Below are 55,453 nucleotides of genomic sequence, written 5' to 3'. Positions count from 1 at the left end.
TTTTTCCAGCATCGCTTTGTTGTAGTAGAGATATTTGGTGTCGAGGATCCACGGCATGCCCAGTGTTTTTCCTTTGAACACCACGGTGTTCATTGCGCCGGGGAAGATTTTCTCTTTTTCATCTGCGCTGATGCGGCTACTGACATCCTGCAGCAGGTCGAACTTGCTGAATTCCGCCGGCCAGATGGCATCAAACAGCACCACATCGTAACCGTTGCCGCCCGCGCCGCGTGCCGCGACGATCTTATCGTGCAGCGCTTCGTAAGGAACAAACTCGAGATTGACCTGCACGTCCGGGTGCGCTGTCTGAAACGCCTGCGTCATGGCGCGGATATCATTTTCACTATAGGCCGCCTGCGTCATAAACAGGGCGTTGAGCGTAGTGGTAGCCGCTGCCGCGCTGCCAGCGCAGGCGAACAGTACGGCGGCAAAACAACCTTTCATCTGATTTTTCATTGCGTTCTCGCCTTCATGCAGTAGAGGGTGTTTAATTAAATCAATTTGATTGATTTAATAACGCGCACAGATTGCCAGCGCGCAGTGGCTGACAGCAGTGAGCTAAAGCAAGGGACGTGCCAGGGCAGAAAACAACGCTGCCATCCGACACTACTTTGCACAGATTTTTGCCGCTGTCAGGTAAACAGGTTGTAAAATGTGTTGCCGATCATAGATATTGAGGCGGCAGTCCGCAGCGGTGGTTAAAAGAGGGAAGCGAGCAGGATGAAAACGTCGGGAACCAATCTGGAACATGCGCGCGCGCACAATCGCCGGGTGATTATCGAAGCGATACGCCTGCACGGTGAGTTGACCCGTGCCGAGCTGGCGCGACTGACCGCGCTAACGCCGCAAACCGTCTCGAATATTGTCGCTGAACTGGAGCAGGCGGAGCTGCTCACCAGCCGTCAGCCGCGCAAGCAGGGCCGCGGTCAGCCGGCGATTCCGGTCACCCTGAATCCGGCCAGTGCGTTTTCCATCGGCATCCATCTCGACCATCAGACGCTACTGATTGTGCTGGTGGACCTGACCGGTGAAATCCATTTTCGCCGCCTTATTATGGTGCAAAAACCGCAGCCGGATGCCACATTAGAGCGCATTGCCGGGGTGCTGGCGGAGATCAAACAGCAGACCGGGCCGCGCTGGCAAAAAGTGCTGGGTATTGGCGTGGTGATGCCGGGGCCGTTTGGTGTGGAGGGTATCTCGTCAATGGGGCCGACCACGCTGCACGGCTGGGAGGATGTTGATATCGCCGCCCGTCTTGCTGAGATGAGTGGACTGCCGGTCACGCTGGAGAATGATGCCACCGTCGCGGCGATTGGCGAACGTTTTCACGGCGTGGCGCGTCATCTTAATTCCTTTATTTATCTGTACATTGGCACGGGCCTGGGCGCGGGCATCATCATGGATGGCCATGTGTACAGCGGCCATGCGCACAACGCCGGTGAAGTGGGGCATGTGGTGGTTGAACCCGGTGGACGTGAGTGTTACTGCGGCAATCATGGCTGCCTGGAGCGTTATGTTTCGCTGCAGGCCGCTTACGAATTCTGCGGACTCGACCCGATGAGCGCGCTGCCGGAAGATTTACTGCAGGTTGATCCGGCGCTGTTTGATCGCTGGATTGATACCGTGCTTACGCCGCTGCGCCAGGGTATTAATATGCTGGAGTGTATCTTTGATGCCGAGAGCGTGATTATCGGCGGCATGATGCCAGCGGTGTTGCTGGATAAAATTATCCAGCGCCTGCCGCCGCTCTACCAATCGGTGCGCGGCCGCTATCTGACCGGCACGCGACTCAAGACCGGCATGACCGGCAGCGACACCGCCGCCCTCGGCGCAGCGGCTCTGCCAATTTTTGATGAGTTTAATCCGCAGTTCCAGGTGCTGATGAAGTGAAAAACGCGGCCAGCATTTTACCGCATCACCCAGTGTCCGGCGCTCACTTCCTGATAATGCCGTGTTTCCGGCACAAACCCATTGGCGCGCACCGGGCTCTTCAGCTCGCTGACGTCCACGTGCCGTTTTAAATGGCGGCGCGTCGGATCGGGCACCGGCACCGACGCGAGCAGTTTTTGTGTGTATGGGTGCTGCGGATTCTCAAAAATAGCCGCGCGCGGTCCAATCTCAACAATCTCTCCCAGCAGCATCACCGCCACACGATGGCTGATGCGCTCCACTACTGCCATATCATGCGAGATAAACAGATACGACAGATTCAGGCTGTGTTGCAGATCGAGCAGCAGATTGATGATCTGCGCTTTCACGGTGACATCAAGGGCGGAAACCGACTCGTCGGCAATGATCATCTTCGGATCGAGCATCAGCGCACGGGCAATGCAGATGCGCTGACGCTGGCCGCCGGAAAATTCGTGCGGATAGCGTTTCAGCATGGTTGCGGGCAGGCCAACGCGCGTCATCAGTTCAGCCGCTTTGCTCTGTGCGGCGGCCTTACTGCCCAGCCGATGCTGTAAAAAAGGTTCGGTGAGGGCTTCAAGGACCGACATGCGCGGGTTAAGGCTGGCAAACGGATCCTGAAAAATCATCTGCATGGCGCAGCGCAGCTTGCGCAGTTCTTGCCGGGAGAGGGTGAGCACGTCGCTGCCATCAAAATCAATCTGCCCGGAGGCCGGCTGCACCAGCCGCGTCAGCGAGCGGCCGGTGGTGGATTTACCACAGCCGGATTCGCCGACCAGCGACAAGGTTTCACCCGGCAGCAGATCAAACGAGATATTCTCCACGGCGTGCACCGCCCCAGTTGTACGGCTGAACAGCCCTTCGTGAATGCTGAAGCGCGTGCTGAGGTTCTTCACCGACAGCAGCGGCGTTTGCCCTTGTGGTGTCTGCCGCGCCTGCGCCAACGGCGCTTCGCCGTTGAGCGCAAACTTACGCGGTCCATCGATGCCGCGCATGGCACCCAGCTGCGGCACGGTCGCAATCAGCGTGCGGGTATACTCTGCCGCCGGGGCTGAAAAGATCGCGGCGGTGCTGCCGGTTTCCACCATGTCGCCCTGATACATCACCAGCGTGCGATCGGCGACTTCTGCCACCACGCCCATATCGTGGGTGATGAACAGCACGGCGGTGCCTTCCTCCTCCTGCAGCGTCTTAATCAGGTCGAGAATTTGACCCTGAATCGTGACGTCGAGCGCGGTGGTCGGCTCGTCAGCAATTAGCAGTTTTGGACGCAGCGCCAGCGCCATGGCGATCATCACGCGCTGACGCATGCCGCCGGAAAAGTGGTGCGGGTAATCACTGAAGCGTTTGGCCGCGTTGGGAATACGCACTTTTTCCAGCAGCCGGATAGTCTCCTCGCGGGCGGCGCGTGGGCTGATTTTGCGGTGTGCGATCAGCGCCTCAGCAATCTGGTGACCGATAGTGAACGACGGGTTAAGGCTGGTCATCGGCTCCTGGAATATCATCGCGATGGCATTGCCGCGGATATCGCGCATCGTCCGCTCGCTCAGCGTGAGCAAGTCCACGCCGTTCAGCAGCACTTTGCCGCTGATACGTGCGTGACCACTATTCAGCAGGCGCATGATCGCCATCGAGGTAACGCTTTTTCCTGAGCCCGACTCACCCACGATCGCCAGCGTTTCACCGGCCCCGAGGGTAAAAGAGACGTTTTTCACCACTTCGCGCCAGCGGTCATCACTGCGAAACGCGACGGTGAGATTTTCGATGCTCAGCACCGGCGGGTCAGCGCGATTCATTGTGCCGCCACAAAACGCGCCGAGCGGGTGCTGACCGGCACAAAGGTAAAATCGGTATCGAACGGATAAGCCGGCTGCAGCTTGCGCTTGCGCACCAGCCGTTCAACATACTGATCGACCACACCTTCCGACAGCGCCATCAGGTTGGGATTGGCAATCGGCGCCAGTTCGGGCGACAGGTAACCGGATTTCACCACCACAATTTTTGCCTGGCGCGGATCGAGTCCGAGCAGGGCGAAATCTGCCAGGTTGTGATAAGGACGACGCCGATCGGCAACCACCACGGTGATGCCTGCGATCTTCAGCAGCGCCTGACGGGCAACCGAACGGGCATCATCACTCAGCAGTAGCACGTCAAACTCGCCACTGACTTTGCCGCCGGCAGGATCCAGCGTGGCACCGATAGTCAGGGACAGTTGGGCCCCGACGCCCGCGGCGAAGGCCGCCTCCGTGGCCGGTCTATCGGTAATGCCCGCGACGATGACATCCTGCGCATTTTGCCGCAGCAGTTCGGCCAGTACATCGGCCCGATCGCCCACGCCGCCGCCGGTCGGGTTATCACCGGAGTCGGCGAGAATCACCGGTCCGCCAGGGCTGGAAATCGCCATGCGTACGCACTCTTCAGTACTGCCGGTCACGCAGCCAAACACAAATTGCTCACGCGCCTGCCAGTAAGCCAGCGCCAGTTTGGCCGCCTGCTCAGACAGCACATCGGCATCGGTACCGGTCATGATGGCTGCCGCCGTGGCGCGTGGCTCATCCGCCCAGACATAGCCAACCATCAGCGAAGCATCCCAGATATGTTCAAGTGCGTTAATCCCGGGCAGGCTGGCGTAAAGGCTTTTGGCCGGTTCATCTTCCGTGCTGGTGCGCTCGCCTGGCAGCACCACGGGGATCGGTGCCCACACCACACCCGGTCGGATGCCGCTTTGCAGGCTATTGACCAGCATTGAGACGGAGCGGCGCATGGTCTCTTCCACATCGATATGGGGTGCCGTGCGGTAGGTTGAAAACATATCGATCGCGTCGATGATGCGCTGCGAGACATTGCCGTGCAGATCGTAGCTGACGCTAATCGGACAATCGGGCCCGACCAGCTCGCGCGTCGCGCTAATCCAGTCGCCTTCCGCGTCTTCCATCCCTTCGACATAAACCGCGCCGTGCATCGCCAGGTAAACGCCATCCACGGGCAAATACGCCTCGAGCCGATGGAGAAACTCCTGTTTGAAGGCATCATAGGTCACACGTGCTACTGGCCCACCGGCAATGGCGCGGGCGTGAAAGGTCGGTAGAAATTCAGCCGCGTAATCCTGCAGAAAGGCGAAATAGGGATTGGTCGTCATCGCTTCACCCCGCACGATGCGGAAGTCGTCGGCGTAATTGAGCACCGGGTTCCAGGTACTGCATTCAGTATGAATTCCACCATAGGCAATGCGCATAACAGACTCCGCTAGTCGGGTAAGTGAACGATAAAACGGTAAGCCGCCACACTGGCTGCGGCGCGGGCCCAGCTCAACTGATCAATCGCCATGCTGGCGATGGGCGTCTTGCCCATGATTGAAGGCAACACGTGACTATCTACCGCCTGCATCACCACGGTTCTGAGCAGGCCGTCGAACGCATCCGGCTGATGGGCGATGACAATCATCTCCGGATCGTTCATCTGAATGATATTGGCGATGGCGAGGCCAAGTGCGTCACCTGCCTGGTGCAAAATGGCGATCGCGGCGCTATTGCCTTTTACCGCCAGCGCTTCCAGTTCGGCAACGCTGGTGCAGGGCAGCTGTTTGTCACGCATGCTTTCACGCATCGCAGTGAGCGATGCCAGCGTATCAAGGCAGCCGCGTTTGCCGCAGCGGCACGGACGCCCGCCGGGCTCTACGGTACAGTGAGCAATTTCACCGGCCCCACCGTGCGCGCCGCGGTGCAGCTGCCCCTGAAAGAAGTGCGCGGAGCCAATGCCGTCGCCGTGGGAAATCAGGGTGAAATTCCGTGCCTTTTTCGCCACGCCGAAAATCTTTTCGCTGACCGCCAGAGCTTTGGCATCGTTTTCCAGTGACACCTCCAGACCGGTTTGCGCGTTAAGCAGTGCCGCCAGCGGGACGTTTTTCCAGCCCAGCAGGGCAGACTGAACGCACACCGCCTGGTTTTCATCCACAAAGCCGGAAAGCGTGACGCCCAGCCCGATAAGCTGATCGGCGGAGATGCCCTTTTGTGCAAGCAGGCCGGGAATGGCGGCGGCCAGCGCACCAGTCAGCAGCGCAGGATCGGGATTCAGCGGCATGTGGGTACTGGCCAGGATGCGGCCGTGCATATCCGTCAGCACCAGATACACATCGTCACCGAGCAACGACGCACCGAGAAAATAGGCGCTGTCGGCACGCATTTTTAATAACACCGAAGGCCGACCCTGACCGTTACTTTCCGGAATGCTCTCTTCAAGCAGTCCTGCGCTAAGCATCTCTTTGATTAATGTGCTGATTGCGGCTTTACTCAGCTTCATTTTTTCCGCAATTGCCGTGCGGCTCATGCCATGCGAAGCAATTAATAAACGCAGAATTTGTTGCTGATGAGCATTAAGCATCCGGGTTCTCACGGCATAGGCTGTATTTGGCCGACAATAATCAGCCGTGAAAACAAATTCAAGCGTATTTAGTTTATTTTCTGAATACAGATCGAATTATAAGTAAAATATATGAACTGACATCTTGGCTTTTGTTTGCAGAGTGTGCCTTATATAGCGTCGAGCCCGTTCTTCTGCTGCCGTTAACACAACCAAAGCGTATGGCAGGCGATGGCGTGCATTGACGGTCAGCTGCCTGCCGGGCAATGACTCTTCACTCTTTGTCACTGATTCACTGAGGCCTTCATGCAAAGCACAATCAAGCATTTCAGGGTACTGACACTTGCCGCGGGTATTCTGGCGTCGTTTTCCAGCGCATCGGTTTTGGCTGCTCAGCTGGTCATTATGCAAAACGAACCGCCGCGCAGCATGGACCCGGGCAATCAGACCGCGACCTTTACCGGCACGGTGCTGGACCCGATGTATGAAGGCCTGACGCGGCTCGGTGACGATGGCAAAATCATGCCGGCCCTTGCGCTCTCCTGGCATGCCGACGACAGTGGACTGCACTGGGAATTTACGCTGCGTCCCAACGTTAAATTCCACGATGGCACGCCATTTAATGCCGATGCGGTCGTTGAAAACTTTCAGCGTCATCTGGATACGAAGCGCGGTCTCGCCGGAAGTGGGAAAATTCGCACCTTTATTCAGGACGTGCAGAAAAAAGATGACTTAACCGTCACCTTTACACTGAAGAAAATTAATCCGGCGTTTTTAACTGTGCTAGCCTCCGGCCCGGGATTAATGGTGAGTCCTCAAGCTGACAAAGCCGGCACGATCAATAATAAAGCCGACGGTACCGGGCCCTATAAACTGGCGCAGTATAAATCCGGTGAATTTGTCCTGGAGCAGAAGAACCCGGACTATTGGGGCAAGTCTGCCGGTCCGGACGAAATAAAATGGACCTGGAGCAGTGAGCCGTCAGTCATGAATATGGCGCTGCAATCCGGTCAGGTCGATATTATTAACCCGGTGCCGCCGCAATTTGCCGGCATGTTAAAAAATAATCCCGGCGTGCAGTTAAAACAGTCGCCGGGCGCGGCGGTATTCTGGATCGATCTCAATACGCAGAGTAAAGCCCTCAGCGATGTCAGAGTACGCCAGGCGCTGAACTTCGCGACCGACCAGCAGGCGCTGGTAAAAGCGGTGATGTTTGGTTATGCGCAGCCAGCCAATTCCCCGCTGGCGCCGGTCGATGCCAACTACGACAAAGCGCTGCATGACTATCCGTACGATGTGCAGAAAGCCAAAGACCTGCTTAAGGCAGCGGGCTATGCCGACGGCTTCGCCATGTCGATTGCCGTGCAGGCACCCGACGCACGTACCGCGCAGGTTCTGCAGGGTATGTGGAGCAAAATAGGCGTCAAGCTCAGCGTGCGCCAGATGGAGAGCGGCGTGTGGGCCAAAGCGGCGTTTGCCGATGCCAAAGAGAAAGCCGCGCAGGGTACGGACGCGGTGCTGGCGTCCTGGTCCTCGGGGCTGTACGGCTCGGATCTGCAGTTGCGTCCGCTGTATCACAGCAGCAGCTTTGCGCCCAGCGGGGCTAACCTCGGCTTCTTCAGCGACAAACGTACCGATGAGCTAATCGACAGCGCCGCCTCCACGCTCGACGATGCCCAGCGCAAAGCGCTCTATTTCCAGGCACAGCAGCGGATCAGCGGACTCGCCCCGCAAGTGCTGCTCTACTATCAGGACGATCTGTATGCGACGCGCAAAAATATCAGTGGCGTGACAATACAACCGGGCGGCCAGATTGTGGTCCGTGATGCCGTGAAAAAATAGTGTTGATGGCTGATTGATATGAAAGCGTATGTCGCAAAAAAGGTGCTCTCGCTGCCGTTAATTATCTTCGGTGTGTCGATCATCGTGTTTATCGCCATCCGCGCGCTGCCGGGCGATCCGGCACGCCTGATGGCCGGCCCGGAAGCGCCGCAGGAAGCAGTGGACAGTATGCGCGTGCGGCTCGGTCTGGATCAGCCTTTGCCGCTGCAATACGTCAGGTTTGCCGGTGAAGCGCTGCATGGCAATCTCGGGCTGTCGCTGCAGTCGCAGCGTCCGGTGATGACCGAAATCAGCGAACGCCTGCCGTACACGCTGTCGCTGGCGGCGCTGGCGTACCTGCTGGCAATTGCCATCGGCGTGCCGGCGGGCATGACCGGGGCCATTTACCGACAGCGCATTCCCGATCAGATCGTCATGGTACTGACCATTGCCGGTGCGTCGATTGCGAACTTCTGGCTGGCGTTGCTGGCGATGAACTACTTTGCGGTTCAGCTCGGCTGGCTGCCGCTACTCGGCGCTGATTCGTGGCGCAACTATGTGATGCCGACCGTGACGCTGGCGATTCTCCCGATGGCGATGATCGCGCGGATGACGCGCTCCAGCATGCTGGATGTGCTCAGTCAGGATTACATCCGTACCGCCAGAGCCAAAGGGTTATCGTCGGCCAGCGTTAACTGGAAACACGCGCTGCGCAATGCGCTGATACCGATTGTTACCATCGTCGCGCTGAATTTTGGCAGCCTGATCGGAGGTGCAGTGGTCACTGAGTCGGTGTTTAACTGGCCGGGTATTGGCCGCCTGCTGGTGGATTCGGTGAAATACCGCGATTATCCGGTGATTCAGGGCGTAACGTTAGTGGCGGTAACCGGCGTGGTATTGATGAATCTGGTGGGTGAGATAGTGATTGGCCTGCTTAACCCGAAAATAAGGTTCGACTGATGAACAGTTTCGACACCTCTCTCCAGCCGCCGCCCGCGCGCCGCCGCCAGATCGTGAGGTTTTTGCTTGGCAACCCTTCCATCACGACCGGAGGCGGGCTGGTGCTGCTGGTGGTGCTGGCTGCCCTTTTCGCACCGCTGATCACTCACTGGGACCCCATCGAGCAGGATCTGTTGAACACGTTGCAGGCGCCTTCCGCTGCCCACTGGTTCGGCACCGATGATTACGGCCGCGATATATTTGCCCGCGTCATTTATGGCGCACGCATCACGCTGTTTGAAGTGAGTCTCAGCGTGGCCATCTCGATGGCGATCGGCATTCCTCTGGGCATCATCTCGGGGCTGGCCGGACGCAAAATTGATGCGCTGATCATGTGGCTGATGGATATTATTTTCGCCTTCCCCGGCATCGTACTGGCGATTCTGATTGTCAGCGTGCTTGGCGAGGGGCTGACAAACATGCTGATCGCCATTTCGTTGTTCTCGATCCCGGTGTATGCACGTCTGAGTCGCAACCTGACGCTGGGACTGAAAAACATGGAGTATATCGAAGCGGCGCATATGCTTGGCGTGCGATACCCGCGCATTATCACGCATTATATTCTGCGCAACGCCATTGGCCCGCTGATTGTGCAGTCGACGCTAACGGCTGGTGCGGTGGTGCTTTCTGCCGCCAGTCTGTCATTTCTCGGGCTCGGCGTGCAACCGCCTATGCCGGAGTGGGGCACCATGATGAGCGACGGCCGCAACTTTCTCGGGCTAAATATTTACGTCTCCCTATTTCCCGGACTGGCGATTTTGATTACCGTGCTCGGTTTTAATGTGCTGGGCGACGGCCTGCGCGATGTAATGGATAAACGTTTATGACTCACCCGCACTCAACCGTGATCTGCCTCGATTTGGGCGGCTCCTTTATCAAGCTTGGCGTGATGGATGCGCAGGATCGGCTAACTCTGCTCGATCAGCAAAAAATCCCGGCGACGGACTGGCAGGCATTTTGCGCCAGAGTCAGCGAGATGATCGCCGGGCAGCATAACCATTTCAGCAGCCAGGCGGCTGTCGCCATCTCCACGGCGGGGATTGTGGCACCGCAAACCGGCGAAATGTTTGCCAGCAACATCCCGGCTTTTCACCGGCGTAATCTGGCGCGGGAACTGGGGGAGGTGCTGCAGCGGCCGGTGATCGCGCACAACGACGCCGACTGCTTTGCCCTGGCCGAGGCGCTGGCCGGCAGCGGCAAAGGGCACAAAGTGGTGTTTGGCGCGATTCTCGGTTCCGGCGTGGGCGGTGGTCTGGTGGCGGACGGCCGCATTATTACCGGACAAAACGGCCTGACCGGCGAATGGGGCCACGGGCCGATTACCCTCACGGAAGTGACGCTGGCGCATCGTCGCGTGCGCGTGCCGCGCCAGGCGTGCCCGTGCGGCCAGACAGGGTGTCTGGACACCTACGGCGGCGCGCGCGGACTGGAAACGCTGCATCAGGTATTGCACGCTGAAAGCGCCAGCAGCGTGGAAATCATTGCTCGCTGGCAGCAGGCAGAAGCGCGGGCGCAGCAGACGATAGAAGCCTGGCTGCAACTGGTAAGCGAGCCGCTCGCCTACACCATTAACATTACCGGCGCGTCGCGGGTGGCGGTAGGCGGCGGCCTGGCTTCGGTCACCCCGCTGATTGCTGCGCTTAATGATGCGGTGCAGCGCTGTGTGTTGCGCAGCACAGCGCATGCGCTGGTGGTGCCGGGCGAGTTTGCCCACCAGGGCGGCATGGTGGGCGCTGCGCTGCTGGCGCGGCAGGCGCTCAGCGCGTCCTGAGCTTTTGCCCTTTCGCCCGTTGCAGGCGCTTTTCGGTTACCGTGTTGCGCTCAAGACTTCGTTGAACCCGATTCAACCTTAAATGCGCTAAGCTTGGCGCGCTAAAACCCGCAGCAAAGAGGCTGGTGAACAGACACTGTCGCCAGCCTCTTTGCTGTTTTTTTCACCTGCGGTACGGAAAAAAACATGTCATCAGTACAACCTCAATTTTCTCAGCTTCCGGACGAGGCCTCGCTGCCGCGTCACAGCGTGCCAAAAGCGCTGTTCGCGCTGGGCACCGGTGGATTTGCCATCGGCACCGGTGAATTTGTCATCATGGGCCTGCTGCCAGATGCGGCGAAAGGCCTGAACGTCACCATTCCTGAGGCCGGCCATCTCATCAGCATTTATGCCCTCGGCGTAGTGATTGGCGCGCCGCTGCTGGCTATTCTCGGCGCGCGGGCTTCACGGCGTAATTTCCTGATGACGCTGATGGGCCTGTTTGCGCTGGGTAATCTGCTGAGCGCTGTCGTGCCGGGCTACCCTGCGATGCTGGTAGCCCGCTTTCTGGCGGGCTTTCCGCACGGCACCTTCTTTGGCGTTGCGGCGCTGGTGGCGGCAGGACTGGTGGAGCGCGCGCGGCGCGCGCAGGCGGTGTCGATGGTGCTGCTGGGATTAACCATCGCCAATCTGATTGGCGTACCTGCCGTTACCGCCATCGGCCAGTGGTTTGGCTGGCGTGATGCGTTTGCCATCGTCGGCGGACTGGCGCTGCTGACGCTGTTACTGGTGTGGCTTTGGGTTCCCAATGTGGCCGGTGACAAGCAGGCCAGTCCACTGCGCGAGCTCTCGGCGCTGACGCGCAAGCAGGTTCTGCTGACGCTGGCGATTGGCGCGATTGGCAGCGGCGGCATGTTCTCGGTATTCAGTTACGTTAAACCCACCATGATGGAACTGGCCCACCTGCCGGAGAATCTGGTACCGGCGATACTGGCGCTGTTTGGTCTTGGCATGATTATCGGCAACCTTGTCGGGGGACGTCTGGCCGATCGCGGGCTGGAGAAAACCATCCGCATTGTGCTGGTGTGGTCGCTGCTGGTATTGAGCGCGTTTGTCTTTGCCGCGCATTATGCGCTGGCGGGCGCGCTTAACGTGATGCTGGTCGGCACCATGGTGGCGCTGGGAAGCGTACTACAGATCCGCCTGATGGACGTGGCCGGTGATGCACAAACCCTGGCGGCCGCACTTAATCATTCAGCGTTTAACATTGCCAATGCGCTGGGGGCGTGGCTCGGCGGCATCACCATTTCCGCCGGGCTGGGCTGGCAGTCCACCGGCTGGGTTGGGGCCATTCTGTCCGTGCTGGGGCTGCTGATTCATGCCGTTGCGGTGCGCGATGCGCGCCGGACGCCGGCGCTCGCCATAAAATAATTTTTACCGCGCGGGAATAAACGCCGCGCTGGTTCGTCTTATGCCCACTTTTCCTTACTGAGTTGGCTAAGATGAACTTTAAACCTACGGTCAGACATCTGCCGTTGTTACTGCTGGTGGTCATTATTCCCGGATTACTGCTGGTGCTGTTTCTTGCTGCAGGCGGCTGGCTGACGCCGCAGCGCCTCAGTGCGCAAAGTCTGGTGCAGTCGCTGCAGCAAAACAGCGGTGTGCATCCGGGATACCGGCGCAATCATGCCAAGGGCGTGTGCGTTACCGGTGATTTTACCTCCAGCGGCAACGCGGCGTTTCTGTCACGCGCCAGCGTTTTCCAGCCGGGTACGGTGCCGGTGATTGGCCGCTTTGCCATTGCCGGCGGTAATCCGCACGCGCCGGACTATGGCGTGCCGGTGCGCAGCCTGGCGCTGGAATTTCAGCTGGCGCATGGCGAGCAGTGGCGTACCGGCATGAACGCGCTGCCGTTTTTCCCGGTCAGTACGCCGCAGGCTTTTTACGATCAGCAGCAGGCCAGTCGACCGCTGCCGCAGACCGGCAAACCTGATGCGCAAAAGCTGATGGCGTTTACCGTTGCCCATCCCGAAGTTAAACCGTTCTTTGCCTGGGTAAAAACCCACGTACTGGCCGCCAGCTGGGCACAGGAGCAGTACAACAGCCTGAATGCCTTCCGCTTTACCAATGCGCAGGGGGAAACGCGCTTTGTGCGCTGGAGTCTGGTGCCGCGTACGCCATGGCAGCCGATCAGTGCCGCTCAGCAGCAGCAGCCGGATTATCTGCAGAGCGACCTGCACGACCGGCTGGCGACCGCACCGCTGAAGTGGGATCTGGTGATCAGCGTGGCTCAGCCCGGCGATGCGGTGAACGATGCCAGCAAGGTGTGGCCAGCCGATCGGCAGCAGGTTGTCGCCGGTACGCTGACGCTGCGCGACAGCAGCCCGCAACAGGGCGGCAGTTGCAATGACATCAATTACGATCCGCTGATACTGCCGCAGGGCATCAGCGGTTCGGACGATCCGCTGCTCAACGCGCGCTCCGCCGCTTACGCGAAATCTTTCAATCTGCGCACGGCTGAACAGGCGCGCCAGCAGGAGAAAAAATCATGAGTCACCAGACAACCCTGTTTCATCCGCTGCTGCGCATCGTACACTGGTTGATGGCGCTGGCCGTGCTGACCATGCTATTTATCGGCGTGGCGATGGTGGCGGATATCTCGGCTGCCCATTCACTGCTGCTGGCGATACACAAACCACTCGGCGTGGCGATCGCGTTGCTGGTGGTCGTGCGTATCGGGCTGCGGCGTTACTATGGTGTGCCCGCCATGCCCGCGTCGGTGCCGGGCTGGCAGCAAACGGTGGCACATTTGACCCATCTGGCGCTCTATTTTCTGATGCTGGCGCAACCGCTGGTAGGCTGGGCAATGCTGTCGGCAGGCGGGTTTCCGGTGACAATTGGCGAGGGGCTGGTGCTGCCGCCGCTGCTGCCGGTTAGCGTGGAAAGTTATGCCGTGCTGCGCCCGTTACACTCGCTGCTGGCGTTTAGTCTGTTCGCGCTGATCCTGGCCCATCTGGCTGCCGCGCTGCTGCATGGTCTGATTTTACGTGATGGCGTGCTGAGTAGCATGACCGGCCTGCACCGGGTGCGAGAGCAAAAATAATGTCTGCATTGAGCGATGACGAAATCCGCGCATTACTGCCGCATTTGCAGCGTTTTGCGCTGGGGCTGACGCGTGAGCGCATGGCCGCTGAGGATCTGGTACAAAACACGCTGGTCAAAGCACTGGACGCGGCGCGCGATGACACGCGCAGTCTGCGTGCCTGGCTGTTTTCCATTCTCTGGCATCAGTTCATTGATGGCGAACGCCGCCGCAAGCGCTGGCAGGCGATTATGACGCTGTTCAGCCGCGCCGAGCCCTTTGCCGAGTCGGCTGAGCATCACGCCATCGCCGATGAGATGCTGGCGCTGTTCGCCCGTCTGCCGGCTGACAGTCGCGCATTGCTACTCCTGGTTAACGTTGAAGGCATGCGTTATCAGGAAGCGGCTGACACGCTGGACATTCCGCTGGGCACCGTGATGTCACGGTTGTCGCGGGCGCGAAAACAGTTGCAGCACATGACCGAAGGCCTGCCGGCCCCGGTGACGTTGAGGAGATTAAAATGAATATCCCGCCCGATGAGAACCAGCTGCACGCCTGGCTGGATGGTGAACTGGATAGTGCCAGCCATCAGGCCGTCAGCGACTGGTTGGTGCAGCATCCTGACATCGCCGCCCAGGTTGAGGGCTGGCGTCAGGACAAGCTGCGCTTGCAACAAAGCCTGCAGCGCAATATGGCGCGAACCACCTTTACGCCATTGCAGCCGGCACAGCTGCGCCAGCGGCGTGCGCGGCAGCGTTATCAGCGGCTGGCGCTGGCCTGCTCGCTGGTGCTGGCGTTGGGGATCGGCAGCCTGTCCGGCTGGCAGATGACTGAACGCTTACAGAATCACCCGTTACCGATGGAGGATGCGGTACAGGCATACCGGTTATTCGGCGATGGCGCGCAGCAGGCGACGATGGACATTAGCACCCATCAGACGACACAGCTGGCCAGCTGGCTGGGCCGCTATTTTATCAACGGTACGCTGCCGCCCAATCTGGAGCGCTTTGGCTATCAGCTCATCGGCGCGCGCCTGATGGCGAATGAGCATGGCGCCTCGGCGCTGGTGCTGTATCAGACCGCCAGCGGTACGCGCGTTGGCTGGTACATCCGCCCGCAAACCGTGCGGCTGGAAAAGGGGTCGCGCCAGGCGGACAATCTGGTGGCGCAATACTGGAGCGATCGCCACTATAACTATGCGCTGGTGAGCCCGATGAGCGGCGAAGCCGCACCGGCACTGCGTGCTGCGATAGGCAGCGAAGTGGGCTGATTCATTTGCCTGCCAGCTTTGCCTGCAGGAACGTCATGAATACCCGATTGATCTCGCTGCGCTGGCGATGCTGCGGATACAGCGCATACAGGTGCAGCGAGGCCGGATGCCAGTCATCCAGTACCGTCACCAGCTCACCTCGCGCCAGCGCCGGAGCCACGATAAACTCCGGCAGCAGGATCAGCCCCAGCCCGGCGACGGCCGTATCACGCAGCATTTCTCCGTTGTTGCTGACCATCGGTCCCTGGACCGCCAGTACTTTGCGCGTGTCGCCCTGAAACAGCTCCCAGCCGGTCTGGCTTTCACGTCCATAGCGCAGGCAGAGATGCTGCAGCAGATCCTCCGGCTCACGCGGTGCGCCAGCACCCTGCAGGTAGGTCGGGCTGGCACAGATTACGCGGCGGAATTCCCCCAGCCGTTTAGCGATCAGGCTCGAGTCCGGCAGCGTGCCAATGCGGATCGCCATATCAAAACCTTCACCCACCATATCCACATGCCGATCGGCCAGTTCCACCTGGAACTGGATACCGGGATGCTGGCTCAGGAATTCGGCGATATAAGGGGAAAGATGGCTGATGCCGAACGACATCGGCACGCTGAGACGAAAACTGCCGCGCAGCACCTGACGACGACCAGACACCGCCAGTTCGGCTTCCTGCACATCATCCAGAATGCGCTGCGCATGCTGGGCAAACAGCTGGCCGTTGTCGGTAACGGAAAGTTTGCGCGTATTGCGATTCAGCAAACGCGCCCCGAGCGACTCTTCCAGCGCGGCGATGCGTCGGCTGACGTACTGCTTGGAGAGCATCAGCTGTTCAGCCGCAGCGGTAAAGTTGCCCGCTTTGATTACGGCGACGTAAATCCGGAGATCTTCAATCTGCATATTGTCCACTTATCTGTGACAGTCATTGTCATCCAGGCGCATTGTTGGGCAAATCAGTTTACGTATACTGGTCAGCAACGGGAAGGGCCTTCGCCCTCCAGCTAAAAATTTAAGGAGCAGACCATGATTGAACAACGACTGTCCGAACAACGTGGCTTAGGCGATCACGGCTGGCTGCATTCACGCCATACTTTTTCGTTTGCCAGCTACTGGGACCCACAACAGACCGGTTTCTCCGATCTGCTGGTGATTAACGATGATCAGGTAGCACCGGGTCGCGGTTTCGGTGCGCATCCGCACAACAACATGGAGATTATTTCCTACGTGCTGGAAGGCGCGCTGGAGCATAAAGATTCCATGGGTACCGGTTCGGTTATCGTGCCCGGTGACGTGCAGCTGATGAGCGCCGGCAGCGGCGTGACGCACAGCGAGTTTAACCATTCGAAACAGGATAATGTGCACTTCCTGCAGATCTGGATTGTGCCGGCAGAACGCGGTACCGAGCCAGGTTACCAGCAGGTGTCAGTGGCAGAAGCCGACAAACGCGGTCAGCTGCGCCTGATTGTTTCGCCACAAGGCGACAACGGCTCGCTGCGCGTACGTCAGGATATGCGTATTTACGCGGGACTGTTTGACGGTGCCGAGCAGCAGACGCTGGAACTGGCTAACGATCGCTATGCTTATATTCACGTGGCGCGCGGCAGCATTGAAGTGAATGGCGTAAGCTTTAAAGCCGGCGACGGCGCGCGCGTACGCAATGAGACGGCGCTGCAGTTCGCTAACGGTAACAATGCTGAAGTGCTGGTGTTTGATTTACGACCAGTCGAAGTTAATCATCCGCAGCGTTAATTCATTGCGCGGTAAGTCATCGAGGCATGGCGTGAACCTTCACGCCATGCCTTTTTATTTGGCTTAAGGTACGAATAATAACCAGCACCTGGCAGGTCCGGCATAAAATAGGAATTTTTACCTTCCACAAAAATGCAAAGCCCCTTAAATTTGCCTCCAGGATAAGCACGCTACGCCAGGTATTTGGCGGCTAAACAACAAACAAAGTTAACACTATTACATTCCATTATAATTAATGGTAATGAGGATTTTGATGGTTTTAAAACGCAGCTTTAATATCGCAGTGGTATTGGTTTTAGCCTTTTCTGTAACGGCTTGTGGCATGTCTCATCGTGGCCGCAACACCGCCATTGGCGCTGGTGTAGGTGCGGTGGGCGGCGCCGTTCTGACCGGCGGCAGCACCTTCGGTACCCTCGGCGGCGCGGCTATCGGCGGCCTGATTGGTCACGAAGTCAGCCGTTAATTTCACCGCTACTCAGGATTTCGCCAGCAGGAATGCTGGCGAAATCATTTCACTTCATAACCCGCCGTCAATAGCCCCGCGTTGAAATATTCATCGACCAGAAATTTCTTTATTTAGTCCGGCCATCAATTATTACCGCTACCGCTTAAAAGATATTAATCGATCTGTAGCTGATGAATCATCAGAGCGGCGCGGGCGGCTTCTTTGCCTTTTTTAATAAAATGTTCGGTATAAAACGCTTCAATCGCATCGACCGGCTGAAAATTGTGCGGAGTGAGTGATACCGAAAACACCGGAACATTGGTGGCGAGCTGCACATTCATCAGGCCATCGACGACGGCCTGCGCGACAAAGTCATGGCGATAGATGCCACCGTCGACCACCAGCGCAGCGCAGACAATCGCATCAAATTTGCCGGTTTCGGCCAGGCGTTTGGCCAGCAGCGGCATTTCAAACGCGCCGGGTACATCGTAGCTTGTTAATGTATTTTCGACGCCTTGTTCGGTCAGTTCCTGCTCAAATCCCACCAGCGCGTTGTTCACGATCGCCTGATGCCATCCTGCTTTAATAAAAGCCACACGAAACTTATTCATAATGCTTCCATGATTAGCTGAAAAATTTATAAGTGAATAATAAAAAAGTCTTTTTTATCATCTGCCCGCTATCCGTCTGGTATACCATATGTTGCAATTTTGATCCACAACGCGGCAGCGCGGTTAACGTGCTGCTTGACGCCAGCCAGCGCCTGCAATACAAATAGACGCGTCGGGGGAGTCTCGCCTGAGAGACTGAGAGGCTAATAGCGCACTGCGCGGCTTAGCGACCCTTTGAACCTGACCCAGTTGATACTGGCGTAGGAAGACTGACGGCTTCATGTGCAAAGCCGTCTGGCGCAAAGGCGAGCCCGATCGCTGGCGTCGATTCCCTTCACCTGTATCTGCGGGTCTCAGTTATCACTGAGAGGCCGATGTGAATTTCCCAGATTATTTACCGGAACGTTGTTCATGAGCCGCTGGAGCGTGCTCGGTAGCGGCGTGTCCGGGCTTTGTGTCGCCACGCTGCTGGCTGAGCGCGGAGAAACCGTCGAGGTCATTGACGATGAAGCGCGTCAGCCTGCCTCGTGGTTTGCCGGTGGCATGCTGGCGCCGTGGTGTGAAGCTGAAAGCGCGCCAGCCGACGTAATTACCCGCGGCCAGCATGCTGCGGCCTGGTGGCAAACGCGCGTCAGCAGCGTGGTGCATCAGGGTACGTTAGTGCTGGCACCGCCGCGTGATAACCCGGAGTTAAACCGCTTCGCGCGCATGACGACGGCGCATCAATGGGTTGATCCGGCGTCGCTTGAACCGGCGCTGGAAAACCGGTTTGCGCGCGGACTGTTTTTCCCGCGCGAAGCACATCTCGATCCGCGCCGTGCGCTGGCTGAACTGCGTGACAAACTGCTGCAGCGCGGCGTCCGCTTTGATGCGCGCCAGCCATCGGGCCAGATCATCGACTGTCGCGGTATCCATGCCAGAGCGCAACTCTCCGGCCTGCGCGCGGTGCGCGGGGAAATGCTGATCCTGCAGAGTCATGAGGTGTCATTTTCCCGGCCGATTCGTCTGCTCCATCCGCGTTTTCCCTGTTATCTGGTGCCGCGTCGCGACGGCCACTTCATGCTCGGCGCCACCATGATCGAAAGCGACGATGCCAGCGCTATCAGCGCGCGCGCCATGATGGAACTGCTCAGCGCGGCCTACGCCCTGCATCCGGCGCTGGCGGAAGCGCGCGTCATCGAAAGCGGCAGCGGTCTGCGTCCGGCATGGCCGGCTAATCTGCCGGAAATCCACTATCACAACGGTATTTTTTATCTTAACGGCATGTATCGTCACGGTTTTCTGCTGGCACCAATGATGGCAGAACAGCTGATGCAGCGCCTGTCCGGGGAGGTTAGCCATGAATATTCAGCTTAACGGCCGCACCATCAGCACTGAGGCCACCAGCCTCAGCGAATTGCTGATCGAACAGCAAATCGATGCGGCCTGTGTTGCCACCGCCTGCAATGGCGATTTTGTGCCGAAAAGTCAGTATGCCAGCCTGCAGTTGCAGGAAGGCTGGCAGCTGGAAGTCCTGTCACCGATGCAGGGAGGCTGAGCGATGTTCTACGATTTTACACCGCAGTCACGCTTGCTGCTCGGCACTGCAGGCTACCCTTCACCGGCGATTTTGCAGCAGGCGATCGCCGCATCCGGCAGTGAAATTATCACTGTCAGCCTGCGCCGCGAAGGCACGGCGGGCGCGGCTTTTCGCGAGCTGCTGACAGGCCTGAATGTGCGCGTGCTGCCCAATACCGCTGGCTGCCACACGGTCAAAGAGGCCGTCACCACCGCGCACATGGCGCGCGAGCTGTTTAACACGCCGTGGATCAAGCTGGAAGTGATTGGTCATGCCGACACGCTGCAGCCCGATCCGTTCGCGCTGGTCGAAGCGGCACGCATTTTGTGCGCCGACGGCTTCCAGGTGTTTCCCTACACCACGGAAGATCTGATTGTCGGTGAAAAACTGCTGGCCGCCGGCTGTGAACTGCTGATGCCGTGGGGCGCGCCCATCGGCTCCGGCCAGGGACTGCGAAATATTGACGGGCTGCGGGCGATGCGTGCCTGGTTCAGCGATATTCCACTGATCATTGATGCTGGCATCGGCGCACCGTCACAGGCAGCGCAGGCGATGGAGATGGGCTTCGATGCCACCCTGCTCAATACCGCTGTGGCGAAAGCGAGCGATCCGGTGGCGATGGCGCGCGCGTTCAGCCAGGCGATCGCTGCCGGGCAGGGGGCGCGCGAAGCCGGGCTGATGGAGAAGCGTGATATGGCCGTGGCCTCAACGCCGATCTTCGGCCTCGCTAACCTGAACTAAGGAGCGCGCAATGGAACGCTACCAACGCCAGATGATGCTGCCGGAAATTGGCGTCGTCGGGCAGCAGAAACTGGCTCGCGCCCGCGTACTGGTAGCCGGTGCCGGTGGGCTGGCCGCCACGCTGCTGCCTCAACTGACGGGCGCGGGCGTCGGTCAGCTGTGTCTGTACGATGACGATCAGGTCGCGCTGCATAACCTGCATCGCCAGACGCTGTTCACCCTGCAGGATGTGGGGCGCAGCAAAGCTGTGGCGGCGCAGCAGGCTTTGCAGCAGCGTAATCCTGAGGTGCAAATCGAAGCGGTGCCCGAGGCGCTGAGCGCCAGCAATATCGCGCAGGCGCTGACGGGGTGCGATCTGGTAATTGATGCCGCCGATAACTTCGCGGTGACTTACCAACTGTCTGATGCCTGCTTTCAGGCAGGCATACCGCTGATCAGCGCCTCGGTGCTGGGTCGTCAGGGCTATGCTGGCGGTTTTTGCGGCGGCGCACCGAGTTATCGTGCGCTGTTTCCGCAGCTGCCTGCCTCCGCGGCTAACTGCAACACCGCTGGCGTGATGGGCCCGGCCGTGGCGGCGCTGGGGGCGATGCAGGCGCAGATGGCGCTCAGCGTACTGCTCGGGCTGCAACCCTCACCGCTCGGCTGCATGGTCAACTGTGACTTCGTCAGCTGGCACTTTCGTTCGTTCCGCTTTGATGCGGCACAGGAACCGGCCCAGCCCGGCGTGCCGTTTATTGATGCTCACCTGTTACAACCCGGAGACTGCATTGTGGAGCTGCGCAGCTGCGAAGAGGCGCCCGCCAGCGTGGCCGATCGGGTTGAGCGCGTATTGCCGCACGAACTGGACGCCTGGCAGCCACCGGCGGATCGCCGCATCGTACTGGTCTGCGCCAGCGGCATCCGGGCAGCGCAGGCGGCCAGCGCACTGGCGCAGCGCGGCTTTAGCCACCTGGCAATTCTGGCGGCGCGGCGGCCATGACGCAGGACATCCGCTTTGACCAGGTGAGCTTTGCCTGGGGCGAAAAACAGCTATGCGATCGGCTCAATCTGCAACTGCGCGGCGGCAAAACCACGGTGCTGCTGGGCTGCAGCGGCATTGGTAAAAGCACGCTGCTGCGTCTGGTGGCCGGCTTAGTGCAGCCGCAGCAGGGCAGCCTGAGCGGTATTGCGCAGCACGTGGCATGGATGGGGCAGCAGGATCTGCTCTATCCGTGGCTGACGGTGCTGGAGAACGTGATGTTGACGGCGCGTCTAAGCGGTGCGAAGCCGGACCGCGTGCGGGCGCACCATTTGCTGGCGCAGGTGGGACTGGAAGACGAGGCGCAAGCCGCGCCCTCACAGCTCTCGGGTGGCATGCGGCAGCGGGTCGCGCTGGCGCGCACGCTGTATGCGCAGCGCGAGCTGGTGCTGATGGATGAGCCGTTCGCCACGCTGGATGTCATGACCAAACACCAGCTGCAAACGCTGACCGCGACGCTGCTGCGCGGCAAAACGGTGCTACTGGTGACGCACGATCCGCTGGAAGCCTGCCGCATGGCCGATGACATTCTACTGTTGCACGGCCAGCCGCTGCAGGTGACGCACTGGCCTGTGCCGGCAGGTACGGTGCCGCGCGCGCTCAATGATGCCGGACTGCTGCAGGCGCAGGCCGAACTCTTTTCCCGACTGAATTCCTATGAAAAAGCTGAGTAGTGGTATCTACCTGATCGCGGTGGTGCTGGGCGTGTGGCTGCTGGCGCGGCATAACGGCGTACCGGCATTTCTGCTGCCGGCACCGCAGGCGGTGCTGGAGGCTCTGTGGCAAAAGCGGCAGCTGCTCGCGCATCACGCAATGTTCACGCTGGCGGAAATTGTGCTGGCGCTGCTGCTGGGCGTCGGCGGCGGCGTGGTGCTGGCGGTGCTGATGGCCTCCAGCCCGCTACTGCGTCGGGTGCTGTTTCCGCTGGTGACAGCCAGCCAGACCATCCCGGTATTTGCGCTGGCCCCGCTGCTGGTGCTGTGGCTGGGTTTTGGCATCGCGTCAAAAGTCGTGGTGGCGGCGCTGATTTTGTTTTTCCCGCTGTGCCTGTCGCTGTTCGACGGTTTATGCCGTACGCCTGCCGGCTGGCTGGAGCTGGCGCAAACGCTGTATCCCTCGCGCTGGCGAATTTTCTGGCGCGTACGCTGGCCGGCTGCGCTGCCGCAGTTTTTCGCCGGCCTGCAGATGGCGGTGGTGCTGGCACCGATTGGGGTGGTGATCGGCGAGTGGGTCGGTGCCAGCGAAGGGTTAGGCTACCTGATGATGCAATCCAACGCGCGGCTGGAAACGGCCACCAGTTTTGCCGCACTGCTGCTGTTAATGAGCCTGGCGCTGCTGCTCTCAGCGGCCGTGGCGCTGGTGCGTAAAAAATTTCTCTGGCAATCATACTAAGGAACTTGAGTGAATAGACTTCTTCGTGCCATCGCTTCGTTACTGCTGCTGGCCACCATCAACGCGCAGGCAGCCGAAAAGGTGCGGCTGCTGCTCGACTGGTTCATTAACCCTAACCACGCGGCGATCTTTGCCGCTCAGTACAGCGGGGCGTTTAAACAGCAGGGGCTGGATGTCGACATGATTGCCCCGGCGGATTCCGCATCGGTACCGCTGTTGCTGGCGGCAGGTAAAGCGGATCTGGCGATTAGCTATCAGCCGCAGCTCTATACGCTGGTGGACAAGCAGGTGCCGGTGATCCGGGTTGGTACCCTGATTAACCAGCCGCTGAACACCCTGACAGCGGTATCGGGCGATATCCACAGTATTAAAGATTTCGCCGGTAAATCGATTGGCTATGCGATTCCCGGCGCGGAAGATGTGGCTATCCGCAATATGCTGAAATCGCAGGGCGTCGACGTTAACAGCGTGAAACTGGTAAATCTGAATATGGACGCCGTCTCCGCGCTGCTGACGCATAAAATTGACGGCGCGCTGACCATCTTCCGTAACTACGAGCTGCTGGATTTGCAGGACAAAGGCGCAAAGCCGGTGTCGTTTAAACCGGAAGATTACGGCGTGCCGGCCTACGATGAGTTGATTATTCTGGCCAACAGCAACACGGCGGCAAACGATCCCCGCATCCCGGCATTTCTGCGTGGGCTGGATGCGGGCATCGCCTGGCTGCGCGCTCACCCGCAACAGGTGTGGCAGGCGTTCATTAAGCGTTATCCTGAACTGGATACGCCGCTCAATCATCAGGCCTGGCAGGCGACGCTGCCTTATTTTGCAACGCACAGTGCGGAATTCAATCAGGCGCGTTATCAGGTATTTGGTGAATATATGAAAGCCAACGGGCTGATCACCACCGTGGCGCCGCTGGCGCGCTATTCACTGTAATTCGTCCGCTTGCGCCGTTTTCCCGGGCCGGGAGAACGGCGCGCGTTGACATTGCGTGCTGCCGGGGGACAAACGGAGACCCGCATCCCCGGTTTTCGGAAAATACTGGATTTCTGTGACTGTTATCACTGCGCGGGTAACGCTAAAATAAATACTTCTCATTTAGCAGAAGGTTTTTCGTCACGATGTTTTCGCGTTTCACACTGGCCACGTTAACGGCCACACTCCTGCTTACCGGCTGCGCGCGTCATGCTGCCAGCGACAGCAGCGCTGATGCTGCCGCCGCAGAAGCCCCGGCTACTGCTTCCGCTCCGGTCGAAAACAACGACAGCGCTTCGCCGTTTGCCAGCGGACCGACCGTCATCAATGTCTCCCATCTGGTGACGCGCACCGACGATGGCTCATCCGTGTACGTGACGGTGGATGGGCAGGAAGCCGGACTGCTGCAAAAGGGCGAGAGTAAAGAGCTCCGCGTTCCGGCCGGTAAACACCAGATTGGCGGCTACGTGCAAACACTGTTTGGTTTTGGCAAAGTGACCATTCCTGCGGTCGATGTCACCACAGACACCAATGGCCCGAAAAACGTGGTCTATTCCGTTACGCGGCAAAAACCGCAGTTCAGCGAAAGCGCTGCCACGCCAAACAACTCCTGATTGACTGCGGTGCGGGTCAGATGTCGGCACCGTTGATCGGAGTCTGGGGCAGGGCGTAATGCGCTCTGCCTGAACGGTCAGATAATTAAGTCGACATGCTGGCCACCCGGCATCTTTACACCCAGCGTCAGCTCTCCACCCAGTGCCTCAATGTAGCGCTTCAGCGTGGAAATTTTTAACTCTGCGCCACGCGCTTCCATCGCCGCCACAGATGACTGGGCAATGTGCATGGCCTGCGCTTGCTGACGCTGAGTCCGCTGCATCTGCTCACGTAATTGGTAAAGCTGGTATTCCAGACGCATCTGGCTGACGCGTTCATCGACCTGATGTTGCTGTTCGGGCGTCAGCGCCGCCAGCATCTCATCCAAGGTTTTCATTATGAGTTTCCCCGATTGCGTTCAGATGATAATGGTATTCGGTTTCGGCAATGCGAAGCATCTGCTGATAGAAACGCTTCTGATTTTTACCCTGTTTGTTGCCGGCACACAGCACAATCGCATGGCGGCGCGGATCGAAAACAAAAAAGCTGCGGATGGGACGACCTTTACTTTGCACGCGTAGCTCTTTCATATTGGGCACCCGCGATAACATCAGGGTATCAACGAAAGGGCGGCCGAGGTGCGGACCGTCCTGCGCCAGAAGCTTCATGGCGGCAAGCACATCGAGACGCAACGCTTCATCCTGAGCCTGCAACCATTTCCAAAACCGATCTGTTGCTTCAACCTGCCACACGATGCCATCCTTGATAGTCTGTAGTCTATTTTATCGTCTGCAGTCTATCAAGGCTCGCGGATTAAAAAATCCGTGACGGGGAATTTATCTCATCTTTCGAATCTGGCTCGCAAAAACAGCGGTAAAGCGCAATAAGCCATCAGTGCATCAGCGCATACACGACATCAATCGCGTTGATGACCAGGAAGAACAGGATAATGTGGGTGAGAGCATTAACGGACATCGCTTTGGGTTGAGACATCATCAGTCCTGAATAATTAACGTGAATACAGTGAAGTAACGTTAAATATTACCTGTTAAGAATAAGATTACTATGCTGTGCCACGGTTATCAGAGGTGCCGGACGGCTGCGTTTTCATGCGCGGGTTCAGAAGGCACAGCATTTCATTTGCTTGCGGCCGCGCGTCCTTAATTTTAAAGATAAATCGCAGAGGCATTCACCTGATGGCTGGCCCGGATTGCGTGGCTGATGGCGTCGAGACGCAGCGGTGAAATTAAATCGCCGGTAAGATTTGCGCCGTCAGAGTGCGTAAATGTTCACGCAGTAATTGATGTAAAGCGCGAATCGCCGGCGAGAATTGTTTGCGATGCGGGCAGATTAAATGCAGCGGCGTGCTTTCGCCTGGCAGCTGCGGCAGCACCCGTTCCAGCCGGCCTTGTCTGATATCGTCGCAGACATCAAGCCAGGATTTATAAGCAATCCCCATTCCGGCAATTGCCCAGCGGCGCGCCACTTCAGCGTCGTCGCACAGCAGCCGGCTTTTCACCGTAATCTGTCGCCGCATCCCTTCCTGCGGAAAAGTCCATTTATCATACACGTGACCGCCCATGACAAACGGCAGACAGTGATGCTGTGCCAGATCCTCGAGTTTTTCCGGACGGCCATGTCGATCGAGATAATCGGGTGCGGCGACCATCACACGGCGGTTTTCTTCCGCCAGCGGTAGCGCGACATAGCTGCTGTCCTCCAGCTTACCGTAGCGAATGGCGATATCCACCGGATCGCGGAACACGTCACTCACCTGATCGGAAAACGAGAGACGCAGCCCGAGCGCCGGATGCGCCCGGCAAAATTCTGTCAGCAGTGGCAGAATAATATGGCGGCCGATGTCAGATGGCAGAGCGATTTTCAGCTCGCCGCTCAGGGCATCGTCGTGGCTTTGCAGGCTTTCCGCACCGGCGTGCATTAGCGCCAGCATCTCCTGCGCGAACGGCAGATACTTTTCGCCTTCCGCCGTTAAACGCAGGCTGCGCGTCGATCGCGCAAACAGACGGCGATCCAGATCGCGCTCCAGCCGCTGGATGGCGGCGCTGACCTGACCGGGCAGCAGGTTGGCTTCGCGCGCTGCGCGGGAAAAGCTGCCCAGCGCGGCAGAGCGCACAAACAGGGTGACATCTTCTAAACGAATCATCGACGTTCTCGCCATTATCGGGATTTTCACTCTACGAGTGAAAGTGTTGTCCTGCAACAGGCATTTTTCCCGGCGCGATGTCTGGCTATGCTGCTGTCAACACCCTGAAAATATTCACTCACCTGGAGCCTGTTGCATGAAAGCGATTGTTTATAGCCAAAACGGTTTACCGATTTCAGATGAAAATGCGTTGTATGAACTGGACGTGGCGAAACCGCAGCCAGGCGCACGCGATCTGCTGGTGAAAATCAGCGCGATTGCGGTTAACCCGGTTGATACCAAAGTGCGCGCTGGCGCCCCGACGGACACGCCGCGCATTCTCGGCTGGGACGCCGTGGGCGTGGTCGAGGCGGTGGGCAGCGATGTCACGCTGTTTCAGCCCGGCGATGAAGTTTACTACGCCGGCGACATCACGCGCGCTGGCAGCTATGCCGAGTACGGACTGGTGGATGAACGCATCGCCGGACTCAAGCCGCGCACGCTGAGCGACGCCGATGCCGCCGCGCTGCCGCTGACGTCGCTCACCGCGTGGGAACTGCTGTTCGATCGCCTGGAAATTGATGCTGCCGACGAAGGCACATTGCTGATCATCGGCGCGGGCGGCGGCGTGGGTTCGATGCTGACGCAGCTGGCGCGCAAACTGACCCGACTGACGGTAATTGGTACCGCCTCTCGCCCGGAAACCGCCGACTGGGTGCGCTCGCTGGGTGCCCATCATGTTATCGATCACCAGCGTCCGCTGGGTGAGCAGCTGGCAGCGATTGGCCATAAAGAGGTGCGCTACGTGGCCTCACTGACCCATACCGACAGCTACTATCCGCAGTTGATCGATGTGCTGGCTCCGCAGGGCAAACTGGCGCTGATTGACGATCCGGAAACACTGGATGCGGTGCCGCTGAAGCGCAAAGCCATCTCGCTGCACTGGGAACTGATGTTTACCCGCTCGCTGTTCCATACCGCCGATATGCAGCGCCAGCATCAGATTCTGCAGCAGGTGAGTCAGCTGATTGACGATCAAACCCTGCAGACCACCGCTGGCGAGCATCACGGCAGCATCAGCGCGGCCAACCTGCGTAAAGCGCATGCGCTGATTGAGAGCGGTCGCGCACGCGGCAAGATTGTCCTTAGCGGCTTTTAAGTCATTAAAACACGTAAGGTTAACCGTCCGTCAGCCCGGGCGGTTATGGTAGCGACTTTGCTATTTATCTGCGCTCTGGCGCAATCTTCAATCAGGAGACTCTCATGACCCTTAATGATGCGGTTGCCCGCCGTCACACCGTAAAAGCTTTCTCTGCGGGCAAAACGCTGCCGCAGCAGGAGATCGACACGCTGCTTAACCTGCTGCGCAACAGCCCGTCATCGGTTAACTCGCAGCCGTGGCACTTTGTTGTCGCGTCGACTGCGGAAGGGCGGGAAAAGATGGCGCAATCCACCAGCGGCGCGTTCATTTACAACAACCCTAAGGTGCTGAACGCCTCACACGTGATTGCGCTGTGCATGCGCACCGATCTGGATGAAGCGCACCTGCAAAATGTGCTGGCGCAGGAAGAGAAGGACGGGCGTTTTGCCAAACCTGAAGCCAAAGCCGGTCAGGATAAGAGCCGCCGCAGCTATGTGGATATGCACCGTTATGAGCTGCGCGACGTGCCGCAGTGGATGGAGAAACAGGTCTATCTGGCGCTGGGCGGACTGTTACTGGGCGCCGCGATGCTCGGCATTGATGCCACCCCGATGGAAGGTTTCGATGCGCGCGCGCTCGACCAGGCGCTGGGCCTGCGCGAACAGGGCTTTACCAGCGTGGTTCTGGTTTCGCTTGGCTATCGCAGTGAGGAAGATTTCAACGCCACGCTGCCGAAATCACGTCTGCCGCAGGACGAAATCTTTACCTTTATCTAAAGGGGCTAACCAGGTGCGTGTCTGCGCACCAGCGCGCTTAACGTGGGAACCGCAGGCAGAAACGGGTAATGCCGTGTTCGCTGCTCACCGTGCAACTGCCCTGATGCAGTTGCATGATCCCGCGCACGATCGACAGACCCAGTCCGCTGCCGCCCTGCTGGCGTGACGCATCGGCGCGCCAGAAGCGGTCAAACAGGCGTGCCTGCTGCGCCTGACTTAGCGTCGGCCCCTGATTTTTCACCATCAAAAGCACGGCGTCTGGCTGCGGAATGCTGGAGACGTGAATGGTGCCGTCGCGCGTGCCGTAATGCAGCGCGTTAGCGATCAGATTCGCCAGCGCGCGCTGTAACAACTGCGGATCGGCGTGCAACTCGCCGTGAAGCGAGATGACAAGCTGCATGCCATGCTCTTCAGCCATACCCTCAAAATAGTCACTCAACCGCTCACCCAGCGGTGTCAGATCGATGCGTTGCCTGTCCAGCGCCTGGCTGGCGTCTGCGGCTTTGGCGAGAAACAGCATGTTATCAATCATCTTCGCCAGCCGCTCCAGCTCCGCATAATTGGAACCCAGCAGCGTTTGATACTCGCTGACGCTGCGCGGCTGGTTCAGCGCCACTTCCGTTTGGCCAAGCAGCGTGCCAATCGGCGTGCGCAGATCGTGTGCCATGTCCGCTGAGACCTGGCTAAGTTGCTGATAACCTTGCTCCAGCCGGCTCAGCATCTGGTTGAGCGCCGCCAGCAGCGGTTGCAGCTCGCCTGGCGCACTGGTCAGTTCAATGCGATGCGACAGCCGCCGAACGTCGATCACCCCGGCTTCCGCTGCCAGCCGGCGCAGCGGCGTCAGGCCGCGGCGCACCAGCAGCACACTGATCGCGGCGACCAGCAGCGCCGCCAGCGCGGTGCACAGGATAATCTGGTGGCGATAGCCGGTGAGGGTCTGCGTGCGGTCGCTCATCAGGCGACCGGTGATGATTTCGATCTGGCCGCTGCCATCGCGCGTTGGCGTTAACGCGGCGGCGGCAATAAACGGTGTGCCGTCCGCCGCCTGCTGGTGATGGACCGATTGCAGGGTTAACGGCTGATCGGCGGCGACCGGCGTAATGGCTGGCACCGGACGCCCGCCGGGGTTGATCACGATCAGCGGCGGCTGGCCGGGAAAGCGCAGCACCAGCAACGATTCGGTATTGCCCAGCATGTTGGCGAACAGCCGCGGCTTCTGCTGAATCAGCGTCAGCGCATCTTCATCGCGCAGCAGCGTGCGCATTTGATCGATGCGCGTCAGCAGGGCTGCGTCATCGCGCACGCCGATCTGCTTCGCCAGTGCGTGATACAGCGCCATGCCGCTGAGTGTAAAAATGACCACCACCGTAGCACTGAGCAGTAGCGAAAGGCGGACGGCGAGCGAGCGGGGTTTCATGTTTCAGCTTCGCAGCGATAACCGACACCGTGCACGGTATGAATTAATGGTCGGGTAAAAGGGCCGTCAATTTTCTGCCGCAGCCGTTTTACCGCCACATCCACTACGTTGGTGTCGCTGTCAAAATTCATATCCCAGACGCGCGACGCAATCACCGTGCGCGTCAGTACCTCGCCGGGATGCAGCAGAAACAGATGCAGCAGATTGAACTCTTTGTTGGTCAGGTCGATGCGTTGTCCGGCGCGCTCGACCCGGCGACGGGCAATATCCAGCTGCAGATCGGCCAGCGTCAGGATGTCGGGCAGCTTCTGCTGGCTACCGCGCCGCAATTGGGTGCGCACGCGCGCCAGCAGTTCGGCGAAGGAGAAGGGTTTGACCAGATAGTCATCGGCACCCAGTTCCAGCCCTTTGATGCGATCTTCCACCGTGCCTTTGGCGGTGAGGAAAATCACCGGCGTGTGCAATTGCTTATCCAGCTGCGCCATCACCTCCCAGCCATTGATGCCGGGCATCATCACATCCAGCAGAATCAGATCGTAATGGTGCTCCTGCGCATAAAACAGGCCATCCTGACCGTTTTCCGCCACGTCGACGATAAAACCGGCCTCGGTCAATCCTTTGCGCATGTAATCACGCGCCCCGGCTTCATCTTCTATCACCAATATTTTCATGCGATCTCCCGGCAGTGGCGGCCGCTTGCTGATGGCGGGCAGTATAACGCGGGTTAGCATAGAAAACCGAGGCTGACAGCGGCATGAGCCCCTGATGACAAAATCATGACAGAGCGTTAAGTAAAACTTAATGGCGCGACAAATTTCTCTAACTCATTAACATATATAAGAATTTGCTCTGCATTTTTGCGCGCTTTTGATGGTGGCGTCAGCGGCATCGTGTTATTACAAGGTTAAAACCTGTGAGATAGCCTGCCGGAGAGCATCATGAAAAAGCGTTGGTCTTTTGCCTTACTGTTGTCACTCAGCGCCCTCAGCCAACTGGCTGCGGCGCAGCAGACGCTGCGTTTTGGCGTCGATCCCACTTTTCCACCGTTCGAATCCAAAGCCAGCGATGGCTCGCTGCAGGGTTTTGATATTGATCTGGGCAATGCCATCTGTGCGCAGGCCAAAGTGAAATGTCAGTGGGTGCAGATTGGCTTTGATGGCAGCATTCCGGCGCTGCAGGCGAAGAAATTTGACGCCATTCTGTCGGCGATGTCGATGACGGAGAAGCGCCGCGAGCAGGTGGCGTTCAGCGATATGCTGTATATCACGCCCAGCGCGCTGCTGACGCCTGCCAACAGCACGCTGACGGCGGATATCAGCACGCTGCGCGGGAAGAATATCGGCGTCGCGCAGGGCACCATTCAGGAAACCTACGCCAAAACGAAATGGGCACCGCAGGGCGTCAACGTGGTCTCGTATCCGAATCAGATGGAGATCTACCCGGATCTGGTAGCGGGTCGACTCGATGCCAGCCTGGCGAATGCGGTTTCGGCCGAGCAGGGCTTTCTCAACACGCCGGAAGGCAAGGGTTATGTCAATAAAGCCACGCTGGTGGATAAAGCATTATTGGGCAACGGCGTGGGTATCGGGCTGCGTAAAGGCGATACGGCCAATCTTACTTTAATTAACAATGCGCTGGCCGCGCTGCACAGCAACGGCACCTACGACCGGCTGGCGCAGAAGTACTTTAAGGTTAAGGTTTATCCCTAATCGCAGGGCAATTTGCCTTCATTACGCACAGGAAAATCATGTCTTTACTCCCTGATTATACCCGGCAGCGGGCGCGATTCCTGGCCACTGTCACGCGCCAGCACGGCGCGCTGACTGCCTATCGCCATCCGCTGACCGCGCCCGACGGGGCCGCGCTGTACACCGACGTCGCGGTGATCGGCGATCCGGCGGCTCCCAAACGCATGCTGATTCTCTCCGGCACACACGGTGTGGAGGGCTATTACGGTTCAGACAGCCAGATCGCCTGGCTTGATAGCTTCGATGTCGCCGCGTTACCGCCCGACTACGCCCTTGTGCTGGTCCATCTGCTGAATCCATGGGGCGCTGCGCATCTGCGGCGCGTCAATGAAGACAATATCGATCTCAACCGGAATTTCATCGATTTCAGCCAGCCCGCACCCGCTAATCCGCACTATGCGCTATGGCACGATCTGTACCACGGCGACCGCGCACATGCCGATCGGCTGCTGGCGGAGACACTGCAGCAGTCAGGCTGGCCGGCGCTGAAACGGGTAGTGGAAGCGGGCCAATATCAGGCAGCAGACGGCCTGTTTTATGGCGGGCAGCAGCCGGCCTGGTCGCACCGAACGCTGCACGCCATCGTCGAACAGCATCTGCGTCAGGCGCAGGTCATCCTGAGTTTCGACCTGCACACCGGTGCCGGCGCGTGGGGCCATCCGATGCTGCTGGCGATTGCTGAACAGCGCTATCCGGCGCATGACTGGGGCAAAACGTTATACGATGAGTGGCTGACGCTGCTGTTTACCGGCGCCGGGCGCGACAGCGACACCGGCGTGACCGCCACGGCAACGGGCTATGTCTCGCAGTTTCTGCTGACGTCGCTGCCTGACACGCAGCTACTGCCATTGGTGGTGGAGTGCGGCACTTATCCGGGTGAGGAGATGCACCGCCGGGTGCGCGACGATCACTGGCTGCATCTGCAGGGCGATCCGGCAAGCCACGCCGGACGCGCGCTGAAGCAGCAGCTTGTGGAGGGGTTCTGGCCCGCCGATGAAGACTGGCGCGCCTTAACTGCGTTTCGTACCCGGCAGATTTTCCTGCGCGGCTGGCGCGCGCTGGTGGCTTATAACCGGCCGTAAAAGGTCATGCGCGCGGTTTCGGACAGCGCGATACCGGGCTGGGTGTTGTAGGCCAGCACCGCCAGCATACGCGTGACATCGCCTTCGGTGGGCGTCACGCGGTGCAGCGAATTACGTCCGCGAAACAGCACCAGGTCACCGGCATCAATCTCCAGCGCCTCGACCGGCTGGCGCTGATCGAGCACGGCGGCGACGCCGTCGTAGTTCATCTCGCCGGCATCCGCATCGCGCAAATCTTTCACATACTCGAATACACCGCCGCCGCGCGGTTTTTGCACCAGCAGCGTGATGGCGAAAGAGGAGTTGTCAAAATGCCAGCCGAGTTCCTGGCCGTCAGGTGCGTAATGCAGATTGATGGACGACAGCGGGTCGGCATATGGATACAGCGCGTCTTCGTCCAGCACATCACACAGAAAGCGTTTAAACAGTTCGTCATTGTACAGCTGGCGCAGCGGCGATTCCGCTGCAATCACATCGTCGGTGATGCAGCCTTTGGTGCTGATCACGTCACGATTGCGCGGATGATCGGCACGGTACGCCTCGTCCGGCTTCAGCAGATAGACGTTGTGCTTGCTGACGGTGTGGTAAGCCAGATGGCGCTGGGCCAGCCCGTCAGCCACGATCGCCTGCAGCGCAGCCGGTTGCAAAAACTGACGCAGCACCAGCGCGCCGTGTTGCTCCAGCTGCTGGCGACAGTGCCGACGCCAGTCGGCGTCGGCCAGTGGGTGCAAATCAAATCGAATCAAAGCAGACATCGCGGTGGTTCTCTGAGTTGGCAGGTGTAGAGACTGTAACGGCCTGATATGTTGATGCCTAACGATAAATATTTAACGCCTTGCTAAGGAAACCTTAATGCCTGCACCCGCGTCGCGTTTGCCGAAAATCAGCGTGATTCAGTCGTTCAAAGTGGCGGCGGAACTTGGTAGCCTGGCGAAAGCCGCCGCACAGCTGGCGCTGACGCCGGCTGCCGTCAGCCAGCAAATTCGTCAGCTGGAAGCGCAGCTGGGCAGCGCACTGTTTGTGCGTACCCAGAGCGGCGTGATGCTGACGGAAACCGGCAAAGAGTATCTGCGCTACGTCAGTGAAGCGTTCGACATTCTGCATCTGGGGCAGCAAAATTTGCGCCATGCGGCCAGCATGCCAAAGCTGACGCTCTATTCATTGCCGGCGCTGGCATCGAAATGGCTGCTGCCGAATATTACCGCCTGGCGGGCTCACTGCCCGGGCTGCGATCTCAGCCTGCACGGCACTCATGCGCCGGTGGATTTCAGCGCCACACCGGCAGATTTTGTCATCTGCTTTGGTGAGGATCGCTACCCGCAACTCGACAAGCAACGGCTGTTCTGTGACGAGGTGCTGCCGGTCGCCAGTCCGGCGCTGATACAGCGTTACCCGGGCGAATCGTTGCTCAGCCAGGCGCCGTTGATCCATCTGGACTGGGGCAATGAGGGACGCTTTCTGCCCGACTGGCGCAGCTGGTTTCAGGCCAAAGGCAGTATGGAGCCGGCGGCCCAGCCAGCATTCAGTTTTAATCTCACTTCACTGGCGATCGACGCGGCGGTAGCAGGGGCCGGTGTGCTGCTGGGGCAGCGTCGCCTGATTGCCGGCGAACTGGCGCGCGGCGCGCTACAGGTGGTGGATCCGCTCAGCCTGCCGCTGAGCAAACCCTATTTCCTCGCCTGGCCACAGCGTTCCCGCAGTCAGCCCGGCAGCGAGGCGCTGATTAAGTGGCTGACGCAGCTGGCGAGTTAACAAACTGTTAACTGCCGCAGCGTTCTGCGACAGGGATTGCCCTATGCTGATGCGCTTTGTGCGCAGTTGCGAAGAAAGGGAGTTCAGGCACGATGATTGATACCTCATTCTGGCTGACCACGCTGGTGGTCAGCATCACAATTTTGCTGTGGGCGCTGGCGCGGTTGCCGGAATATCTTACCGCGCTGCTGTTTTTTGCGGCGGCGATGCTGCTGTCGATAGCGCCAGCCAGCAGCGTGTTCAGCGGTTTTGCCTCCTCAGCCTTCTGGCTGGTGCTGAGCGGTTTTGTGCTGGGCGCGGCGATCCGCAAAGTGGGCCTTGCCCAACGCTGGGCCAACTGGCTGGTGGTGCCGTTCAGCCAGAGCTGGCCGCGGATGGTGGCGGGCACGGTGCTGCTGAGTTATCTGCTGGCGCTGGTGATGCCGTCGAACATGGGACGTATCGCGCTGCTGATGCCGGTGGTGCTGGCGCTGGGCGAGCGGGCCGGTATCCGGCCGGGCAGTCGCGGCAGCATTGGGCTGGCGCTGGCGGTGGGCTTCGGCACCTTTCAACTCTCTGCCAGTATTCTGCCCGCCAACGTACCAAACCTGGTGCTGAGCGGCGCGGCGGAAAGCGCGTACCAGCTGCATTTGCAATGGCTGCCGTGGTGGCTGCTGCACATGCCGGTGGTGGGGCTGGGCAAAGGTATTCTGCTGGTTGCCTGCATTACGATGCTGTTCCGCGCTCAGCCGCAGCCGGTGGCAACGCGGGAAGCATTGCCGGCGCTCAGCGGGCGCGAATGGCGGCTGATTGCCCTACTGGCCGTCACGTTACTGCTGTGGATGACCGACAGCCTGCACGGCTTATCCGCTGCGTGGGTCGGGCTGGCCGCGGCGTGTCTGTGTTTGTTACCGCGTGTGGGCTTTCTTTCGGGCGACGATTTTGCCAGCGGCGTCAATTTCCGCACCTGCATCTATATCGCCGGCATTCTCGGCGTCGCCACGGTGGTGGTGGACTCTGGCCTGGGGCGGCTCATCGCCAATGCACTGCTTCACCTGCTGCCGCTGCATGACTCGCCGTCATTCAGTAATTTTGCCGTGCTCAATGCGCTGGTGACGCTGCTGAATTTTGTGCTCACCGCCAACGGCGTGCCGGCGATGGTTACGCCGATGGCGCAGGAGCTGGCTGCCGCTTCAGGCTTTCCGCTACTGAGCGTGGTGATGTTGCAGGTTTTTGCCTACGCCACCCCGTTGCTGCCATATCAGGCGTCGCCCATCGTGGTGGCAATGGGGCTGGGGAATGTGCCTGCCAGAGCCGGTTTGCAGCTGTGCCTGCTGGTGTTTGTGCTGAGCGCGCTGCTGCTGTTACCGCTGGATTATCTGTGGTTCCGGCTGCTAGGCTATGCCTGATACGCCGTCAGAGGTCACGAATTCGCTATGTCAGCTACTAACGATTGGGTAGATTTCCGTCGCGATGAGGAGACGGGCATCGAAAGTGTTAACGCGCACTTCTGCGGCCACGCTTACGATCCGCATGACCACGACGAATTGCTGGTCGGCGTGACGCAGCAGGGGCTGCAGCGCTTTAACTGTCACCGCGCGCTACACACCAGCACGCCGGGCCGCGCTATTCTGATTGAGCCGGGCGCGGTACACGATGGTCACGCGCCTGATGCCGCCGGTTTCACCTATGTGATGCTTTATCTGCCGCAACCCTGGGTGGCGGAGATGATGCAGCGCCGCGGGCTGGGCGATGTGGCGAATATTCAGGGGGCATTTCGCTCCACGCTCACCGATGATGCGCAGCTGGCCTCTGCGATTCAGCAGGCATGGTTTGCGGTGCATCAGCGGGAAGGGCGGCTGGCGCGCGATCAGAGCCTGGATCATCTGCTCACGCTGCTGTCCCGGCATCTGGAAAATAAACCCGGCGTGCAGCTCAGTGACGCCCAGCGGCAGATGCATCTGCTGCGTGATTATCTGCACGATTTTATGGCGCAGGATATCGGGCTGGACGATCTGTCGCGCTTGTCCGGCATCGATCGTTTCCGCCTGACGCGCCAGTTTAAGCAGACGTTTGGCCAGTCGCCGCACGCTTATCTGGTACGGCTGCGGCTGCGTAGCGCGCGTGCGCTGCTGGCACAGGGCGTTGAGCCAGTGCAGGTCGCAGCGCAGGTGGGCTTTGCCGACCAAAGCCACCTTGGCCGCTGGTTCCAGCGCGCTTATCGTCTGACACCCGCCGCCTATCAGCGCCAGTGCACAAACGTTCTATACCGCTCTCTGCCGGCTATCCGATGATGGGATTTTTAATCCTCACCGGAGAGTTCTGACAGATGTTTGATACCAAAATTGCCCTGATCGTACGTGATGATTTAGCCACCTGGCAGCGCCTGAATGTGGTGGCTTTTCTGGCGACCGGCATTGCGGCGGCCGCGCCGGAGATGATGGGTGAACCCTACGTCGACGCGCTCGGTCGTCAGTACGGCAACATGGCCGGCCAGCCGATGCTGGTGTTTGCCGCCGATTTAGCCGGCCTGCAACGGGCGCATCGCCAGGGCGTAGAGCGTGAATTAACACTGATTCCTTACGTCGAAGCGATGTTTTCCACCGGCCACGATGCCGCCAACCGTGCGGTGTTTCTGGCCGAGGATGCCGATAATCTCAACCTGGTGGGCATCGCGCTGCGCGGCCCGAAAAAGGCGGTGGATAAAGCCATCAAAGGGCTGGCGCTGCATGGTTGAACGGCGGGTGCGCCTGTTCAATCTGTTCTGCCGCCATTAACAGCACATCTTCCCGGTCGCGCAGCGCCAGAAGCTCCAGGCCGATGGGTAACCCCTTCGTACTCAGGCCGACCGGAATGCTGATTGCCGGTGCGCCGGTGACGGCTGAGATCAGCGCGTTGCTGCCAGGCTGTAACTCGCCATGCTTCACTGGTGGATGGCGGACTACCGGATAAGCGAGCAGGTCGATCTGCTGCTGCTGAAAAAACTGCGCCAGCTGCTGATACAGCCTCTGCTGGCGCAGCTGCACCTCGCGATAGCCGTTACTCTGGATGCCGGGATGCTGCGCGCGGGTTTTGAAGGTGGCCTCCAGCTGGGGATGATAGCGCCCTGAGGCGGCAATCGCCGCCAGCGTGCGCAGCGGTGCCTGCGGTTTATCCGCCAGCCAGGCGGCCAGCGCGTCGGCAAATTCATAGGCAATAATATTGGCTTCCGTCGCCAGCGTCTCCAGCTGCGGCCAGCTCAGCATGCGCGGCTGAAACGGTGCCACAGCATCCTGCACCGCCTGGTTAATCTCCGTTTCCTCTGCGGCAAATCCTTCCTGCCAGATGCCGATGCGCAACGGCCGGTCGGGACGGGAAAAACGCTGGCCCGTGAGTATTTCACTGATCAGCCGCAAATCAGCCGCGTAGCGCACCAGCGGTCCGGGGATATCCTGGGTGGGCGACAGCGGCACGATGCCAGCGCTGTTCAGTGCACCGCGCGTCATACGTAATCCAAACAGGCCATTGAACGCGGCCGGAATGCGCACCGAACCGGCGGTATCACTGCCTATCGCCAGCGGCACGAAGCCTGCGGCCACCGCCACGGCTGAACCGCTGCTTGAACCTCCCGGAGAACGGCCTTGCTGCCAGGCATTATGGGTGAAGCCACTCAGCGACGACGCGCCGGTGATGCCTGCTGCCAGTTCATGCATGGTGGTTTTGCCGATGAGGATTGCGCCAGCCTGACGCAGAGCCGTAACCAGCGGTGCATCCTCGCTGGCAATCACATCGCGCAGCAGCGCCGAACCGGCACTGGTCGGCCAGCCTTTGACTTCAATGTTGTCTTTAATCAGCAGCGGAATACCGGCCAGTGGGCCAACTGGCGCATTCTGCTGCCGTGCGGCATCGCTGGCAGCGGCCGCAGCCAGCGCGTCATCGGCAAACAGCCAGCTGATGGCGTTGTAGCGCGGCTGATCCACGTCAGCAATGCGCTGCAGCGCAAACATGGTGAGCTGGCGTGCGCTCACCCGGCGCTGGGCCAGCGCCTGTTGCATATCCCCCAGCGACGCGGTGAGGTAATCAGCGTATTGCATGGTTCAGGCCTCCACAGGAATCCATTGCCGCTCTGGCGAAACCCGGCCGCACGAACTGCCGGCAAAATGTGAGCTGCACCAGAGTGCCTGATGGCGGATGCACCAGTCTATCAGTAACTGACGTGACGTTACGGCGCGCGGTAAATCCTCACAAAAAACTGAGTTCCATTGCGGATGTGCAAACTGAACTGGATGATGCATCACATCACCGCTAAATACCGCATGGGCACCGGCGCTTTGCAGCACAATTGAAGCGTGATCGACGCTGTGGCCCGGCGTCGGCATATAGCGCAGCACACCGGCAAACAGCGGGGAGTGCTGCACATCAATGGTTTCCAGCTGGCCGCTCGCCAGCAGCGGCGCAAGGCTGTCGTGATACAGCGCCTGCATCGACGGCGTGCTACGGCACTGTGCCAGTTCACGCGCTGAACAGATGTAACGCGCATGATGAAACATCGGTTGCCAGCGGCCAGCGCGCCAGCAGGTATTCCAGCCGACGTGATCGGTGTGGATATGCGTCATCAGCACCAGCGTCACTTCATCAGGGTCGACGCCCGCTTCGGCCAGACGTTGCGGCCACGCGGTTTGCAGCTGGTGAAACAGCGGCTTGTTATCGCGGTTTCGGCCATTGCCCGTTGCGGTATCAATCACGATGGTGTCGCGAGCGGTGCGCACCACCCAGCTATGGATGGATAGCTCTGCCGGCTGCTGTGCCAGCGTGTCGCTCATCGTCTCGCGGTGTGCCGGAAACAGCGCAGCGAAGGGGAGTGAGCTGGTCTGCTCGATCACTTTATCAATGCTGCATTCACCTATGTGCAGGGTCATATTGCCTCCTTAAAGCGTGGTGCCTGTTACTACAGGTCACTATACTGAGAGCTATATCATTATTTAAATCGATTAAAATCATGAAAGGCATCAATGAAAATGATTTGAGCAGAATTGACCTTAACTTATTGATTGTGCTGCTGGTCATGTATGACGTGCGTAGCGTAACCCAGGCGGCACACCGGCTTTATCTGGGGCAGCCGGCGGTCAGCGCGGCATTAAAAAGATTGCGGGCAATGTTTGACGATGCGCTGTTCGTGCGTTCCTCGCAAGGCATGATGCCCACGCCGCGCGCAGAGCAGCTGGTGCGCCAGATCGCACCCCTGCTACAGAGCGTCCATCGCGTTATTTTCACTGCCGATCGCTTTGATGCCGCGCACGATAGCCGCAGTTTTACGCTCGGCATGAGCGACTGGCTCGAGCACTGGCTGATGCCCGATTTACTGCTGCAGCTGGCCGACTCGGCTCCGAATATTGATATCCGGGTGGTGGCTGCCGATCCGTGGCAGGCCATTCCGCTGATGGAGCAGCAGCAGGCTGACGCGGTGGTGACCGTCGGAGAGGAAACCAGCCGCGATCTCACGCGGGAGCACATTGCGCGCGCCGGCTTCCGCACGGTATGGCATCGCGGACAAATTGACCTTGCACCACCGCTGACGCTGGCGCAGTTCGTGCAGTATCAGCATGCGCTGGTCTCCTATCGCGGCGTGAGTGAAAGTGCGCTGGACGCCGCGTTAGCCCGCGAGGGGCTGACGCGCCGCGTGCGTTATGTCACGCCGCACTTCTCGGTGTTACCGCTAATGTTGCAGCGTCTGCCGCTGTTCGCGACCGTTCCGCAGGGACTGGTGCAGGCATGGCAAGAGCGCTATGCGCTGAGTACGACGGCGGTGCCGATCGGCATGCCGGATTATGCGCTTTCGCTGCTGTGGCATAACGCCCGGACCGAAGACCCGGCGCACCGCTGGCTGCGCGCCACGCTGCGTCAGCTGATCGAACGCAAGCTGGCGTGAAAGGCTTACCACGGCACTACGCGGCCGAGGTAATCGAGATAGTGCAGGCCGCCGCGTCCGGTCTGGCTTTCCATTGTGTTGAGCAGATTCGGGATGCTCTCCTCAATGCTCAGTCGCGCCCCGGCGCCGCCCATGTCGGTGCGCACCCAGCCGGGGGCCAGCAGCAGTAGCGTGCGTGCATCGTCGTGACGCGCGGCGAAGCTGCGCATGAACATATTCAGCGCCGCTTTACTGCCGCGATACACCTCGTAGTTGCCATGGGTGTTGTTGGTGAGACTGCCCTGGCCGGAGGACATCACCGCCAGCGTGCCGCGCGTGCTGACGTTGTTTCTGAAGGTTTCCAGCACGCGCAGCGGGCTCAGCGCGTTGGTGACCATTACGCGAATAAACTCTTCCGTCGACACATCGGCAAGAGTTTCGCGATCGTCATTTTTCACGCCCGCGTTGACCAGCAGCAGATCGAACTGCTGGCCGCTTAGCCGCAGATGCAGGGCGTTGACCTCTGCTGGCACGGTGATGTCCACGCTCTCCACTGTCAGCTGCTGCGGGTAGCGCTGCGCCAGCTGTTGCAGCGCGTGAAGGGAGTGCGGGCGGCCGGTCGCCACTACCTGATAGCCGCGCTGCAGCATATTCTCCGCCAGCGCGAAGCCGAGGCCGCGCGAAGCACCAATCAATAAAGCACGGGAAGCCTTGTTCATGACCTTCTCCTGGTTTTGGGATGAGCGAAAAGTCTACCCTTGCATGACAACCGGCGGAACGCGCAGCATATGCATAGATAACCTGCAGCAAACGCCTTGCCAGATGGCGCTCAATTGATAAGGATGATGCGATGAATAGCGTCGATTTGAATTTACTCCCTGCGCTGGACGCGCTGCTCAGTGAAGGCAGCGTAGTGGGCGCTGCGCGTCGCCTGGGGCTGAGCGAGTCAGCGATGAGCCGCACGCTGGGGCGACTGCGTGCTGCCACCGGCGATGCGCTGCTGGTGCGCGCCGGGCGCGTGATGGTGCTGACGCCACACGCCGAAGCGCTGCGCAGCCAGGTGCATGCCACTTTGCGGGACACGCAGGCGCTGCTGAGTCCACCCGCGCAACGCTTTGCTGCCGCTGAGCTGCAGCGCCACTTCACGCTGCGTACCAACGAAGGTTTTGTCGAAGCGTTTGGCAGCGCGCTGATCGCCGCAGTCCGCGCACAGGCGCCCGGCGTGCAGCTGCGTTTTATGCCGAAAGCAGAGAAAAATGATCGACCGCTGCGCAGCGGCGACGTCGATCTGGAGATTGGCGTACTGGGCAATATGGGACCGGAGATTCGGCTGCAGGCGCTGTTTCGCGATCGCTTCGTCGGCGTGGTGCGCGCCGGGCATCCGTTACTCGCGGACGTGACGTTGGCGCAGCTGGCCGTATATGGTCACATCGTGGCGTCAAGGCGCGGTGAGCTGGGCGGACCGGTGCATGAGGCGCTGCTCGCCGCCGGTTTTACCCGCCAGGTGGCGGCCGTGGTACCCGCTTTTTCCACTGCCGTCGCGCTCACGCTGCACAGCGACTGGCTGGCGCTGGTGCCGCATACGCTGTGCCTGCACCATCCGCTAATCAAACATAATCCGGCGTTTGCGATGTTTGAATTACCGTTTGCCACGCCAGAGGTGACGGTGTCACAGCTATGGCATCCGCGGCTGGAGCAGGATGCCGCACACCGCTGGTTGCGTGACACGGTACGGCAGGTATGCCGCGCTTAGATCAGCCGCCACGCACCGATCCGCGCCATACCACATCAGCCTGATACAGTAGCATGTCGTGCTGCTGCTCACTCTGCGGCGTAAAACCACTTTCCGCCTGCTCGGTCTGCGTCAGCCAGGCGATGGCGTCGCGGGCAAAGCGCTCCACCGGCTGGGCGAAGGTGGTGAGATTGTAAGAGGACCAGCCAGCCTGCGCGATATTGTCGTAGCCAATCAGGCACAAATCCTCCGGTACGCGCAGCTGGAAACGGTGGCGCGTTTCATCCATGAAACCGCAGGCCATCAGGTCGGTGACGCAGAACACTGCGTCCGGGCGCTGATGACGCGTCAGCAGGCGATGCGCCAGGATCTGACCGCTCTCATACGAGGTGGTGCCGAATCGCTCCACGCTGACCGTCAGTCCGGCGCGCTCCGCCACGGCGATAAACGCCGCTTCACGTTTGATCAGGCTCGGCGTACCGGCCAGCGAATTGGCGAACGCCAGCTGACGGCAGCCGGCGCGCTGAAACGCCATCACCGCCGTTTCGGCCGCCGCCTGCGCGTCGAGGTTGATGCTGAGCGAGCCCGGCAGCGCTTCGTCGCGGTTGATCAGGATGATACGCTGACCGTGCTGATAGCACTGGCGGGTGATGGTGCGATCCGGCATGCCGGAAAGGATGATGGAGGCGTCGGCGCGAAAATTAATCGCCTGTAGCAGCGCGGCGGAGACGCTGTTGTCGGAACGATCGGTATTAATCAGCATCGCCACTTTGCCCGCTTCCTGTAAAAACTGTGTCAGCCAGCGCACCAGTGTGGCGCGGTAAGGCGTGGCGATTTCAGAGACGATCAGGCAGACGATGCCGCTGCGGTTGCGCACCAGCCCGCGCGCCAGGTGGTTAACGTGATAGCCCAGCTCCTGCGCCGCTTTCATCACCCGGGCACGCGTGGCTGCAGAAACGCTGGCACCGGGCGTAAAGGCGCGTGACACCGCCGAACGCGACACGCCCGCGCGATCGGCCACATCCTGTGCGCTCACCCCGGCTTTGTCATTCTGCATCTTCAACTCCTCACAATTACGGCTGAAAAGCAGTCTGCCGTAAATTGCAAAGCTGTGCAATTTGTCTGCGATCACATTTGTTGCATTTTTGTGACACAGCCTGTCAATTGCAGATTGCGCTATTTGACAGGCTATTTTCTGTTCATTACTAATTTGCACACACGTGCAAATAAAAACCTCTGTTAAGCACGGAACCCTGCCAACCAAGGAGAACATCATGCGCTACACCTCACTGGCCATTGCGCTGTCCCTCAGTTGCACCGCGCTGCCGTTTGCTGCGACGGCCGCTGGCAATCTCAATATGGTCTGCTCGGCGGACGTGGTGGTGTGCGAACACATGACGCGCATTTTCAGCCAGGCACATCCGGATATTAAAGTCAGCATGGTGCGCCTGTCAGCGGGTGAAGCCTATGCCCGCCTGCGCAGCGAAGCGCGTAACCCGCGCACCGACATCTGGTGGGCCGGCACCGGCGATCCACATATGCAGGCGGCGGAAGAGGGGCTGACGCAGCCGTATAAATCGCCGCTGCTCGACCAGCAGCAGGACTGGGCGCAGAAGCAGGCGGAAAACTCAGGTTACCGTACGGTGGGAATTTATGCCGGTGCGCTCGGCTGGGGCTACAACACCAAACTGCTGGCGGATAAAAAGCTCAAAGCGCCAGCCTGCTGGGCTGACTTGCTCGATCCGGCCTTCAAAGGCGAAATTCAGATTGCCAATCCGAACTCGTCCGGCACCGCCTATAACACCCTGGCGACGCTGGTGCAGATCATGGGCGAGGACAAAGCGTTTGATTACCTGAAAAAGCTCAACGCCAACATTTCCCAGTACACCAAATCCGGCTCGGCGCCGGTGAAGGCGGCGGCGCGCGGCGAAACCACCGTTGGCATCGTGTTTATGCACGACGCGGTGGCGATGGAAGTCGACGGCTTCCCGATCAAAACCGTCGCGCCCTGTGAAGGCACTGGCTACGAGATTGGCTCAATGTCGATCGTCAAAGGGGCACGCAATCTGGCCAATGCCAAAGTGTGGTACGACTGGGCGCTTAGCGCCGAAGCGCAGTCGCACATGAAAGAGGCCAAATCCTTCCAGCTGCCGTCAAACCGCAGTGCAGAGATCTCCGAATATGCGCCGCGCTTCGAGAACATCAAACTGATCGATTATGACTTCAAAACCTACGGCGATTCCGCCAAACGCAAAGCGCTGCTGAGCCGCTGGGATAAAGAGATCGGCGCCAGCGCGCAGTAATGCCGCATCGCCGGACGCTGCCGCTCACGGCGGCTTACCGATTCCGACAGCGCTAAGGATGGCGCGATGATCCCGCATTGAGGTAACACATGAACGCAAATAATCGCCGTCTGACAGGCGCGCTGCTGCTGGGCGCCGTCGCGCTGTTGCTGCTGCCGTGGTACAGCCTGGAAGCAGGCTTTTTCGATAGCGGCTGGCTGCTTAACCTGTGGCGTGATGAAGCCAGCGCGCCGGCACTGTGGCAGATCGGCAGCCATCCATGGCTGGTGCTCGCCGTGGCGCTGCTGGCGCTGTGCGCCGCCTGCGCCTTATTGCCCGGCAGCGCGCGCAGCCGGTTGCTGCTGCTGTTCAGCGCGCTGGGCGTGATCTTCCTGATTGTGGAAGGGCACGCGATTGGCTACAGCGGCTGGAGCTGGCTGTGGCTGGAAAATCGCTTCGGCGCGCTGCCGCAGGGACAGCCAGCGATGGGCGCTGGCGCGCTTCTGCTGCTGACCGTGTTTTTGCTGCTGTTCTCGTTTGCGCTGGCCGAACGCGGCGTGCTGAAAGGCGATGCCTTTGTGGTGGCGTCGCTGGTGCTGCTGACTGCGCTGGTCAGCATCTTCGTACTCTATCCGGTGCTCAGCATGTTTGTGGTGTCGGTGCAGGACGTTGACGGCAGTTTCAAACCGGACGGTTTGATCAGCAATCTGCAGGACCCGTCGATCTGGAGCCTTGCCTGTCTGAAAGGCGGCACCTGCGGCACCGCCTGGCGCACGCTGTGGCTGGCGCTGATGACTGCCAGCGGTTCGACGCTGCTGGGGCTGGCCTTTGCCCTGGCGGCAACGCGCACGCCGCTGCCCTGCAAAAAAGCGCTGCGCATGCTGACCATTCTGCCAATCATCACGCCACCGTTCGTGATTGGTCTGGCGCTGATTTTGCTGTTCGGTCGCTCGGGCGTAGTGACGGAGCATCTGGCGGCGCTGTTTGGCATCGAGCCCGGCCGCTGGCTGTATGGTCTGACCGGTATCTGGATTGCTCAGGTGCTGTCGTTCACGCCGATTGCCTTTCTGGTGCTGATTGGCGTAGTGGAAGGCGTCAGTCCGTCGCTGGAAGAGGCGTCGCAAACGCTGCGCGCTAACCGCTGGCGCACCTTCAGCCGCGTTTCGCTGCCACTGATGGCGCCGGGTCTGGCTAATGCCTTTTTAATCAGCTTCATCGAAAGCATGGCCGATTTTGGTAATCCGATGGTGCTGGGCGGCAGTCACGGCGTGCTCTCTACCGAAATTTTCTTCTCGGTGGTAGGCGCGCAAAACGATCCGAGTCGCGCCGCGGTGCTGGCGATGATTCTGCTGTGCTTCACGCTGGCCGCCTTTGTGCTGCAGCGGCTGTGGCTGGGTGGCAAAAACTTCGCCACGGTGACCGGCAAGGGCGACGGCGGCAAACATGGTCAGCTGCCGCGTCTGCTGCGCTACGGCGTATACGGCATGGTGATTCCATGGGGTCTGTTTACCCTGGTGATCTACGGCATGATTGTGGTGGGCGGCTTTGTGCAGTCGTGGGGCCTGAACGATGCGCTGACCATCGAGCACTACGTGCGTGCTTTCCGCGTCAGCGTCAGTGACGGTCATCTGCTGTGGAGCGGCGTGGCGTGGAACTCGTTCTGGACCACGATGGAAATAGCCCTGATTGCCGCACCGCTCACCGCCGTGGTGGGCCTGCTGACCGCCTGGCTCATCGTGCGGCAGAAATTTGCCGGTCGTCAGACGTTTGAGTTCCTGCTGATGCTGAGTTTTGCCATTCCCGGTACGGTGATCGGCGTCAGTTATGTGATGGCCTATAACCTGCCGCCGCTGGAGATTACCGGCACGGCAATGATCCTGATTGCCTGCTTTGTGTTCCGCAATATGCCAGTCGGCGTGCGCGGCGGTATCGCGGCGATGAGCCAGCTGGATAAAAGCCTTGATGAAGCGTCACTGACGCTGGGTGCCAGCAGTTTCCGCACGCTGCGCAAAGTGGTGCTGCCACTGCTGAAACCGGCGATCAGCGCGGCGCTGGTGTATGCCTTTGTCCGCGCCATTACCTCGATCAGCGCGGTGATCTTCCTTGTCAGCGCCCAGTACAACATGGCGACGTCCTACATCGTCGGGCTGGTAGAGAATGGCGAATACGGCGTCGCCATTGCTTATTCGACAGTACTGATTGTGGTGATGCTGCTGATCATTGGCGTGTTCCAGTGGCTGGTGGGCGAACGTCGCCTGCGCCGCGTGGCGCGCCCGGTGGACGTCGCCGCGCCACCTGCTTCCCCTTCGTTAACTCAGGAGAGTGCCGTATGACCGCGATTACTGCTGGTTCCGTGGTGTTTGAACACGTCGAAAAACGCTTTGCCGGTTTTACCGCGCTGCCGGATTTATCGCTGACGGTGGAGCCGGGTACGCTGGTGACGCTACTGGGGCCTTCCGGCTGCGGCAAAACCACCACGCTGCGCCTGCTGGCCGGCCTGGAGCATCCGACTTCGGGGCGCATTTTGATTGGTGGTAAAGACGTGACGCATCTGCCAGCCAACGAGCGCGACGTGGCGATGGTGTTTCAATCCTACGCGCTGTTTCCGCACATGAGTGCGCTCGACAACATCATGTACGGCCTGCAATCGTCCGGCATGAGCAAAAAGGAAGCGCAGGATCGTGCGCGCGAAGGGCTGAAACTGGTCGGGCTGGAGAGTCAGGGGCAGCGGCTGCCGTCCGAACTTTCCGGCGGGCAGCAGCAGCGCATTGCGGTGGCGCGCGCGCTGGTGCTGGAGCCGCAGGTGCTGCTGCTGGATGAGCCGCTCTCCAATCTCGACGAGCGCCTGCGCCGCCGGGTGCGCACGGATATTCGTGATTTGCAGCAGCGGCTGGGCTTCACGGCGGTGTATGTCACGCACGACCAGGAAGAGGCGCTGGCGGTGTCGGATAAAATTATTGTCATGAAAGAGGGCGATATTGCTCAGCAGGGCGCGCCGGAAAGCCTGTATCACGCGCCCAATTCGGTGTTCATCGCTGACTTTATGGGCGAAGCCAATATTCTGCCGTGCGAAGTCGAACAGGTAGAAGGCAGCGAAGCGCTGGTGCGACTCGGCAGGCAGCGCTATCGCGTGCGCGGTAACGGCGTTGCGACCGGATCCGCGCAGCTGTCGGTCAGACCACAGTTCATTACCCTGCACAGCGGTGCTGAAGGCGCACTGCGCGGCGAGGTGACACACGCCACCTGGCTGGGCGATCACATCGAATACGAGGTCAACACGGAACTGGGCTCGCTGTTTATCGTCGATGCGCAGATGGAGCAGCAGCTGCCGCTGGCCGCACGGGTGGCGATTGATTTTAAACCTCAGGGTCTGGCCCTGATTGCCGGTTAATTTAAGGATAACGCATGAGTGATACGAAAAATGACGCGCTGCAATCGCGTCTGCTGCTGGCCGAACGCGTCGCGCGGGCGGGCGGGGAGAAGGCGCTGGCCTACTTCAATCAGCGTGACACGCTGGTGGTCGAAACCAAGCACGACCTGCAGGATGTGGTATCACGCGCTGACCGCGAGGTGGAACAGATGATCGACCAGCAGATTCGCGCCAGCTTTCCTGACGACGGTTTTCTTGGCGAGGAGTACGGCCTGCAGCCGGGCACGTCAGGCTATACCTGGGTGGTCGATCCGATTGACGGCACCAGCCCGTTCCTCAACGGTATGCCAAACTGGTGTGTTTCCGTTGCGGTGCTGCATGACGGCGTGCCGGTGATTGGCGTGATCTTTGCGCCGACCTATCAGGAGTGCTACGTCGCCGCGCTCGGCCAGGGCGCAACGCTGAATGGCCGCCGTTTGCAGGTGGATCCGTCACGTACGCTGCAAAATCACGTGACCGGCTTTGGCGCTAATAGCTATGTCAGCCCGGAAGAGGTGGGCCGCCTGCTGGCGTCGCTGCTGGCAGCGGGGGGCAACTTTATCCGTATCGGATCTGGTGCGCTGATGCTGGCGTGGGTGGCAGCCGGACGCGTGGTGGGCTATTTCGAACCCTACATGCACGCGTGGGATTGCCTGGCCGGTTACTGTCTGGTGAAAGAGGCCGGCGGCTGGTATCACCCGTTTAATACTGAGGGCGACCGGCTGTTGAAAGGCGCGCAGGTGCTGGCGGTGGCGCCGGGTGCACAGGCGGAGCTGAGGCGGATTGCCGGCGTTTAAGTGGTGTATTTCACGGCCGCGCGACGTTTTCCGGGTCGCCATCCATGGCGACCTTACAACGCTTGCGCTGTCGTAACTGGATAATCGCATGATTTTAAACGGTTACGTGGTGACTTAAACCGCCACGAACTCGCGGTATCCCGACCAAATCACATACACCGCGAAATAACAGAAAATCAGCGCTGAGGCGAGATACGAATACTTCAGCAGGCGCTCGCCTAACAGCTTTCCGCCCATGCTGCCGATCAGGCAGATCACACAGGTCCACACCACCCCGGCGAGGAAAAACCCGCTGAGAAACCACGAAGTTGCACCGGCATCACTGTGGCCGATGCGGGCTATCAGCGCGCCGCCCACGCTGGCGAACCACAGAATCGCCGTCGGTGACGACATCGCCAGCACGATGCCGCGCCGAAATTCGCGCAGCAGTGAACGATAAGGCTGGGTTTCAGCCGCGGGAATGTCGATTTTTTTGGCCAGCGCGGCGTAAAGCATTTTAGCGGCAAACCACAGCAGCAAGATGCCGCCGCCAATCCATAGCAACCAGCGCACCGGCGTAAACTGCAGTACCACCGCCATGCCAGCCATCGCCAGCAAGGCGTAAATTAAATCGCCCACGCAGGTGCCCATGCCCAGCCAGAAACCGTGCAGATAACCGCGCTGCATCGCCAGCGTCAGCATGGCGATGTTGGCGAGTCCGATATCCAGACACAGCGATAAACTCAATAAAAAACCATTAGAAAACGGCAGCATAACGTCGTGACCATCCCTGAGTTCGGTAAAGGAAAGATTAAAGCATGCGTGCCGGGGCTTTTTACACTGCTTCCTGCCATCCATAACCAAACGCTATGACCCATTGGCAAAGGCACAATTAAATAAACCGATTTGTGAAGCCGATCGGCCTGCGCAGCTTTGCGCGCAGCGAATGCCACTATAGTCGTTAACGAGACGTTAACAACGTCCGTTTCAATACAAAAAAATCAACCTGGTTTGGGCGCAGGCCCGTGAAAATTCCGATTATGGTGGAAAGACAATGAGTGGATACCCAAAACCGGCAACTGGCGGTTTAGCAACAAACTTAACCGTGGCAATATCACTGGCTCTATTGACGCTGGCGGGGAGTGCTATGGCGCAGAACACGGAACATCATCAAACAGCATTAGTCGGCACCTGGACCAGTATTCCGGATGCCCCTGCGGTACAAAAGCCGGATCGACCCAGTGAAGGTTTGTATCGCATGCAGGTCAACAGCGACGGGACGCTCAAGCCGCTGGAGGTGATCAGGATGAAAAGCCCGTCGTGGATCGTTAAATCACGCGACGGGCGGTTTGCTTATACCACCAATGAAGAGAATGCCGGTGCCGTTACCGCGCTGGCGATCGATAAACAGGGCGCAGTGCGGGTGCTGAATCAGGTCGACAGCCACGGCGAGCAGCCGACGCACGCCACTCTCAGCCCGGACGGCAAATTCCTGTTTGTCGCCAACTATTCGGTGGCGAAAGGCGGAGCAGGGGTGACGGTGTTCCCGATTGCGTCGGACGGCAAGCTGGGCGAACAGGTCCAGCATTTCGCGTTCAGCGAAGGCAGCGGCGTGGTAAAAGATCGGCAGGATGGCGGCCATGCGCACTCCACCACCTTTACCCATGATGGCCGCTATCTGTATGCGGCCGATCTCGGTGACGACAAACTGCATGCCTATCGCTACCACGCGGATCGGCCAGAGCCGCTGCAGGCGGATACCAGCCGTGATGTGAGCTTTGCGCCAGGTGCGGGTCCGCGCCACATGGTGTTCTCCGCCGACGGTAAACACGCTTATGTGATTACTGAAATGGCGGGCGAAATCGTGGTGTTCCGCGTCACTGATGACCGGCTGGAACGGCAGGCACAGGTGGCGCTGAATACGCAAAACAGCAGCGCCGCCTATAAAAGCGGTGGCGGCATCATTCTCAGCCCGCAGGGTAAATTCCTGATTGCCGCTAACCGCGGATCTGACAATCATCTGCTGGTGTTTAAGATTGCCGCCGATGGCAGCCTGACAGATGCACAGCGCTATGCCGCCGACGGTATTGAGCCGCGCGCGCTGGCGTTTGATAACAGCGGTAAACACCTCTATGTCACCAACGTGTTTACCAACACCATTACGCTGTTTGATTTTGATGCGCACAGCGGCAAGCTGAGCGCGCGCGGTGTGGCGGCGAAGCTGGCAACGCCAACCGACATCAAATTCTTTAACTAGCTGCCCTTTCACTCATCCGGTGCGCGTGACGGCGCACCGTCTTCCGCCATAGCCGACAGCGCGCTTTCCAGCGAAGCCGGAAACATCTGGCCGTGACTGAGCCCGGGAAACAGCTGGAAGCGAGCCGCCAGGCCGTTCTCCTGCATGCCGTCGAGAGTGGTGCGAATCCGGCTCAGCACATCGCTGACGCCGGGACGTGATTCGCCGTTGCCTTCCATCAGCACCAGCTGCTTCTGCTTAAACGATGCGGGCGTCACCGCCGCCATTTGCTGCAACAGCGTTGCGTCGCCGCGCAGGGAAGGACTGGCGGCAAAATAGCGCTGGAAAAATCCGGAGGTCAAGTAGCTGTCCAGCACAAACAGCCCGCCGTAAGAGTGGCCCCACAGCGCACGCTGCTGCGCATTGATCGGCAGATGCTGTTCGGCACGCGGCGCGATAGTCTGTTCCAGGAGCTGGCGGAATGCAGCACTGCCGCCGGCTGGCCGGCCGCGACGATCCTGCACCTGCTGCGGCGGGGTGTAATCCAGCGTGCGCGCAGCGAGATCGAACGGCAGCGGGGTCTGATAGCCTACCGCCACCAGCACCGGCGGGTTGCCTGCTGCCAGCTTCTGCAACAGTGCTTCGCTGAGATGGTTCATCACCGCGTTGCCATCCAGCATATACAGCGCCGCGTAACCGTTGGCCGGTGCCGGTTTACGTGGCACCGCCGTCCACACTTTGTAGTGGCGCTGGCCGTCAGCGGAATCAAACGTGTTAACAGTGAAGCGATACCAGGCAGAGCCTTTGTCGGCAATGTTGGGTCCGAGCGGCGTCATATCAGGCCGGGCGAAACCGACAGCGGGGCTGAGCAGCAGGTTCAGCAGGGTGAACAGCGGAATGATAAAGCGATAAATCATGGCGCTTCCTTACTAGCTGGCGAGTCAATTACTTCCGTGTCACAGCGAAAGCGCCAGACAGATTAGTGATAATGATTATTAATTTCAACAACCATTTTGCACCGTCACGCGCCGTGCGGAAGTGTAAAGATTTCGTCAGGATCGCCGATAACGTAGCGGTATAATACCAGCGAGGATAGTCAGGATGATTAACGGTATCGGACCGGGTAGTTTCTCACCGCTCCATCTCAGCAGCGCCAGCGCACGCGTAACCAGCAGCACGGCAAGCAATGCGACCCGGCAAAATAGTCTGACGGCAGACGCCTCGGCGAAAGTCACCTTTAGCGAAGCCACCGACACCATCTCTGCGGTGTACCAGATGACGACGGCGCGCGTCACCGCCAGCACGCCTCTTTCGCCTGATATGCAGACGCAGGCGATGGGTGCGCTGCGCAGCTCGGGCGTCAGTATGAACGGCATTGGCAGCGCGCTGCTGAGCGCACTGACGCAGCAGCGTGACGATGTCACCATCAGCGTACCGGCCAGCGGCGGCGCGCAAACTGACACGCAGAGCGCGGTGGCGCTGGAGATTACCACTCAGTCCGGCGTTAGCCTCACCCTGCAGATGACGCGGCAGCAGGATGGCGTAGCGGTGGCGCTGAAAACCACTCACGGTAAGCTGAGCGATGACGAAGCTGCGGCAATTGCCAAACTTTCCGGCGCGCTGGAGAAAACCCTGAGCGGGTTGGATAACGGCAACGGTAAACTGGATGTCGGTGACCTGCTCAGTTTTGACAGTAACCAGCTGGCCAGCGTTGATCTGAAAACCGACCTGCGTCGCAGCGGCGAAGTGATGCAGTCGCTGAATCTGCATGCCGACCCGGGCTCACGCTGGCTGGGTTTCCATAATGCTGACGCCAGTTTCAAACTGACGACGGACATGCGCAGCCTGGCGCAGGCCAGCAACGCCGGTCAGCAGCAGAGCGCCCTGGCGCAGTGGAGCGCGAAATTTGATCAGGCCGCTTCGCGCGGTCACGGCGATCGCGCGGCGCTGGCACTGTTTAAGCAGGGTTTCGAGACCTTAAATAGCACCAGCGCGGCGGCCGGCGTGGCGATGCGCACCCCGCAGGCGATCACCGTAGGCGCGCATGCGGCGCAGGCCGGTGCCATCAGCGGCCTGGCGGATTTCTCGGCCAGCTATCACCAGACGGCGCGCTCCAGCAATCCGCTGAAGCCGGAAGAAGAAGATACTTTCGCTCTGGATGTGGCGCAGCGCAGCAGCCAGCAGAAGAATGGCGATACGCAGCGCATGACGCAGGAAACCCTGTTTAAGCTGAACGCCAGTTTTCATACCGCGCTGAGCGCCAGTTCGCCGCTGGCGCTCAATGAAACCAAAGAGTCACAAAACTATCACTACCACCAGATTCACGATGAAACGCGCAGCACCACTGAAGTGACGCAGGATGCGCAGGGTAACCTCACCGCCCGTTTCGCCCGGCAGCTGACGCAGCAGGAAACGGTGAAGACCTATCAGCTGGCGAAGCTGATCGACAGTACCAGCACACCGCACAGTGAGAAGAGTGAATCGACGCGCCACTATTCACCGGCGATGTATCTGGCGCAGGCGTAATACCCACTTTATTGCGCCAGCCCATGGCGCAATAAAGCAATAATGTCATTTATCACTATCGATAGCGGAATTAATACTTAAGATAATTCACCCGTATCACTCAGCGTAATAACCCTGCATCTCCGCGCCCGCTAACGCCTTCTTATCCCTGAAAAATTCTTTATTCCCTTTCTGCATGCCGTTTGCCGGATATAGCATAACCGCGCTCTTTACCGCTGTTATTCCCGCTGATTATCATCGGGCTCAATCTGTTATTAAGTTACGGCTCTCTGCCCTGGCAGAATGAGCCTGTGAATCACAGCAAAAATAAAAAGTGAATCCAGCGATGACGCAAATCAGGGCTCAACAACTTCAGCGCGCGGCGGTGATCACGTCTGACGCGGCGGCAATCGACGCTGCCCGCCATCTGGCGGAACAGGCGAAAGCCGGGGCAGCCGAACGCGACCAACAGCGTATCTATCCGCGTGAACTGCTCGATCAGTTCACTCAGCTGGGGCTGGGCAGTATCAGCGTGCCGCGCCAGTTTGGCGGCGGCGGTTTGTCGTTTGGTACTGTGGCGGAGGTGTTCCGCCTGATCTCCGCCAGCGATCCGTCGCTTGGCCAGATTCCGCAAAACCACTTCGGGCTGATCCAGTTCATCCTGGGGGAAGGCAGCGTGCAACAGCAGCAGCGCCTGCTCAGCGCGGTGGTACAGGGCCAGCGGCTCGGCAACGGCGGTCCGGAAAAGAACAGCAAACACACGCGTGATGTGCAGGCGCAGCTGGTGTCAGGTCCGGAGGGGTTACGGCTCAGCGGTGAAAAGTTTTATTCAACCGGTGCACTGTTTGCCGACATTCTGGTGACCACCGCGCAGCAGGAGGGCCAGCCGGTGATGGCGTTCATTCCGCTGCCGACGGCAGGGGTGGAGATTATCGATGACTGGTCGGGTATCGGTCAGCGCACCACCGCCAGCGGCACGGTGAAGCTCCAGCAGGTGGCGGTCGATGCCGGTTTGACTATCGCGCTACCGTCGCCCGATAAGCCAACGCTGCGCGGTGCCGTATCGCAGCTGATCCAGGCCGCGATTGACGCCGGGATCGCGCAGGGCGCGCTGGATGAGGCGCTGACGTTTATTCACAGCAGCTCGCGTCCGTGGGTGGACGCGGGCGTGAGCCGCAACGCAGATGATCCTTACATTCTTGCCGATGTCGGGCATATCAGCACTGAACTGAGCGCCGCCAACGCGCTGCTGGTGCGTGCGGCGCTCGTACTGGACAGCATTGACCCGCACGCGCTTACCGCTGCGCACTGCGCGCGCGCCTCCATCGCGGTTGCAGAAGCCAAAGTGCTGACTACCGAAATTGCGCTGAAAGCCAGTGAAAAGCTGCTGGAGTGGAGCGGCAGCCGCGGCACATTGCTGAAGCATGGGCTGGATCGCCACTGGCGCAACGCGCGCACCCATACGCTGCACGATCCGGTGCGCTGGAAAACGCACGCCATCGGCAACTATTACCTCAATGATGTTCTGCCCGCGCGTCATGCGTGGATTTAAGGAGCGATGATGACGCAGGTTTTCGCTAAACAGCCGGCAGCACGCATCCGCAGTGCGCAGCAGGCCCTGCAGGTGGCAGAAGAGCTGGCTGAACGCTTTCGCAGCGGCGCAGCGCAGCGCGATCGGCAGCGTGAGCTGCCACATGCTGAACTTCAGCACTATTTCCAGTCCGGCCTGGGCGCCATTACCGTGCCGCGTGCGTGGGGCGGCATTGAGATTTCCAGCGCAGAACTGGCGCAGATTTTTGTCATTCTCAGCGCTGCCGATGCATCGATCGGTCAGGTGCCACAAAACCACTTCTACGCGCTGGAAGTGCTGCGCGTTAATGGCAGCGACGCCCAGCAGCAGCGGCTGTACAACGAAGTGCTGGCGGGCGTTCACTATGGTAACGCGCTGGCGGAGTTCGGCTCTGCGGCGGCGCATCAGCGCACCACCGCCTTCAGCCAGACCGCCAGCGGGCTGCGCCTCAACGGCGACAAATTTTACTGCACCGGGGCGCTGTTTGCCGACCGCATCCCGACGCTGGCCATCGCCGATGACGGCAAAGAACAGCTGGTGTTTGTACCGAGCCATCAGCCGGGTGTGACGGTGATTGATGACTGGAGCGGTTTCGGCCAGCGCACCACCGGCAGCGGCAGCGTGCAGTTTCGTGATGTGGCGATCGCGCCGGACGATGTGGTGCCGTTTCACAGCGCGTTTGAGCGGCCGACCACCGTCGGACCGTTTGCGCAGATTATGCATGCGGCTATCGACCAGGGCATTGCCCGCGCGGCCTTCA

General features: G+C 59.6%; 55 protein-coding genes, 1 pseudogene and 1 riboswitch (2 of these 57 only partly in view). Of the genes and pseudogenes, 38 read left to right on the top strand and 18 right to left on the bottom strand.

Features of this window, described 5'->3' with window-relative positions; genetic code table 11:
• Positions 1-456, bottom strand: the 5' end (the start) of a protein-coding gene (locus AC6I7J_RS21790) for an extracellular solute-binding protein (RefSeq protein WP_058776097.1). 783 nt of this gene lie to the left of the window's left edge; the window shows 456 of its 1,239 coding nt (coding positions 1-456); the start codon lies at positions 454-456; its stop codon lies off the left edge, out of view.
• 264 nt (positions 457-720) lie between these two features.
• Here AC6I7J_RS21790 and AC6I7J_RS21785 point away from each other — a divergent pair, with 264 nt between their 5' ends.
• Entirely contained in the window at positions 721-1,890 is a 1,170-nt protein-coding gene (locus AC6I7J_RS21785; RefSeq protein ID WP_498007335.1) for an ROK family transcriptional regulator, read from the top strand.
• Between the two features lie 17 nt (positions 1,891-1,907).
• Here AC6I7J_RS21785 and AC6I7J_RS21780 read toward each other — a convergent pair whose 3' ends face one another.
• Genes AC6I7J_RS21780 through AC6I7J_RS21770 form a run of 3 tightly spaced genes read right to left on the bottom strand, consistent with a single transcriptional unit; the run spans position 1,908 to position 6,288 of the window.
• Positions 1,908-3,704 carry an ABC transporter ATP-binding protein gene (locus tag AC6I7J_RS21780; RefSeq protein WP_498007334.1) on the bottom strand — a complete coding sequence of 599 codons (1,797 nt, stop codon included), beginning with the start codon at positions 3,702-3,704 and terminating at the stop codon, positions 1,908-1,910.
• Positions 3,701-5,143 carry a M81 family metallopeptidase gene (locus AC6I7J_RS21775; protein ID WP_498007333.1) on the bottom strand — a complete coding sequence of 481 codons (1,443 nt, stop codon included), beginning with the start codon at positions 5,141-5,143 and terminating at the stop codon, positions 3,701-3,703. The genes AC6I7J_RS21780 and AC6I7J_RS21775 overlap by 4 nt, the downstream gene beginning before the upstream one ends.
• 11 nt (positions 5,144-5,154) lie before the next feature.
• The gene (locus tag AC6I7J_RS21770; RefSeq protein WP_498007332.1) at positions 5,155-6,288 is read right to left on the bottom strand and encodes an ROK family protein; all 1,134 of its coding nucleotides are present in this window, start codon (positions 6,286-6,288) and stop codon (positions 5,155-5,157) included.
• Positions 6,289-6,573: 285 nt separating this feature from the next.
• On the opposite strand from AC6I7J_RS21770, the gene AC6I7J_RS21765 reads away from it, so the two are divergent.
• The 9 genes from AC6I7J_RS21765 to AC6I7J_RS21725 all read left to right on the top strand — a co-directional run bounded on the left by AC6I7J_RS21765 (position 6,574) and on the right by AC6I7J_RS21725 (position 15,189).
• Positions 6,574-8,109, top strand: coding sequence for an ABC transporter substrate-binding protein (locus AC6I7J_RS21765; protein ID WP_498007331.1), 1,536 nt, complete (start codon positions 6,574-6,576; stop codon positions 8,107-8,109).
• 18 nt (positions 8,110-8,127) lie between these two features.
• Positions 8,128-9,048, top strand: coding sequence for an ABC transporter permease (locus tag AC6I7J_RS21760; RefSeq protein ID WP_021508908.1), 921 nt, complete (start codon positions 8,128-8,130; stop codon positions 9,046-9,048).
• Entirely contained in the window at positions 9,048-9,914 is an 867-nt protein-coding gene (locus tag AC6I7J_RS21755) for an ABC transporter permease (RefSeq protein WP_058776091.1), read from the top strand. The genes AC6I7J_RS21760 and AC6I7J_RS21755 overlap by 1 nt, the downstream gene beginning before the upstream one ends.
• Positions 9,911-10,858, top strand: a complete 948-nt coding sequence (locus tag AC6I7J_RS21750) for an ROK family protein (protein ID WP_132463284.1) — start codon at positions 9,911-9,913, stop codon at positions 10,856-10,858. The genes AC6I7J_RS21755 and AC6I7J_RS21750 overlap by 4 nt, the downstream gene beginning before the upstream one ends.
• A 186-nt stretch (positions 10,859-11,044) precedes the next feature.
• A complete protein-coding gene (locus tag AC6I7J_RS21745) occupies positions 11,045-12,268 on the top strand; it encodes an MFS transporter (RefSeq protein ID WP_498007330.1) in 1,224 nt (407 codons plus the stop codon).
• A 71-nt stretch (positions 12,269-12,339) separates the two neighbouring features.
• Positions 12,340-13,389, top strand: a complete 1,050-nt coding sequence (locus AC6I7J_RS21740) for a catalase (protein ID WP_132463281.1) — start codon at positions 12,340-12,342, stop codon at positions 13,387-13,389.
• Positions 13,386-13,940, top strand: a complete 555-nt coding sequence (locus tag AC6I7J_RS21735; RefSeq protein WP_132463278.1) for a cytochrome b — start codon at positions 13,386-13,388, stop codon at positions 13,938-13,940. The genes AC6I7J_RS21740 and AC6I7J_RS21735 overlap by 4 nt, the downstream gene beginning before the upstream one ends.
• Entirely contained in the window at positions 13,940-14,443 is a 504-nt protein-coding gene (locus AC6I7J_RS21730) for a sigma-70 family RNA polymerase sigma factor (protein WP_058781060.1), read from the top strand. The genes AC6I7J_RS21735 and AC6I7J_RS21730 overlap by 1 nt, the downstream gene beginning before the upstream one ends.
• Positions 14,440-15,189, top strand: coding sequence for an anti-sigma factor family protein (locus tag AC6I7J_RS21725; protein ID WP_021508915.1), 750 nt, complete (start codon positions 14,440-14,442; stop codon positions 15,187-15,189). The genes AC6I7J_RS21730 and AC6I7J_RS21725 overlap by 4 nt, the downstream gene beginning before the upstream one ends.
• Position 15,190: 1 nt before the next feature.
• On the opposite strand, the gene AC6I7J_RS21720 is transcribed toward AC6I7J_RS21725, so the two are convergent.
• Complete coding sequence (locus tag AC6I7J_RS21720; RefSeq protein WP_498007329.1) at positions 15,191-16,072, bottom strand: LysR family transcriptional regulator; 882 nt, start codon at positions 16,070-16,072, stop codon at positions 15,191-15,193.
• A 123-nt stretch (positions 16,073-16,195) separates the two neighbouring features.
• Between AC6I7J_RS21720 and AC6I7J_RS21715 the strand changes: the two genes are divergently transcribed.
• Together AC6I7J_RS21715 and AC6I7J_RS21710 are read left to right on the top strand one after the other, a co-directional pair.
• Positions 16,196-16,921, top strand: coding sequence for a pirin family protein (locus AC6I7J_RS21715; protein ID WP_021508917.1), 726 nt, complete (start codon positions 16,196-16,198; stop codon positions 16,919-16,921).
• A 253-nt stretch (positions 16,922-17,174) separates the two neighbouring features.
• On the top strand, positions 17,175-17,384 hold the full coding sequence (locus tag AC6I7J_RS21710) for a YMGG-like glycine zipper-containing protein (RefSeq protein WP_031279978.1): 210 nt from the start codon (positions 17,175-17,177) through the stop codon (positions 17,382-17,384).
• Positions 17,385-17,539: 155 nt separating this feature from the next.
• Here AC6I7J_RS21710 and AC6I7J_RS21705 read toward each other — a convergent pair whose 3' ends face one another.
• Positions 17,540-17,977, bottom strand: a complete 438-nt coding sequence (locus tag AC6I7J_RS21705; protein WP_264251852.1) for a 6,7-dimethyl-8-ribityllumazine synthase — start codon at positions 17,975-17,977, stop codon at positions 17,540-17,542.
• 164 nt (positions 17,978-18,141) lie between these two features.
• A riboswitch (TPP riboswitch) is annotated at positions 18,142-18,261 on the top strand.
• 127 nt (positions 18,262-18,388) lie between these two features.
• On the opposite strand from AC6I7J_RS21705, the gene AC6I7J_RS21700 reads away from it, so the two are divergent.
• The 8 genes and pseudogenes from AC6I7J_RS21700 to AC6I7J_RS21665 all read left to right on the top strand — a co-directional run bounded on the left by AC6I7J_RS21700 (position 18,389) and on the right by AC6I7J_RS21665 (position 24,278).
• Positions 18,389-19,333: an FAD-dependent oxidoreductase gene (locus AC6I7J_RS21700; RefSeq protein WP_498007328.1), complete on the top strand. Its 945-nt coding sequence runs from the start codon at positions 18,389-18,391 to the stop codon at positions 19,331-19,333.
• Positions 19,317-19,514: a sulfur carrier protein ThiS gene (gene thiS, locus AC6I7J_RS21695; protein WP_010615679.1), complete on the top strand. Its 198-nt coding sequence runs from the start codon at positions 19,317-19,319 to the stop codon at positions 19,512-19,514. Before AC6I7J_RS21700 ends, thiS begins: the two co-directional genes overlap by 17 nt.
• A 3-nt stretch (positions 19,515-19,517) precedes the next feature.
• Positions 19,518-20,276 carry a thiazole synthase gene (locus AC6I7J_RS21690; protein WP_498007327.1) on the top strand — a complete coding sequence of 253 codons (759 nt, stop codon included), beginning with the start codon at positions 19,518-19,520 and terminating at the stop codon, positions 20,274-20,276.
• Between the two features lie 10 nt (positions 20,277-20,286).
• The gene (locus tag AC6I7J_RS21685) at positions 20,287-21,255 is read left to right on the top strand and encodes a HesA/MoeB/ThiF family protein (protein WP_498007326.1); all 969 of its coding nucleotides are present in this window, start codon (positions 20,287-20,289) and stop codon (positions 21,253-21,255) included.
• A 77-nt stretch (positions 21,256-21,332) separates the two neighbouring features.
• Positions 21,333-21,968: pseudogene (locus AC6I7J_RS21680) on the top strand (ABC transporter ATP-binding protein); the annotation flags it as partial.
• Positions 21,952-22,686 (top strand): ABC transporter permease, encoded by a 735-nt coding sequence (locus AC6I7J_RS21675; RefSeq protein ID WP_058776076.1) that lies wholly within the window; start codon positions 21,952-21,954, stop codon positions 22,684-22,686. The pseudogene AC6I7J_RS21680 and the gene AC6I7J_RS21675, both read left to right, overlap by 17 nt.
• Before the next feature lie 9 nt (positions 22,687-22,695).
• A complete protein-coding gene (locus AC6I7J_RS21670; protein ID WP_498007325.1) occupies positions 22,696-23,625 on the top strand; it encodes an ABC transporter substrate-binding protein in 930 nt (309 codons plus the stop codon).
• Between the two features lie 185 nt (positions 23,626-23,810).
• A complete protein-coding gene (locus tag AC6I7J_RS21665) occupies positions 23,811-24,278 on the top strand; it encodes a hypothetical protein (protein ID WP_058759022.1) in 468 nt (155 codons plus the stop codon).
• Positions 24,279-24,355: 77 nt separating this feature from the next.
• On the opposite strand, the gene AC6I7J_RS21660 is transcribed toward AC6I7J_RS21665, so the two are convergent.
• The 3 genes from AC6I7J_RS21660 to AC6I7J_RS21650 form a co-directional block, all read right to left on the bottom strand.
• Positions 24,356-24,655, bottom strand: a complete 300-nt coding sequence (locus tag AC6I7J_RS21660; protein ID WP_021508926.1) for a helix-turn-helix domain-containing protein — start codon at positions 24,653-24,655, stop codon at positions 24,356-24,358.
• Positions 24,639-25,010, bottom strand: a complete 372-nt coding sequence (locus AC6I7J_RS21655) for a type II toxin-antitoxin system RelE/ParE family toxin (RefSeq protein WP_088517388.1) — start codon at positions 25,008-25,010, stop codon at positions 24,639-24,641. The genes AC6I7J_RS21660 and AC6I7J_RS21655 overlap by 17 nt, the downstream gene beginning before the upstream one ends.
• Positions 25,011-25,504: 494 nt before the next feature.
• On the bottom strand, positions 25,505-26,422 hold the full coding sequence (locus tag AC6I7J_RS21650) for a LysR family transcriptional regulator (RefSeq protein ID WP_498007324.1): 918 nt from the start codon (positions 26,420-26,422) through the stop codon (positions 25,505-25,507).
• Positions 26,423-26,558: 136 nt separating this feature from the next.
• On the opposite strand from AC6I7J_RS21650, the gene AC6I7J_RS21645 reads away from it, so the two are divergent.
• Positions 26,559-27,560, top strand: coding sequence for a zinc-binding alcohol dehydrogenase family protein (locus AC6I7J_RS21645; protein ID WP_021508931.1), 1,002 nt, complete (start codon positions 26,559-26,561; stop codon positions 27,558-27,560).
• Positions 27,561-27,664: 104 nt separating this feature from the next.
• Complete coding sequence (gene nfsB / locus AC6I7J_RS21640) at positions 27,665-28,318, top strand: oxygen-insensitive NAD(P)H nitroreductase (RefSeq protein WP_058770319.1); 654 nt, start codon at positions 27,665-27,667, stop codon at positions 28,316-28,318.
• A gap of 37 nt (positions 28,319-28,355) precedes the next feature.
• Here the strand turns inward: nfsB and AC6I7J_RS21635 are convergent, their stop codons facing one another.
• Both AC6I7J_RS21635 and AC6I7J_RS21630 read right to left on the bottom strand, forming a co-directional pair.
• On the bottom strand, positions 28,356-29,735 hold the full coding sequence (locus AC6I7J_RS21635; protein WP_498007323.1) for a heavy metal sensor histidine kinase: 1,380 nt from the start codon (positions 29,733-29,735) through the stop codon (positions 28,356-28,358).
• Positions 29,732-30,406 (bottom strand): heavy metal response regulator transcription factor, encoded by a 675-nt coding sequence (locus AC6I7J_RS21630; protein ID WP_059009258.1) that lies wholly within the window; start codon positions 30,404-30,406, stop codon positions 29,732-29,734. The genes AC6I7J_RS21635 and AC6I7J_RS21630 overlap by 4 nt, the downstream gene beginning before the upstream one ends.
• Positions 30,407-30,673: 267 nt before the next feature.
• Between AC6I7J_RS21630 and AC6I7J_RS21625 the strand changes: the two genes are divergently transcribed.
• Together AC6I7J_RS21625 and AC6I7J_RS21620 are read left to right on the top strand one after the other, a co-directional pair.
• Positions 30,674-31,444 (top strand): transporter substrate-binding domain-containing protein, encoded by a 771-nt coding sequence (locus AC6I7J_RS21625; protein WP_021508935.1) that lies wholly within the window; start codon positions 30,674-30,676, stop codon positions 31,442-31,444.
• Between the two features lie 38 nt (positions 31,445-31,482).
• Positions 31,483-32,565: a DUF2817 domain-containing protein gene (locus AC6I7J_RS21620; RefSeq protein ID WP_498007322.1), complete on the top strand. Its 1,083-nt coding sequence runs from the start codon at positions 31,483-31,485 to the stop codon at positions 32,563-32,565.
• On the opposite strand, the gene AC6I7J_RS21615 is transcribed toward AC6I7J_RS21620, so the two are convergent.
• The gene (locus AC6I7J_RS21615; protein ID WP_088517383.1) at positions 32,550-33,320 is read right to left on the bottom strand and encodes a HalD/BesD family halogenase; all 771 of its coding nucleotides are present in this window, start codon (positions 33,318-33,320) and stop codon (positions 32,550-32,552) included. The two genes, AC6I7J_RS21620 and AC6I7J_RS21615, sit on opposite strands and share 16 nt — an antisense overlap.
• Positions 33,321-33,417: 97 nt before the next feature.
• On the opposite strand from AC6I7J_RS21615, the gene AC6I7J_RS21610 reads away from it, so the two are divergent.
• The 4 genes from AC6I7J_RS21610 (at position 33,418) to AC6I7J_RS21595 (ending at position 37,033) form a co-directional block, all read left to right on the top strand.
• Positions 33,418-34,317 (top strand): LysR substrate-binding domain-containing protein, encoded by a 900-nt coding sequence (locus tag AC6I7J_RS21610; protein ID WP_481658255.1) that lies wholly within the window; start codon positions 33,418-33,420, stop codon positions 34,315-34,317.
• Between the two features lie 92 nt (positions 34,318-34,409).
• Positions 34,410-35,705, top strand: coding sequence for an SLC13 family permease (locus AC6I7J_RS21605; RefSeq protein WP_459747722.1), 1,296 nt, complete (start codon positions 34,410-34,412; stop codon positions 35,703-35,705).
• A gap of 27 nt (positions 35,706-35,732) precedes the next feature.
• Entirely contained in the window at positions 35,733-36,590 is an 858-nt protein-coding gene (locus AC6I7J_RS21600) for an AraC family transcriptional regulator (protein WP_058781077.1), read from the top strand.
• A 35-nt stretch (positions 36,591-36,625) separates the two neighbouring features.
• Positions 36,626-37,033, top strand: coding sequence for a DUF2000 family protein (locus tag AC6I7J_RS21595; protein ID WP_058770312.1), 408 nt, complete (start codon positions 36,626-36,628; stop codon positions 37,031-37,033).
• On the opposite strand, the gene AC6I7J_RS21590 is transcribed toward AC6I7J_RS21595, so the two are convergent.
• Entirely contained in the window at positions 37,008-38,369 is a 1,362-nt protein-coding gene (locus AC6I7J_RS21590; RefSeq protein WP_498007321.1) for an amidase, read from the bottom strand. The two genes, AC6I7J_RS21595 and AC6I7J_RS21590, sit on opposite strands and share 26 nt — an antisense overlap.
• A gap of 3 nt (positions 38,370-38,372) precedes the next feature.
• Entirely contained in the window at positions 38,373-39,194 is an 822-nt protein-coding gene (locus tag AC6I7J_RS21585) for an MBL fold metallo-hydrolase (protein ID WP_127834988.1), read from the bottom strand.
• A 104-nt stretch (positions 39,195-39,298) separates the two neighbouring features.
• Between AC6I7J_RS21585 and AC6I7J_RS21580 the strand changes: the two genes are divergently transcribed.
• A complete protein-coding gene (locus AC6I7J_RS21580; RefSeq protein ID WP_275029481.1) occupies positions 39,299-40,204 on the top strand; it encodes a LysR family transcriptional regulator in 906 nt (301 codons plus the stop codon).
• Positions 40,205-40,209: 5 nt separating this feature from the next.
• Here AC6I7J_RS21580 and AC6I7J_RS21575 read toward each other — a convergent pair whose 3' ends face one another.
• Positions 40,210-40,902 carry an SDR family NAD(P)-dependent oxidoreductase gene (locus AC6I7J_RS21575; protein WP_498007320.1) on the bottom strand — a complete coding sequence of 231 codons (693 nt, stop codon included), beginning with the start codon at positions 40,900-40,902 and terminating at the stop codon, positions 40,210-40,212.
• Between the two features lie 131 nt (positions 40,903-41,033).
• On the opposite strand from AC6I7J_RS21575, the gene AC6I7J_RS21570 reads away from it, so the two are divergent.
• On the top strand, positions 41,034-41,936 hold the full coding sequence (locus AC6I7J_RS21570) for a LysR family transcriptional regulator (protein ID WP_498007319.1): 903 nt from the start codon (positions 41,034-41,036) through the stop codon (positions 41,934-41,936).
• A 1-nt stretch (position 41,937) separates the two neighbouring features.
• On the opposite strand, the gene AC6I7J_RS21565 is transcribed toward AC6I7J_RS21570, so the two are convergent.
• Positions 41,938-42,972, bottom strand: coding sequence for a LacI family DNA-binding transcriptional regulator (locus tag AC6I7J_RS21565; RefSeq protein ID WP_498007318.1), 1,035 nt, complete (start codon positions 42,970-42,972; stop codon positions 41,938-41,940).
• A 217-nt stretch (positions 42,973-43,189) separates the two neighbouring features.
• Between AC6I7J_RS21565 and AC6I7J_RS21560 the strand changes: the two genes are divergently transcribed.
• The 4 genes from AC6I7J_RS21560 (at position 43,190) to AC6I7J_RS21545 (ending at position 48,403) form a co-directional block, all read left to right on the top strand.
• A complete protein-coding gene (locus AC6I7J_RS21560) occupies positions 43,190-44,218 on the top strand; it encodes an ABC transporter substrate-binding protein (RefSeq protein ID WP_058759035.1) in 1,029 nt (342 codons plus the stop codon).
• Between the two features lie 89 nt (positions 44,219-44,307).
• Positions 44,308-46,530, top strand: coding sequence for an ABC transporter permease (locus tag AC6I7J_RS21555; protein WP_498007317.1), 2,223 nt, complete (start codon positions 44,308-44,310; stop codon positions 46,528-46,530).
• Positions 46,527-47,588: an ABC transporter ATP-binding protein gene (locus AC6I7J_RS21550; protein WP_021508950.1), complete on the top strand. Its 1,062-nt coding sequence runs from the start codon at positions 46,527-46,529 to the stop codon at positions 47,586-47,588. The genes AC6I7J_RS21555 and AC6I7J_RS21550 overlap by 4 nt, the downstream gene beginning before the upstream one ends.
• 14 nt (positions 47,589-47,602) lie before the next feature.
• On the top strand, positions 47,603-48,403 hold the full coding sequence (locus AC6I7J_RS21545) for an inositol monophosphatase family protein (RefSeq protein WP_021508951.1): 801 nt from the start codon (positions 47,603-47,605) through the stop codon (positions 48,401-48,403).
• Positions 48,404-48,517: 114 nt separating this feature from the next.
• On the opposite strand, the gene AC6I7J_RS21540 is transcribed toward AC6I7J_RS21545, so the two are convergent.
• Complete coding sequence (locus tag AC6I7J_RS21540; RefSeq protein ID WP_058776059.1) at positions 48,518-49,156, bottom strand: LysE family translocator; 639 nt, start codon at positions 49,154-49,156, stop codon at positions 48,518-48,520.
• Positions 49,157-49,436: 280 nt separating this feature from the next.
• On the opposite strand from AC6I7J_RS21540, the gene AC6I7J_RS21535 reads away from it, so the two are divergent.
• Positions 49,437-50,639, top strand: a complete 1,203-nt coding sequence (locus AC6I7J_RS21535; protein WP_498007316.1) for a lactonase family protein — start codon at positions 49,437-49,439, stop codon at positions 50,637-50,639.
• Between the two features lie 8 nt (positions 50,640-50,647).
• On the opposite strand, the gene AC6I7J_RS21530 is transcribed toward AC6I7J_RS21535, so the two are convergent.
• Complete coding sequence (locus AC6I7J_RS21530) at positions 50,648-51,535, bottom strand: alpha/beta hydrolase (RefSeq protein WP_498007315.1); 888 nt, start codon at positions 51,533-51,535, stop codon at positions 50,648-50,650.
• Between the two features lie 184 nt (positions 51,536-51,719).
• On the opposite strand from AC6I7J_RS21530, the gene AC6I7J_RS21525 reads away from it, so the two are divergent.
• The 3 genes from AC6I7J_RS21525 to AC6I7J_RS21515 all read left to right on the top strand — a co-directional run.
• The gene (locus tag AC6I7J_RS21525; protein WP_498007314.1) at positions 51,720-53,144 is read left to right on the top strand and encodes a hypothetical protein; all 1,425 of its coding nucleotides are present in this window, start codon (positions 51,720-51,722) and stop codon (positions 53,142-53,144) included.
• 325 nt (positions 53,145-53,469) lie between these two features.
• Positions 53,470-54,675, top strand: coding sequence for an SfnB family sulfur acquisition oxidoreductase (locus tag AC6I7J_RS21520; protein ID WP_498007313.1), 1,206 nt, complete (start codon positions 53,470-53,472; stop codon positions 54,673-54,675).
• 9 nt (positions 54,676-54,684) lie between these two features.
• Positions 54,685-55,453, top strand: partial view of an SfnB family sulfur acquisition oxidoreductase gene (locus AC6I7J_RS21515; protein WP_498007477.1) — the 5' portion only. The gene runs 434 nt beyond the window's last position; 769 of the gene's 1,203 nt are visible here — the first part of the coding sequence; it begins with the start codon at positions 54,685-54,687; its stop codon lies beyond the right edge, outside the window.

The sequence above is a fragment of the Type-C symbiont of Plautia stali genome (assembly GCF_059730935.1).
The sequence above is the reverse complement of the archived record's forward strand: the minus strand, read 5'-3'. Positions and strand labels throughout refer to the sequence as shown.

Bases quoted from the DNA above. Each gene is read 5' to 3' on its own strand.
- AC6I7J_RS21785 (WP_498007335.1), top strand. From the start codon at position 721: ATGAAAACGTCGGGAACCAATCTGGAACATGCGCGCGCGCACAATCGC.
- AC6I7J_RS21780 (WP_498007334.1), bottom strand. From the start codon at position 3,704: ATGAATCGCGCTGACCCGCCGGTGCTGAGCATCGAAAATCTCACCGTC.
- AC6I7J_RS21775 (WP_498007333.1), bottom strand. From the start codon at position 5,143: ATGCGCATTGCCTATGGTGGAATTCATACTGAATGCAGTACCTGGAAC.
- AC6I7J_RS21770 (WP_498007332.1), bottom strand. From the start codon at position 6,288: ATGCTTAATGCTCATCAGCAACAAATTCTGCGTTTATTAATTGCTTCG.
- AC6I7J_RS21765 (WP_498007331.1), top strand. From the start codon at position 6,574: ATGCAAAGCACAATCAAGCATTTCAGGGTACTGACACTTGCCGCGGGT.
- AC6I7J_RS21760 (WP_021508908.1), top strand. From the start codon at position 8,128: ATGAAAGCGTATGTCGCAAAAAAGGTGCTCTCGCTGCCGTTAATTATC.
- AC6I7J_RS21755 (WP_058776091.1), top strand. From the start codon at position 9,048: ATGAACAGTTTCGACACCTCTCTCCAGCCGCCGCCCGCGCGCCGCCGC.
- AC6I7J_RS21750 (WP_132463284.1), top strand. From the start codon at position 9,911: ATGACTCACCCGCACTCAACCGTGATCTGCCTCGATTTGGGCGGCTCC.
- AC6I7J_RS21745 (WP_498007330.1), top strand. From the start codon at position 11,045: ATGTCATCAGTACAACCTCAATTTTCTCAGCTTCCGGACGAGGCCTCG.
- AC6I7J_RS21740 (WP_132463281.1), top strand. From the start codon at position 12,340: ATGAACTTTAAACCTACGGTCAGACATCTGCCGTTGTTACTGCTGGTG.
- AC6I7J_RS21735 (WP_132463278.1), top strand. From the start codon at position 13,386: ATGAGTCACCAGACAACCCTGTTTCATCCGCTGCTGCGCATCGTACAC.
- AC6I7J_RS21730 (WP_058781060.1), top strand. From the start codon at position 13,940: ATGTCTGCATTGAGCGATGACGAAATCCGCGCATTACTGCCGCATTTG.
- AC6I7J_RS21725 (WP_021508915.1), top strand. From the start codon at position 14,440: ATGAATATCCCGCCCGATGAGAACCAGCTGCACGCCTGGCTGGATGGT.
- AC6I7J_RS21720 (WP_498007329.1), bottom strand. From the start codon at position 16,072: ATGCAGATTGAAGATCTCCGGATTTACGTCGCCGTAATCAAAGCGGGC.
- AC6I7J_RS21715 (WP_021508917.1), top strand. From the start codon at position 16,196: ATGATTGAACAACGACTGTCCGAACAACGTGGCTTAGGCGATCACGGC.
- AC6I7J_RS21710 (WP_031279978.1), top strand. From the start codon at position 17,175: ATGGTTTTAAAACGCAGCTTTAATATCGCAGTGGTATTGGTTTTAGCC.
- AC6I7J_RS21705 (WP_264251852.1), bottom strand. From the start codon at position 17,977: ATGAATAAGTTTCGTGTGGCTTTTATTAAAGCAGGATGGCATCAGGCG.
- AC6I7J_RS21700 (WP_498007328.1), top strand. From the start codon at position 18,389: ATGAGCCGCTGGAGCGTGCTCGGTAGCGGCGTGTCCGGGCTTTGTGTC.
- thiS (WP_010615679.1), top strand. From the start codon at position 19,317: ATGAATATTCAGCTTAACGGCCGCACCATCAGCACTGAGGCCACCAGC.
- AC6I7J_RS21690 (WP_498007327.1), top strand. From the start codon at position 19,518: ATGTTCTACGATTTTACACCGCAGTCACGCTTGCTGCTCGGCACTGCA.
- AC6I7J_RS21685 (WP_498007326.1), top strand. From the start codon at position 20,287: ATGGAACGCTACCAACGCCAGATGATGCTGCCGGAAATTGGCGTCGTC.
- AC6I7J_RS21675 (WP_058776076.1), top strand. From the start codon at position 21,952: ATGAAAAAGCTGAGTAGTGGTATCTACCTGATCGCGGTGGTGCTGGGC.
- AC6I7J_RS21665 (WP_058759022.1), top strand. From the start codon at position 23,811: ATGTTTTCGCGTTTCACACTGGCCACGTTAACGGCCACACTCCTGCTT.
- AC6I7J_RS21660 (WP_021508926.1), bottom strand. From the start codon at position 24,655: ATGAAAACCTTGGATGAGATGCTGGCGGCGCTGACGCCCGAACAGCAA.
- AC6I7J_RS21650 (WP_498007324.1), bottom strand. From the start codon at position 26,422: ATGATTCGTTTAGAAGATGTCACCCTGTTTGTGCGCTCTGCCGCGCTG.
- AC6I7J_RS21645 (WP_021508931.1), top strand. From the start codon at position 26,559: ATGAAAGCGATTGTTTATAGCCAAAACGGTTTACCGATTTCAGATGAA.
- nfsB (WP_058770319.1), top strand. From the start codon at position 27,665: ATGACCCTTAATGATGCGGTTGCCCGCCGTCACACCGTAAAAGCTTTC.
- AC6I7J_RS21635 (WP_498007323.1), bottom strand. From the start codon at position 29,735: ATGAAACCCCGCTCGCTCGCCGTCCGCCTTTCGCTACTGCTCAGTGCT.
- AC6I7J_RS21630 (WP_059009258.1), bottom strand. From the start codon at position 30,406: ATGAAAATATTGGTGATAGAAGATGAAGCCGGGGCGCGTGATTACATG.
- AC6I7J_RS21625 (WP_021508935.1), top strand. From the start codon at position 30,674: ATGAAAAAGCGTTGGTCTTTTGCCTTACTGTTGTCACTCAGCGCCCTC.
- AC6I7J_RS21620 (WP_498007322.1), top strand. From the start codon at position 31,483: ATGTCTTTACTCCCTGATTATACCCGGCAGCGGGCGCGATTCCTGGCC.
- AC6I7J_RS21615 (WP_088517383.1), bottom strand. From the start codon at position 33,320: ATGTCTGCTTTGATTCGATTTGATTTGCACCCACTGGCCGACGCCGAC.
- AC6I7J_RS21610 (WP_481658255.1), top strand. From the start codon at position 33,418: ATGCCTGCACCCGCGTCGCGTTTGCCGAAAATCAGCGTGATTCAGTCG.
- AC6I7J_RS21605 (WP_459747722.1), top strand. From the start codon at position 34,410: ATGATTGATACCTCATTCTGGCTGACCACGCTGGTGGTCAGCATCACA.
- AC6I7J_RS21600 (WP_058781077.1), top strand. From the start codon at position 35,733: ATGTCAGCTACTAACGATTGGGTAGATTTCCGTCGCGATGAGGAGACG.
- AC6I7J_RS21595 (WP_058770312.1), top strand. From the start codon at position 36,626: ATGTTTGATACCAAAATTGCCCTGATCGTACGTGATGATTTAGCCACC.
- AC6I7J_RS21590 (WP_498007321.1), bottom strand. From the start codon at position 38,369: ATGCAATACGCTGATTACCTCACCGCGTCGCTGGGGGATATGCAACAG.
- AC6I7J_RS21585 (WP_127834988.1), bottom strand. From the start codon at position 39,194: ATGACCCTGCACATAGGTGAATGCAGCATTGATAAAGTGATCGAGCAG.
- AC6I7J_RS21575 (WP_498007320.1), bottom strand. From the start codon at position 40,902: ATGAACAAGGCTTCCCGTGCTTTATTGATTGGTGCTTCGCGCGGCCTC.
- AC6I7J_RS21570 (WP_498007319.1), top strand. From the start codon at position 41,034: ATGAATAGCGTCGATTTGAATTTACTCCCTGCGCTGGACGCGCTGCTC.
- AC6I7J_RS21565 (WP_498007318.1), bottom strand. From the start codon at position 42,972: ATGCAGAATGACAAAGCCGGGGTGAGCGCACAGGATGTGGCCGATCGC.
- AC6I7J_RS21560 (WP_058759035.1), top strand. From the start codon at position 43,190: ATGCGCTACACCTCACTGGCCATTGCGCTGTCCCTCAGTTGCACCGCG.
- AC6I7J_RS21555 (WP_498007317.1), top strand. From the start codon at position 44,308: ATGAACGCAAATAATCGCCGTCTGACAGGCGCGCTGCTGCTGGGCGCC.
- AC6I7J_RS21550 (WP_021508950.1), top strand. From the start codon at position 46,527: ATGACCGCGATTACTGCTGGTTCCGTGGTGTTTGAACACGTCGAAAAA.
- AC6I7J_RS21545 (WP_021508951.1), top strand. From the start codon at position 47,603: ATGAGTGATACGAAAAATGACGCGCTGCAATCGCGTCTGCTGCTGGCC.
- AC6I7J_RS21540 (WP_058776059.1), bottom strand. From the start codon at position 49,156: ATGCTGCCGTTTTCTAATGGTTTTTTATTGAGTTTATCGCTGTGTCTG.
- AC6I7J_RS21535 (WP_498007316.1), top strand. From the start codon at position 49,437: ATGAGTGGATACCCAAAACCGGCAACTGGCGGTTTAGCAACAAACTTA.
- AC6I7J_RS21530 (WP_498007315.1), bottom strand. From the start codon at position 51,535: ATGATTTATCGCTTTATCATTCCGCTGTTCACCCTGCTGAACCTGCTG.
- AC6I7J_RS21525 (WP_498007314.1), top strand. From the start codon at position 51,720: ATGATTAACGGTATCGGACCGGGTAGTTTCTCACCGCTCCATCTCAGC.
- AC6I7J_RS21520 (WP_498007313.1), top strand. From the start codon at position 53,470: ATGACGCAAATCAGGGCTCAACAACTTCAGCGCGCGGCGGTGATCACG.